This window comes from Lactonifactor sp. BIOML-A5, from assembly GCF_009677585.1.
Lineage (GTDB): Bacteria > Bacillota > Clostridia > Lachnospirales > Lachnospiraceae > Lactonifactor.
The window spans coordinates 57672-115342 of record NZ_WKYV01000002.1; the positions used below are offsets into that span (position 1 = coordinate 57672).

56 protein-coding genes and 1 tRNA gene (2 of these 57 cut by a window edge) are annotated in these 57671 nt (G+C 46.9%); 22 read left to right on the plus strand and 35 right to left on the minus strand.

Annotated elements, in window-relative coordinates; translation table 11 throughout:
- The 7 genes from GKG41_RS01745 to GKG41_RS01775 form a co-directional block, all read right to left on the minus strand.
- Nucleotides 1-266, minus strand: the 5' portion of a protein-coding gene (locus GKG41_RS01745; protein WP_154256651.1) for a sugar phosphate isomerase/epimerase family protein. Its footprint begins 544 nt before the window's first position; only the first 266 of its 810 coding nucleotides appear in the window; its start codon is at nt 264-266; its stop codon lies off the left edge, out of view.
- Nucleotides 267-277: 11 nt separating this feature from the next.
- Nucleotides 278-1330: a zinc-binding alcohol dehydrogenase gene (locus GKG41_RS01750; RefSeq protein WP_154256653.1), complete on the minus strand. Its 1053-nt coding sequence runs from the start codon at nt 1328-1330 to the stop codon at nt 278-280.
- Nucleotides 1331-1343: 13 nt separating this feature from the next.
- Nucleotides 1344-2726: an ADP-ribosylglycohydrolase family protein gene (locus GKG41_RS01755; RefSeq protein WP_154256655.1), complete on the minus strand. Its 1383-nt coding sequence runs from the start codon at nt 2724-2726 to the stop codon at nt 1344-1346.
- Nucleotides 2727-2729: 3 nt separating this feature from the next.
- The gene (locus tag GKG41_RS01760) at nt 2730-3569 is read right to left on the minus strand and encodes a carbohydrate ABC transporter permease (protein ID WP_072850671.1); all 840 of its coding nucleotides are present in this window, start codon (nt 3567-3569) and stop codon (nt 2730-2732) included.
- Nucleotides 3566-4465 carry a sugar ABC transporter permease gene (locus GKG41_RS01765; RefSeq protein ID WP_226903628.1) on the minus strand — a complete coding sequence of 300 codons (900 nt, stop codon included), beginning with the start codon at nt 4463-4465 and terminating at the stop codon, nt 3566-3568. Before GKG41_RS01765 ends, GKG41_RS01760 begins: the two co-directional genes overlap by 4 nt.
- 111 nt (nt 4466-4576) lie before the next feature.
- Nucleotides 4577-5911: a sugar ABC transporter substrate-binding protein gene (locus GKG41_RS01770; RefSeq protein WP_154256657.1), complete on the minus strand. Its 1335-nt coding sequence runs from the start codon at nt 5909-5911 to the stop codon at nt 4577-4579.
- Nucleotides 5912-6153: 242 nt separating this feature from the next.
- Entirely contained in the window at nt 6154-7146 is a 993-nt protein-coding gene (locus GKG41_RS01775) for a LacI family DNA-binding transcriptional regulator (RefSeq protein ID WP_154256659.1), read from the minus strand.
- 170 nt (nt 7147-7316) lie between these two features.
- On the opposite strand from GKG41_RS01775, the gene pgmB reads away from it, so the two are divergent.
- Entirely contained in the window at nt 7317-7991 is a 675-nt protein-coding gene (gene pgmB / locus GKG41_RS01780; RefSeq protein ID WP_154256661.1) for a beta-phosphoglucomutase, read from the plus strand.
- Between the two features lie 8 nt (nt 7992-7999).
- Here pgmB and GKG41_RS01785 read toward each other — a convergent pair whose 3' ends face one another.
- Nucleotides 8000-8614: a GntR family transcriptional regulator gene (locus GKG41_RS01785; protein WP_154256663.1), complete on the minus strand. Its 615-nt coding sequence runs from the start codon at nt 8612-8614 to the stop codon at nt 8000-8002.
- A 186-nt stretch (nt 8615-8800) separates the two neighbouring features.
- Between GKG41_RS01785 and GKG41_RS01790 the strand changes: the two genes are divergently transcribed.
- The 4 genes from GKG41_RS01790 to GKG41_RS01805 all read left to right on the plus strand — a co-directional run bounded on the left by GKG41_RS01790 (nt 8801) and on the right by GKG41_RS01805 (nt 12874).
- A complete protein-coding gene (locus GKG41_RS01790) occupies nt 8801-9163 on the plus strand; it encodes a DUF6483 family protein (protein ID WP_154256665.1) in 363 nt (120 codons plus the stop codon).
- An 81-nt stretch (nt 9164-9244) separates the two neighbouring features.
- Nucleotides 9245-10081: a MerR family DNA-binding transcriptional regulator gene (locus tag GKG41_RS01795; RefSeq protein ID WP_154256667.1), complete on the plus strand. Its 837-nt coding sequence runs from the start codon at nt 9245-9247 to the stop codon at nt 10079-10081.
- Between the two features lie 120 nt (nt 10082-10201).
- The gene (locus GKG41_RS01800; protein ID WP_154256669.1) at nt 10202-11665 is read left to right on the plus strand and encodes a trimethylamine methyltransferase family protein; all 1464 of its coding nucleotides are present in this window, start codon (nt 10202-10204) and stop codon (nt 11663-11665) included.
- Between the two features lie 30 nt (nt 11666-11695).
- Nucleotides 11696-12874: an MFS transporter gene (locus GKG41_RS01805; protein WP_154256671.1), complete on the plus strand. Its 1179-nt coding sequence runs from the start codon at nt 11696-11698 to the stop codon at nt 12872-12874.
- Nucleotides 12875-12933: 59 nt separating this feature from the next.
- Here the strand turns inward: GKG41_RS01805 and GKG41_RS01810 are convergent, their stop codons facing one another.
- The 13 genes from GKG41_RS01810 to GKG41_RS01870 all read right to left on the minus strand — a co-directional run bounded on the left by GKG41_RS01810 (nt 12934) and on the right by GKG41_RS01870 (nt 28535).
- Nucleotides 12934-14175, minus strand: a complete 1242-nt coding sequence (locus GKG41_RS01810) for a CapA family protein (RefSeq protein WP_173015502.1) — start codon at nt 14173-14175, stop codon at nt 12934-12936.
- A gap of 79 nt (nt 14176-14254) precedes the next feature.
- Entirely contained in the window at nt 14255-15007 is a 753-nt protein-coding gene (yaaA, locus tag GKG41_RS01815) for a peroxide stress protein YaaA (RefSeq protein ID WP_154256675.1), read from the minus strand.
- Nucleotides 15008-15211: 204 nt separating this feature from the next.
- A complete protein-coding gene (locus tag GKG41_RS01820; protein WP_154256677.1) occupies nt 15212-16405 on the minus strand; it encodes a transglutaminase domain-containing protein in 1194 nt (397 codons plus the stop codon).
- Nucleotides 16406-16526: 121 nt separating this feature from the next.
- Nucleotides 16527-19181 carry an ABC transporter permease gene (locus GKG41_RS01825; protein WP_154256679.1) on the minus strand — a complete coding sequence of 885 codons (2655 nt, stop codon included), beginning with the start codon at nt 19179-19181 and terminating at the stop codon, nt 16527-16529.
- Nucleotides 19171-19896 carry an ABC transporter ATP-binding protein gene (locus GKG41_RS01830; RefSeq protein WP_154256681.1) on the minus strand — a complete coding sequence of 242 codons (726 nt, stop codon included), beginning with the start codon at nt 19894-19896 and terminating at the stop codon, nt 19171-19173. Before GKG41_RS01830 ends, GKG41_RS01825 begins: the two co-directional genes overlap by 11 nt.
- 65 nt (nt 19897-19961) lie before the next feature.
- A complete protein-coding gene (locus tag GKG41_RS01835; protein ID WP_154256683.1) occupies nt 19962-20912 on the minus strand; it encodes a HAMP domain-containing sensor histidine kinase in 951 nt (316 codons plus the stop codon).
- A complete protein-coding gene (locus GKG41_RS01840) occupies nt 20909-21595 on the minus strand; it encodes a response regulator transcription factor (RefSeq protein WP_154256686.1) in 687 nt (228 codons plus the stop codon). The genes GKG41_RS01835 and GKG41_RS01840 overlap by 4 nt, the downstream gene beginning before the upstream one ends.
- A gap of 39 nt (nt 21596-21634) precedes the next feature.
- Complete coding sequence (locus GKG41_RS01845) at nt 21635-24103, minus strand: FtsX-like permease family protein (RefSeq protein ID WP_154256688.1); 2469 nt, start codon at nt 24101-24103, stop codon at nt 21635-21637.
- Complete coding sequence (locus GKG41_RS01850) at nt 24100-24774, minus strand: ABC transporter ATP-binding protein (protein WP_199884581.1); 675 nt, start codon at nt 24772-24774, stop codon at nt 24100-24102. The genes GKG41_RS01845 and GKG41_RS01850 overlap by 4 nt, the downstream gene beginning before the upstream one ends.
- A gap of 124 nt (nt 24775-24898) precedes the next feature.
- Nucleotides 24899-26056, minus strand: coding sequence for a HAMP domain-containing sensor histidine kinase (locus GKG41_RS01855; protein ID WP_154256690.1), 1158 nt, complete (start codon nt 26054-26056; stop codon nt 24899-24901).
- Nucleotides 26029-26706, minus strand: a complete 678-nt coding sequence (locus GKG41_RS01860; RefSeq protein ID WP_226903616.1) for a response regulator transcription factor — start codon at nt 26704-26706, stop codon at nt 26029-26031. Before GKG41_RS01860 ends, GKG41_RS01855 begins: the two co-directional genes overlap by 28 nt.
- Nucleotides 26707-26789: 83 nt before the next feature.
- A complete protein-coding gene (locus GKG41_RS01865; protein WP_154256692.1) occupies nt 26790-27959 on the minus strand; it encodes a cyclopropane-fatty-acyl-phospholipid synthase family protein in 1170 nt (389 codons plus the stop codon).
- 126 nt (nt 27960-28085) lie between these two features.
- Nucleotides 28086-28535 (minus strand): GatB/YqeY domain-containing protein, encoded by a 450-nt coding sequence (locus tag GKG41_RS01870; protein WP_154256694.1) that lies wholly within the window; start codon nt 28533-28535, stop codon nt 28086-28088.
- Between the two features lie 283 nt (nt 28536-28818).
- Between GKG41_RS01870 and GKG41_RS01875 the strand changes: the two genes are divergently transcribed.
- On the plus strand, nt 28819-29223 hold the full coding sequence (locus GKG41_RS01875) for a bacteriohemerythrin (protein ID WP_154256696.1): 405 nt from the start codon (nt 28819-28821) through the stop codon (nt 29221-29223).
- Nucleotides 29224-29297: 74 nt separating this feature from the next.
- Here the strand turns inward: GKG41_RS01875 and GKG41_RS01880 are convergent, their stop codons facing one another.
- Nucleotides 29298-30098 carry a sugar phosphate isomerase/epimerase family protein gene (locus GKG41_RS01880; protein WP_154256698.1) on the minus strand — a complete coding sequence of 267 codons (801 nt, stop codon included), beginning with the start codon at nt 30096-30098 and terminating at the stop codon, nt 29298-29300.
- Between the two features lie 163 nt (nt 30099-30261).
- Between GKG41_RS01880 and GKG41_RS01885 the strand changes: the two genes are divergently transcribed.
- Genes GKG41_RS01885 through GKG41_RS01895 form a run of 3 tightly spaced genes read left to right on the plus strand, consistent with a single transcriptional unit; the run spans nt 30262 to nt 31792 of the window.
- Nucleotides 30262-30798 (plus strand): RNA polymerase sigma factor, encoded by a 537-nt coding sequence (locus GKG41_RS01885; RefSeq protein WP_154256700.1) that lies wholly within the window; start codon nt 30262-30264, stop codon nt 30796-30798.
- Nucleotides 30799-31263, plus strand: a complete 465-nt coding sequence (locus tag GKG41_RS01890) for a zf-HC2 domain-containing protein (RefSeq protein ID WP_154256702.1) — start codon at nt 30799-30801, stop codon at nt 31261-31263. It abuts the gene before it with no gap.
- A complete protein-coding gene (locus GKG41_RS01895) occupies nt 31256-31792 on the plus strand; it encodes a hypothetical protein (RefSeq protein WP_154256704.1) in 537 nt (178 codons plus the stop codon). The genes GKG41_RS01890 and GKG41_RS01895 overlap by 8 nt, the downstream gene beginning before the upstream one ends.
- 188 nt (nt 31793-31980) lie before the next feature.
- Here the strand turns inward: GKG41_RS01895 and GKG41_RS01900 are convergent.
- The 4 genes from GKG41_RS01900 to trmB all read right to left on the minus strand — a co-directional run bounded on the left by GKG41_RS01900 (nt 31981) and on the right by trmB (nt 33453).
- Nucleotides 31981-32053: transfer RNA gene (locus GKG41_RS01900), tRNA-Lys, on the minus strand.
- A gap of 157 nt (nt 32054-32210) precedes the next feature.
- Nucleotides 32211-32528 (minus strand): thioredoxin, encoded by a 318-nt coding sequence (gene trxA / locus GKG41_RS01905; RefSeq protein ID WP_154256705.1) that lies wholly within the window; start codon nt 32526-32528, stop codon nt 32211-32213.
- A 42-nt stretch (nt 32529-32570) separates the two neighbouring features.
- Nucleotides 32571-32714, minus strand: coding sequence for a hypothetical protein (locus tag GKG41_RS01910; protein WP_154256706.1), 144 nt, complete (start codon nt 32712-32714; stop codon nt 32571-32573).
- Between the two features lie 85 nt (nt 32715-32799).
- Entirely contained in the window at nt 32800-33453 is a 654-nt protein-coding gene (gene trmB / locus GKG41_RS01915) for a tRNA (guanosine(46)-N7)-methyltransferase TrmB (protein ID WP_154256707.1), read from the minus strand.
- A 372-nt stretch (nt 33454-33825) separates the two neighbouring features.
- On the opposite strand from trmB, the gene GKG41_RS01920 reads away from it, so the two are divergent.
- From GKG41_RS01920 to GKG41_RS01965, 10 genes are all read left to right on the plus strand, one after another.
- On the plus strand, nt 33826-34137 hold the full coding sequence (locus GKG41_RS01920; RefSeq protein ID WP_154256708.1) for a hypothetical protein: 312 nt from the start codon (nt 33826-33828) through the stop codon (nt 34135-34137).
- 4 nt (nt 34138-34141) lie between these two features.
- Nucleotides 34142-35188, plus strand: coding sequence for a V-type ATPase subunit (locus GKG41_RS01925; protein WP_154256709.1), 1047 nt, complete (start codon nt 34142-34144; stop codon nt 35186-35188).
- A 21-nt stretch (nt 35189-35209) separates the two neighbouring features.
- Nucleotides 35210-37156 (plus strand): V-type ATPase 116kDa subunit family protein, encoded by a 1947-nt coding sequence (locus tag GKG41_RS01930; RefSeq protein ID WP_226903614.1) that lies wholly within the window; start codon nt 35210-35212, stop codon nt 37154-37156.
- A gap of 34 nt (nt 37157-37190) precedes the next feature.
- Nucleotides 37191-37625, plus strand: a complete 435-nt coding sequence (locus GKG41_RS01935; RefSeq protein ID WP_154256710.1) for an ATP synthase subunit C — start codon at nt 37191-37193, stop codon at nt 37623-37625.
- Nucleotides 37626-37632: 7 nt separating this feature from the next.
- Nucleotides 37633-37941 (plus strand): V-type ATP synthase subunit F, encoded by a 309-nt coding sequence (locus tag GKG41_RS01940; RefSeq protein WP_154256711.1) that lies wholly within the window; start codon nt 37633-37635, stop codon nt 37939-37941.
- A gap of 37 nt (nt 37942-37978) precedes the next feature.
- The gene (locus tag GKG41_RS01945) at nt 37979-38575 is read left to right on the plus strand and encodes a V-type ATP synthase subunit E (protein ID WP_256281143.1); all 597 of its coding nucleotides are present in this window, start codon (nt 37979-37981) and stop codon (nt 38573-38575) included.
- Complete coding sequence (locus tag GKG41_RS01950; protein ID WP_154256713.1) at nt 38568-40334, plus strand: V-type ATP synthase subunit A; 1767 nt, start codon at nt 38568-38570, stop codon at nt 40332-40334. Before GKG41_RS01945 ends, GKG41_RS01950 begins: the two co-directional genes overlap by 8 nt.
- A 15-nt stretch (nt 40335-40349) precedes the next feature.
- Nucleotides 40350-41744 carry a V-type ATP synthase subunit B gene (locus GKG41_RS01955; RefSeq protein WP_154256714.1) on the plus strand — a complete coding sequence of 465 codons (1395 nt, stop codon included), beginning with the start codon at nt 40350-40352 and terminating at the stop codon, nt 41742-41744.
- Nucleotides 41745-41760: 16 nt separating this feature from the next.
- Nucleotides 41761-42381, plus strand: coding sequence for a V-type ATP synthase subunit D (locus GKG41_RS01960; RefSeq protein ID WP_154256715.1), 621 nt, complete (start codon nt 41761-41763; stop codon nt 42379-42381).
- A 718-nt stretch (nt 42382-43099) separates the two neighbouring features.
- Nucleotides 43100-43711: a hypothetical protein gene (locus GKG41_RS01965; RefSeq protein ID WP_154256716.1), complete on the plus strand. Its 612-nt coding sequence runs from the start codon at nt 43100-43102 to the stop codon at nt 43709-43711.
- Nucleotides 43712-43864: 153 nt separating this feature from the next.
- On the opposite strand, the gene GKG41_RS01970 is transcribed toward GKG41_RS01965, so the two are convergent.
- The 3 genes from GKG41_RS01970 to GKG41_RS01980 form a co-directional block, all read right to left on the minus strand.
- Entirely contained in the window at nt 43865-44851 is a 987-nt protein-coding gene (locus GKG41_RS01970) for a C40 family peptidase (RefSeq protein WP_154256717.1), read from the minus strand.
- 268 nt (nt 44852-45119) lie between these two features.
- Nucleotides 45120-46085, minus strand: coding sequence for a thioredoxin-disulfide reductase (trxB, locus tag GKG41_RS01975; protein WP_154256719.1), 966 nt, complete (start codon nt 46083-46085; stop codon nt 45120-45122).
- A complete protein-coding gene (locus GKG41_RS01980; protein WP_154256721.1) occupies nt 46082-47422 on the minus strand; it encodes a hypothetical protein in 1341 nt (446 codons plus the stop codon). Before GKG41_RS01980 ends, trxB begins: the two co-directional genes overlap by 4 nt.
- 158 nt (nt 47423-47580) lie before the next feature.
- Here GKG41_RS01980 and GKG41_RS01985 point away from each other — a divergent pair, with 158 nt between their 5' ends.
- Entirely contained in the window at nt 47581-49392 is a 1812-nt protein-coding gene (locus GKG41_RS01985; RefSeq protein ID WP_154256723.1) for a DUF885 domain-containing protein, read from the plus strand.
- Between the two features lie 59 nt (nt 49393-49451).
- On the opposite strand, the gene GKG41_RS01990 is transcribed toward GKG41_RS01985, so the two are convergent.
- A complete protein-coding gene (locus tag GKG41_RS01990; RefSeq protein ID WP_154256725.1) occupies nt 49452-49913 on the minus strand; it encodes a MarR family transcriptional regulator in 462 nt (153 codons plus the stop codon).
- 108 nt (nt 49914-50021) lie between these two features.
- Nucleotides 50022-50663, minus strand: coding sequence for a TetR/AcrR family transcriptional regulator (locus GKG41_RS01995; protein WP_154256727.1), 642 nt, complete (start codon nt 50661-50663; stop codon nt 50022-50024).
- Nucleotides 50664-51048: 385 nt separating this feature from the next.
- Between GKG41_RS01995 and GKG41_RS02000 the strand changes: the two genes are divergently transcribed.
- Together GKG41_RS02000 and GKG41_RS02005 are read left to right on the plus strand one after the other, a co-directional pair.
- The gene (locus GKG41_RS02000; RefSeq protein WP_173015504.1) at nt 51049-52473 is read left to right on the plus strand and encodes a trimethylamine methyltransferase family protein; all 1425 of its coding nucleotides are present in this window, start codon (nt 51049-51051) and stop codon (nt 52471-52473) included.
- Between the two features lie 89 nt (nt 52474-52562).
- Nucleotides 52563-53873, plus strand: a complete 1311-nt coding sequence (locus tag GKG41_RS02005) for an MFS transporter (protein WP_154256731.1) — start codon at nt 52563-52565, stop codon at nt 53871-53873.
- Nucleotides 53874-54008: 135 nt separating this feature from the next.
- On the opposite strand, the gene GKG41_RS02010 is transcribed toward GKG41_RS02005, so the two are convergent.
- The 4 genes from GKG41_RS02010 to GKG41_RS02025 all read right to left on the minus strand — a co-directional run.
- The gene (locus GKG41_RS02010) at nt 54009-55292 is read right to left on the minus strand and encodes a TRAP transporter large permease (RefSeq protein ID WP_154256733.1); all 1284 of its coding nucleotides are present in this window, start codon (nt 55290-55292) and stop codon (nt 54009-54011) included.
- Nucleotides 55292-55798: a TRAP transporter small permease gene (locus tag GKG41_RS02015; protein ID WP_154256735.1), complete on the minus strand. Its 507-nt coding sequence runs from the start codon at nt 55796-55798 to the stop codon at nt 55292-55294. The genes GKG41_RS02010 and GKG41_RS02015 overlap by 1 nt, the downstream gene beginning before the upstream one ends.
- A 13-nt stretch (nt 55799-55811) precedes the next feature.
- Nucleotides 55812-56879 (minus strand): TRAP transporter substrate-binding protein, encoded by a 1068-nt coding sequence (locus GKG41_RS02020; RefSeq protein ID WP_154256737.1) that lies wholly within the window; start codon nt 56877-56879, stop codon nt 55812-55814.
- Between the two features lie 241 nt (nt 56880-57120).
- Nucleotides 57121-57671: the 3' portion of a DUF6198 family protein gene (locus GKG41_RS02025; RefSeq protein WP_154256738.1), read on the minus strand. The gene runs 136 nt beyond the window's last position; 551 of the gene's 687 nt are visible here — the last part of the coding sequence; its start codon lies beyond the right edge, outside the window; the stop codon is at nt 57121-57123.

Sequence of the window (57671 nt, forward strand, 5' to 3'; positions counted from 1 at the left end):
GCCCGCTCCAGAATAATTGTGATATCCTGGATTGCATGCTTTCTTTCTTCCTCCTGAAAATCCCCGATCCATCCCCGGTACCCTCCGCATACGGAGGTGACCGGAATGCCGGTATCCTTTACCGCAGTCTTCAGCTCGTCAAAACGCTCCAGCAGCAGGTCTCCGTCTGCCTCCAGGCCGTCAAATCCAAACTCTTTTATCTGAATCAGTTTTTCTTCCAGTACATCAGAAAAAAACGGTTTATTTTGTGTAGCAAGCTTTATCATCCTTTTTCCTCCTAAAACTTAACTCCCATCTTGATACTGGACTGGGGCTCCTGATCCACATACTTCTCATATGCTCTGTCCGCCTCAGCAAAATCTACCACAGGGAATATAATGTCTTCACAGTTCAGATATCCGTTCGTAAGCATCTCCCAGCAGGTATCCTCGATTCTGTGTCTGTCCCATCTGGGGTAATCCGGCAGAGGCTCGGAGCAGGCTCTGGAAAATACAATTTTTGCATTATTAAAATGAGCCTCCCTTCCCAGCTCCAGCATCGGGAACGGCTTGGCAAATGCCACAAAGGAAATGGTTCCCCCGTATGCCAGGCCCCTGAGCCCGCTCTGAAGCGCAGATACATGTCCGCTGGTCTCGATAATTACATCGACCCCTCTTTTATGTGTAAGCTCTTTTAATCTGAGTCCCACATCCTCCTGTCCGGGATCCAGCGCATAGTCAGCCCCGTTTTTCACTGCAATCTCCCGTCTGTGGGCAATGGGATCAATGACAATCACAGGGGAAGCCCCCAGTCTTTTGCAGATCTGGGCGGCAATCTGTCCGATGGCACCCAGGCCGTAGACAGCGACTGCGTCTCCCGGCCGCACGTGGCCGTCTCTCACTCCTCCCAGTGCGAACTGTGCGGGATCGTAGCATACTGCATTCTTCCACAGCTTCAGATCCGGAAGCCTGCGGCAGCGGTAATTGTCCACAGCCTTAATAATCTGGGTCTCCCTGATTCCTCCATAGGAGCAGATAAGATCTCCCAGCTCATATTCTGTCACCTGGCTGCCTTTTTCAATTATCTCTCCAACCCACTGGTTGCCCAGATTCCACTCTCCAAAGACAATATCCGGATCTTCGTTCTCATCCCTGGGGACAAATAACTGCCACTCGCTGTCATAGCGTTCCTTCACATGCACGCTGGATGCCCTGAACTCTGTCACCTCTGTTCCGTGCTTAGGCGCCGCGTACAGGACTTTACACTTAATTTCATCCTCCTGTATGGGACGGTCTGTATATTCCTTAAACCCTGCTACTCTTGGTTCAACTGCAACTAACATTTTGCTCATAGCATTCATCTCCTTATAAAGTCACATATCGTTCGTCTATCAGTTTTATACATCTGTCTGCCAGTTCCTGAAAACTCACCCTGCCCTGGCATCCGATTCTTGTCATCAGCTGCCCTCCCAGGGGTTCCTTCCATTTATCCGGTATAGCTTCAGCGCCGTACATCATACCAAATGCGGAGCCTGCAGTGGCGCCATTGCAATCCGTATCAAATCCCGCTTCCACCGCAAGCCCGATCACTCTGGTATAGTCACTTCCCCCATACAGCAGGGAGAGGCAGATGATCATATCATTGGGGATCACATGACACCAGTCATGGAGATCCTCTTCTTTGTAATTTTTATGAATCCAGGCAATCATCTCCTCCGGATCCTCCGTCTCCCTGCACAGCTTCAGAAATTCCGTCAAAGCGCTGTACAGTCTGGAAGCCTGGGGAATATAGTGCATCGCCCTTTCAATTGCCTCCCCGGGCGTTTCACAGACAGCACTCTCCGCGATAAGGGCCGCGCAGAAGGCGGAAGCATAGATCCCGTTTTTGGTATGCGTCACACTGGCATCCTTCACTGCCATCCGGGCAGCTTCCCGGGGATTTCCCGGGTTCACATAGGCATATGCATCCACCCGGATCTGCCCTCCCAGCCACTCCCGGTAGGGATTGCCGTAGGCCGCTGTCTCCGGAGGGAGGATTCCATTGATAATATTTTTATACGCCATGCGCTCTGCCGTACACGTCATGAATACTGGCACATTTGTTGTGAGAAATTCTGCCACATCCATAGGAACAAATTCCCTGCCGTAATTCTCCAGGATCTGCATCCCCATAACCGTGTAATTCATGTCATCATCCTCAGGTGCGCAGGCTATGTTGTTAATCCAGCTGATTTTAGGATTCCCGTAAGCCCCGGGTTCATCTGCTACCTGATACCGTTTGCGAATATCCCCGCTGACATCGGAAGACATATACCCATGGATAGGATAATTATCTGTCTCCTTCAGAAATCCCAGAATCCTGTCTCTTGTCCAGCATTCCACCGGCTGTCCCAGCAGGCACCCGGCGGCCCTGCCCAGCCAGGCACCCAGAATCTTATCCCTCAGCACGTCTTTTTTTATTGCCCGGGGACTGCACGTGGGAAGAAGCTCCAGAATCTCTTCCAGTGTCTCCGGCTCCCGGTAAGGGAAATCCGCTTTTACCGGCATCTGCCTTAGACGTTCATAAAGCCTTAAAGCCTTCTCCTCGCCACTGACCGTGCCTTTTTCTTTGAGGATATCCTCTGCTTCCTGCTCTATGGAAGCATCTACATCCTTTCCCTCCTGCGCGCTCTGCCTTAACTCTGTTTCTATATATTCCGCCCGGCTTACATACTGTAAGCGAATATGTTCTAATATATTTTCTCTCATACCTTAGCCCTTCTCTCCGCCGGCTGTAAGACCGCCTGAGATAAACTTTTCAACAGCGGAGAACGTGATGATTACAGGTATCGCAGTCAGCAGAGCCGCTGCCATCATACGTCCCCATACGTAATCCATGGAACCAAATAATTGTTTTAACCCTACCGCCAGCGTCAGTTTGCTCTGTGAGGACAGGAAGGTGAATGAAAACAGAAAGTCATTCCAGGCTATCATAAACACATAAATAAATGCAGAGGAGATGGCCGGAACAGACAGAGGCAGGATAATTTTATAAATGACCTGAAATCTGCTCAGCCCGTCTATCATGGCCGCCTCTTCCAGAGATGCCGGTATGGTTTCAAAGTACCCTGACAACATGTAAATAGCAGCAGGCAGGGTGGAAACCAGATTGGCAATTACAACCGCCCACATGCTGTCGTTCAGTCCTATGGAGGACATGATTTTAAACAGCGGCACTACCAGGAGGATTCCTGAAAACATGTAAACAATTAACGTTGATTCCTTAAAGACAATGCGTCCCGGAAATACCAGGCGGGCAAGGCTGTACGCTGCCATCCCTCCGATTACAATGGCTATGGCAGCCGTAGTAAAGGCAATCTTAAAACTGTTCAAAAAATACCTTCCGAAGGGGAATATCTCAGGATTCAGTACATCTTTAAAATGCTGAAGCGTGGTATCCTTGGGAATGATCTGAGGGGGAAAAGCAACCGCTGCCTCAGAGGTTTTAAAAGCGGTGGTGATCATAATGTAAAACGGAAAAAGAGTGACCACCAGCACTAAGATGACAAGCACATAATGTAATACGGACATTGCTTTTTTCTTCTGTTTCATTTTCTCACCGCCTTTCTTCCAAAGAGGATCACGAACGCAAATACAATCACAAAGAGTACAATCGTTATTGCAGCCGCCCCTCCGTTATTGTGTGTGGCAAATGCCGTCTGGTACAGGTAAACTCCCAGCACCGGAACTTGTTTAGTAAACAGGTAAATATCATCAAATTTATAGAAATTCCATATGGTTCTCAGAGATATGATGGCCGCGATGGATGGAAGAAGTTCCGGGAAGGTTATGGCCCAGAACCTGTGCCAGGCTGAGGCACCGTCCATCTGCGCCGCTTCATACAGACTTTCGTCCACCGACTGCAGAGCCGCCAGGATCATCAGGAACGCATAGGGAAATACTCTCCAAATGTCATAAAGGATAACCAGTAAAACAGAATATACCGGATGGTCCATCCACATAGGTGCTTCTTCAAATATGTGCAGGATATCTACGGTGAGGTAATTCATAACCCCGTACAAACCGTTAAACATATATTTCCATACATAGACTGTAGCTACCATAGGAGCTACGTAAGACATCAGCATTAAACTTCTGGCAACTCTTCTGCCTTTAAACTGCCGGTTCATTAACAGGGCCACCAGCAGGCCCACCAGGGTAGAGCCCAAAACAGTTACCACTACATAAGCAATGGTTACCCCCAGGGATTTATAAAACGTAGGATCCGCAAATAGCTTCGTGTAGTTCTCCAGCCCTATAAATTTGCTGGGGCGGTTAGGGTTTAACGCAACTTTTTGGAAGCTTAGTATAATGTTATAGATAATTGGGTAGATAATTACAGCTCCAATGAGGATTACCGTGGGCAGTATCAGAAGAATGCCCAATCTGCTTTCTCTCTTCTGCATCGTACCGCTGCTCTTTTTTATCTTTTTTACAGAATTCTGCATGATTTCTCCTTTCAGGTAATGAAAACGGCACGGCCAGTGTCTTTCTCTACCAGCCGCGCCGTTCGCAGTCACTACCAACTTACAAATTCAGCATATACTATCCGGCATCTTTTACTCAACAGCAGCAACCTCTGCCTCAAGATCCGCCTGGCACTTCTCCATAGCGGCGTCTATATCCTCACCCTGAACCAGGATAGAGTTGATGCAGTGCGGAATAATAAATTTGCTGGAGATATTGCCCATGGCCGGATTCACTTCTCCATCCTTCACGCCTAACATCTGCAGATTCTCAAAAGCATCGGGAATAGTGGCAGCTGTATCGCCGAATGCTTTTAATACATCATTTTCCAGATAGGCAGGATCATCGGCTACATCCTTCAATACTGGATTGGAACCGCCCGGTGACATATGGCACCACTTGATATTCGCTTCTTTATTTCCCATGTAGGAGACAAACTTAATGGCAGCTTCTCTCTCCTCCTCGGAAATCATATTGGAGATGGTCATGGTTGAAGTCATACCAAAGCTTCCCTGCTCTGTCTTTTCAGGTACCGCAAATCCCACATCATCAGCAAGCCCCTGATCTACCAGAGCGCCCATAATATAAGTAGAGTACAGAGCCATAGCGGAATGTCCGCCCACAAATGCGTCTTTTACTTCCTCTACGCCGTTGGAACCTGGCATGGTGTACTGATAAAGGGTCTTATAGTATTCCAGAATCTCTTTCATCTCCGGAGTGTTGAACTGAGGCTTTCCCTGCTCGTCGAAAAGCTCGAATCCGGCAGAACCTGTGAATGAGCTGAAACTCTGCTCTGTAAAGTCAGATTCCTCAGTAGCGATCATAATACCGTATTTTTTATTGGCAGGATCGCTGAATGCTTCTGCCGCTTTCTGAATATTCTCCCAGGTGGTGGGAGCTTCCAGTCCTTTTTCCTCAAACATAGACTTTCTGTACCAGATGCCTGACACCCAGCCTGCAACCGGCACTCCCAGGTACTGGTCCTGCCCCGGCGCTTTCGCCATCTTTAGAACACCATCGTAAAATCTGTCTTTGCCAATGGCTTCTATAGCTTCCGTGTTAGCTTCCAGATCCAGGGCCTCTTCCCCGTTCATAAGCCGAAGCTGATCCACACCGCCTTCTACCACTGCCGGAAGCTTTCCGGTACTCATTAAAGTAGATATCTTTGTCCAGAAGCCGTCCTCAGGAATGGGCATCTGTGTCACCTTGATGCCTTCGTTCTCAGCCTCGAAATCATCTATGATCTCCTGAATCGCCTGTACCCGCTCTTCCTCCGGCTGTCCATGAAGGAACTGAATCTCAACTACATCCCCATCTTTTTTAGAATCCTTGTCGCTTTTTGCAGAGTCGGAACCTCCGCCGCAGCCAGCTAAGCTGGTCACTGCCATAACCATCGTTAACATCATTACCACAAGTTTCTTCTTCACGTTGCTACCTCCTTAATATTGTATTCCTATCCATCTTTTTCCAAAACGTTTTCGTTAAAAGGGAAAAGAAAAAAGATTTATTACAATCTTTTTTTGTTTATCATTCCCAGTTTTTCACGTTTCATACCAAATACCGAAAGCGTTTTCATAACTGTATATTACAACACCCTATGAAATTTGTAAATATTTTTTTTGCAGCTTTCTGCGATTTGTGAATTTCTTCTAAATTCAGAGCGCTATTTTTAAACACTTTTCCGGATCAGGAGCCGGTGATCCACGTACTCTATGTAGGGAACCTCCTTCCCTGCATGCATATCTGCCACCATTGTAACAGCTTTATATCCCATGGCCTTAAAGTCCTGAAACACAGTGGTCAAGGGCGGTTCCATATATGCACCCACCTGTATGCCGTCCATACCGGCCACCGCAATCTCCCCCGGGATATCTCGTTTCATCTCCCTAAGAGCCCTCATTACACCGATTGCCATTAAGTCCGAAGCGGCAAATATAGCATCTATCTCCGGTCTCTCTTTTAAAAGCTCTTTTGTCTCCTGATACGCCTTTTCCTCAAAGAAATCCGCATAGCGGACACTTTTCTGCGGAAGATCCAATTTCATTTTCCGCATGGCACGTATAAAGGCCGTTTCCCTGATCCTGCTGATGTCCGCCTCAAAAGAACCGTTCACCATGGCAATTCTGCGCTTTCCTCTGCTGTATAAGAGCTCAATCAGCTCCTCCACCGCCTGGTCATTATTGGTCCCCACCATAACGGGGGCCTTGTCAACATCTATCCCCACACAGGGAATGCTTAATTCCGACAGCTGTCTGTAGTAAGGATCTGTGGACTTAAGGCCGTATACCACGGCGCTGCCCATATTCTTTTCCTTACACAGATCCCGGAAGCTCTTTTCCTCCTGCTTCTTCTTATTGATGAACAGGATAATCAGCTCATAGCCTCTCTCCTCACATCCGGCCTGGGCCCCCAGCAGCAGGCGGTAGATAATGTTACCATTCATATCTGTCTCTTTCACGTCTGAGAATATAAACCCAATTACACTGGAGCGCTTCAGGGCCAGATTCCGTGCCGAGGGGTTGGGGGAATAGTGGAGTTCTTCACAGATTTCCAGAATGCGTTTTTTTGTTCTGGGACTTACATCCGCGTAATTGTTCAGCGCCCTGGAGACCGTTGTAATACTAACCCCTGCGCGGTTCGCTACATCTTTTATTGAAGCCATAGTTCCTCCTCAAATTGTTCTCACAAATTTTCCAAAAGCTCTTGACGAAAACGTTTTTGTATCATATAACTACTATATACCAAATAGAAATCGTTTTCAATATCTTTTTCTTTTCACCTGTGATTACCAGTACATTATCTTAATGCTCAGAAAGGAATTATTTTGAAAACATGAAAAAAGAATACAGAAAGATTCAGGGCGCCATCTTTGATTTGGATGGGGTTCTGGTTGATACTGCCAAATACCACTATCTTGCCTGGAAACGCCTGGCTGCCGAGCTGGGTTTTGACTTTACAGAGAAAGACAATGAAGCACTTAAAGGTGTCAGCCGCATGGCCTCCCTCGAGCTTCTCCTAAAAGCAGGAGGCTTGACGTTCAGCAGTGCGCAAAAGGAAGAGCTGGCCGCCAAAAAGAATGCTTGGTATGTTGAATATCTCCAGCAGATTACCGAGGATGAAGTTCTTTATTATGTGACAGATACCCTAACCCGCCTGAGACAGCGGGGGATAGGACTTGCCATTGGATCCGCAAGTAAAAATACCCCTCTGATTTTGGAGAAGACAAAACTGGCCCCGTATTTTGATGTGATCATTGACGGTAACTGCACTTCAAAGGCAAAGCCGGATCCGGAGGTCTTTCTTCTTGGCGCCAAAGGGCTTGGGTATCCCGGAGAGGAATGTATGGTTTTTGAGGATTCCGAAGCAGGTATCCAGGCGGCCAATGCCGGAGGGATGTTAAGCATTTATCTTGGCACATCCTCCTGTGCGGATGCGGATCTTACCATTTCAGACCTCTCAGAATTCTGGGAGACAGATATTATGCAAACAATCCATACTGTCTCCTAAATCTCCTGCTATCCCAAAAATTTAGATTTGAAGGACATCACATGGCCCTGCAGGAGCCGTGTGGTCTCCTTCTCATCCCTTTTTTCTATACTGCGGATAATATCTCCGTATTCCCTTACAACGGTATCATCAATGCTTCCCATATATTCTCTGTTTACAAACAGCTGCCTTACGCATAAGTCCAGCGTTATATTCATCTGTGTCTCCAGGTATTCATTCCGGGTAATTTTGGATACTGCACGATGAAACTCCCGCCCCAGCAGAATCCGCTTTTCGGGTATGGTTTCAGCTCTGGTTTTATCAGCAATGCTGCGCAGTTCCCGAAGTTCATCCCCGGTTCTTCTGGCCGCGGCCAGACGGCCCACCAGCGCGGAAAGAGTATATCGCAGCTGACAGATGGATTCCAGATCCCGGACGGATAATTCGCTGACAATCATGCACTGCCTTGGAATAATACAGATTAGCTTTTCCCAGGATAGGCGCTTCAGCGCCTCCCTGACAGGTGTCCTTCCCACATTTATCTGCTCCGTCAGACGGGGTTCGATGATCACCTCCCCCGGCTTCAGTTCACAGGTAATCAGCATTTTCTTTATTTTTTCGTATGCAATGTCACTGTCTCTCATACACACCTATCCTTCTCTCTTTTTATGATAAAGGCAACGTACTTTAATTATAGTTGGTAAACTTTTCCAAGGCAAGAACATTCCCGGCTGCTGCTATCTCCCAAACCTTAACGGCCTGTTAAATTTACATTCCAGCGCTGGTATAGTATAATAACCCTTAGAACTTAGATTAAGGAGTGAATGCCTATGTTTGAAAACGATTATATTATGCGGATGATACATGATCTGGCCCGGGCTTTGGCCAAGGTTCTCTTTCATAAAGATTCTGTGATGTACGATCTGCCGGAAGAAGCAGAATTCACGGCTGCGGATGACCTGTACTGCAGAATCCAGGCGCTTCTCTCTCAGGGGAAGATTAACGAGGCGGAGAATATGCTCCTGGACGAGATGGATTCCTCCGACAAGCGGTACCAGGAGGTTGCCCTTGACTTTTATATGAAATTGAATCAGTTGAGTGACGACTATCTGGAAGCCCACAACTATACCAGGGAGGAGATCCGGCAGGGGCTGAAGGATTTAGCTGACACAGCTGGTGTTCCCATATTTTAATTCTGCATCATTCTGTGAAAATACTTCTTGACCTTGGAGCTGCTCCAAGGTTTATTCTTTATACAAGGAAGTGATAATCCTATGAAATACAACGAAAATCATTCATTGCTGAAAATCGGAGAGGTGGCAAAATTAAATCATATTTCTACAGACACCCTCCGCTATTATGATAAGATAGATCTGTTTAAGCCCGCGGTTACTGATGATAATGGGTACCGGTACTATGAGGTTAAGCAGCTGGTTGATCTGGATCTGATTCTGTGGCTCCGCATGAATGGAGCGTCGGTTCATGAAATCCGCCAGATCCTTGAAATCAAGTCACTGGATAAAGTCATTGATGTATTGTCCAGTGAGAATATAAAACTGAGAGATCAGATTCAAAAAATGCAGAATCAACTGTATGCCAACCGTTATTACATTTCACATATGAAAAAATGTATGGAGTGGGAGGTAAACGAATGCTACCTTCTGGAGTTTGAAAACCGCTACTGTGTATCCACTGATTACTCTGTCTCTCCCGGCAGCCGGAGTGAGTATGAGCTGGGATTAAAAAATATACTGCAGCGCATTAACGATAAGGACTCTTATTTTAATTCTTTCTTCGGAGGTATCTACCGCCGTAAAAAAGAAAGCCCAGACTATAAAAGTGAATTATATCCCGCTGTTGTAAACATCCGCAATCACAGGGCATCCGAAAGCCAGCTGATTCCAAAAGGGATCTATGGCGTAATGCCCTTGCGGGGATATTTTGACTATGCCTATGATATGATCCCAAAACTGCTGGCCTTCATTCATAAAGAAGGTTTTATCTCCAGCGGGGATTGTTATGTACTGAAAATATGGGAACAGGGCAGAACAGCTTCCCCATCTGGAGAGATGCTGGAACTGCAGATTCCCGTTCTGAAACGTTCTGTTTAATTATTTTCTGCAGTCCTGTACCGTCTGGATTCTGCTGTAAACCAAAGCTTCCGGTGATGTTTCCCACAGCCTTTGGGATGTGGATAAACATATAATTTATCCTACAAGGAGGTTTATCTTATGGCAAAATTCAGTTTTAAGCGTATGCCTGCATATCAGGTGCTTACGCAGCAGGAAATCTTACAAATCCACGAAAAAGCTTTAGAACTTCTGGAAACCACAGGTGTCAAATTTGAGCACCCTGCCGTTCTGGAGGAATTGGGCCGCAGAGGGTGTGAGGCGGACCTGAAAAATATGGTTCTGCGCATTCCCCGGAAGGTGGCAGAGGATGCCGTTTTGTCTGCACCGGAGCATTTTGTAATGTATAACAGAGACGGTGAAGCAACCCTCCGGCTTGGAGAGGGGCACTCCTATTACGCCCCCGGCCCGGGGGCACCCAATATTGCAGGCTCTGCCTTTCCGCGGCGCTTTGGGACCTCTGAGGACTTAAAAGAGGCTCTGAGAATCACAGAATCCTCCCCGGGCTATCAGATCTCTTCAGGCTCTGTGGTACCGGGAGATACCCCCAGTATTATTACTGATGTCTATATCCTGTATCAAATGATCCTGCATTCAAGAAAAACACTTTTAGCCGAGGCATGGGAAGAATCCTCTGTCAAACGCGTGGGAAAACTTTTGGAATCCGTCTGCGGAACCAAAGAGCTGGTCAGGGAAAAACCCTTTGTTCTTCTGGCCGCCTGCCCGTCACCTCCCATGCGCTGGGAAAAACGTGTCATTGATAACGCCCTTGACTCCATGGAGTACGGGATTCCCCTGTTTCTCTCCCCATCCCCCGTGATGGGTGTATCCTGTCCCGTTACCATCGCCGGCTCTGTGTTAACACATACAGTAGAATCTCTGTCTTTTCTCACCTTTATTCAGCTGATGCACCCCGGACATAAAGTATTATACGGAGGCATTCCCGGGGTTATGGATATGAGAAGCACGTACTGCTCTTCCTCCTCCATAGAACCCTGTCTGTCTACTGCGGCATACGCCTGCATGGGCCGTTATTACGGACTTCCCACTCTGGCCTTCCTTGCCCAGACCGATGCAAAGGAAAGTGATTATCAGGCTGGATTTGAGACTGCCATGGATCTTATGACCGGCACCCTGGCAGGCATTGATGTGGTCTTCGGGGGAGGCACCCTGGACAGCTATCTCTGTACCAGCAATGAAAAACTTGCCATGGACGGACAATTTTTCCGGTACTGCCGCCGCCTGCAGGAGGGAATTCTGGTAAATGAGGAAACCCTTGCCCAGGACGAGATCCGGGAAATCAACTGGGGGGAAGACGGTGTGTTTCTGGAACTGGAGCACACGGCAGACTGGTACCAAAAGGAGCAGTGTATGCTGGACAGTATTGCAGATAAAGTGAATTACGAGCAGTCCCATTCCGAATGTGCGTCCATCACACAGCGCGCCTGCACTTCAATGCAGTCAGCCCTCTCCCATCCCCTGGAAGCAGAACGGGCCAAATGCGTCCAAAAGGCGTTCTGTGAAATTGCAGAGTCACTGGAGGTAGACCCATCGGGACTCCTCTGAACTGACTAACCCCTAGAAAGGAGCTTTGTTATGAATAAAGAAAAACGGCGATCTCTCTATCTAAAACTTACAATTCTGTTGTCCGGCGGTGTCATGATGGCAGATCTGGCAGTATATCCTGCAGCGGAAAAAATATTTGAAGCTTTTCCCAAAACCAATACAGGATTGCTGAATTTTATTCTCACCGGACCGTCCCTGATTCTTATCTTCTCCTCTGTCCTGTGCGGTGTCATGGCTCAGTATATAGGCAAAAAAGCTCTGATATCCGGTGCCTACGTCCTTTTTACACTCAGCTCTCTGGCCTGTGTCTTTGCTGACGTCCCTGTTCTGCTGGCGGTAATGCGGGCTCTGATGGGGGTTGCCATGGGCTTTATCGGGACAGCTATGGTAGGTCTTATCGCAGAGCTTTACATGGATGAAAACGCAAGAAGCTCTGTCCTGGGATACTATAACGGCATTATGGCGGGGATGGGGGCACTTTTTTCCCTGGGTGCAGGATATCTGGCACTTAAAAACTGGCATTTTGTGTTTCTTGTATTTCTGGTTATGATCCCTGTCACCCTTGCTGTCATTGCCTTCATCCCTCAGACAGAGCCCGAAGGAAAGAAGGACTCCCGGGGCGCCTCCCGGGAGACCGTCCCCTATAAAAATGTCCTGGCACTGGCCGGAGCTGCCTTTGTAGTGAATGCCATGTATGCAGTCATTCTCACCCAGGTAGCTGTTATAGTCACAGAACTGGGGATCGGCAACGCATCTACTGCGGGGGTGATGGGATCTCTCGGCACCATAGGAAGTCTGTGTGCCTGTCTGGCCTTTGGGCGTATCTACGATAAGTGCAAGAACTTTATTCCGGTTATTTTTACCATTGTTATGGCCCTTGGGTATACAGGACTATTCTTCTCCCGAAATATCCTGTTGGTAGGTCTGATGTGTGGCATTCTTGGAGCAATGTACGGACTCAGCTTCTCTTATTACCTCATGTATGCCTCTGTCATTGTTCCTCCCTCCAAAGCGTCCCTCTCCATCTCTATTGCCAATGCAGCTGTTTATCTGGGCATCTTTGCAGGACCCTATGTCCCTCTTGTCTATCAGCGGGTGTTTTCCAGATCCACTATTGTTGATGTCCTGCCATATATGATTGGGACACTGGCCGTCTGCGGCACCATTTCCGCAGTCCTGTCTGTAAGACGGAAGCATACTCTTACATGAGAGAGAGCCTGTGGGGGACAGGTGTAAGTGCTGTCCCCCACAGGCTCCTACTTATCTCTTTACTGCACGCCCGCCATCTTTTTCAGACTTTTGACCGTAAATTCATCATCTGTCTCCCCATGAATTCCATGTTCTTTGGCCAGCTCCTCTGTATAGTCCTCAAGCTTATATACTCCCATTGCCTTTCTGGGTTCATCGTAGTGCATGACCAGAGGCGTAAGTCCGTAATCCTCAATCCATACTTTGCCGCTCGGGGGATCCTTCTTCACAGTAATACGGGCCATTCCTCCCAGAAGTCCTTTTATGTCCTTCTGCAGCGACGCAAAATTTCCCAGAGAATAATAGACAAGCATCTCATGCCCGTCTCCTTCTTTTCTCATCTCATACCCCTGAAGTACATGGGGATGTGTTCCAATAATTATGTCAACCCCCTGCTCCCCCAGAAATTTTACCCACTCCTGTACCGATTCATCCGGTTCGTCAGAATATTCTGTTCCCGCATGGAGGAAAAACACTACCAAATCTCCCATTTCCCCGGCCTCTTTAACCTTTGCCGCCACCTTCTCCCTCTCCAGAATATCCAGAAGGCAGGTATCTTTGGACAGAGTGTCCCCATTTACTCCATAGGTATAGTTCAGCATGGCTACTTTAAAGTTTTTTACCTCCGCCACCCGTATAGAGGAATCCCCCTCCTCATCGTGGATCCCCAAGACTGACACCTGGGGATAATTCTTTTTCCAGAATCCTGCGGTGTCCAGTATTCCCTGCTTTCCCCTGTCATAGGCGTGGTTAGACGCGTGCTCCACGACCCGGAACCCTGTGGAAACCAGGGCATCTCCCACAGCAAACGGGCTTCCGAAATCGGGATATCCTCCAACCTCATCCTCATCCCCGATAAAGATAGTCTCCTGATTCACTGCCGCGAGATCCGCCTTCTGAATCTCGTCTTTCATGTGGGTATACAGAAAGTTAAAGTCCCAGGAATTGTCACCTTGTCTGGCCTCCTCCAGGATCTGGTCATGCATGATATTATCTCCCACAGCAACTATCCTGAGTGTATTTTCTTCTTCCAGAGCCAGCTGCTCCTCCCGTTCCTTCTCCATCTGCTCTTCTTTTGCTTTTGCGGCAGCCTCCTCTGCTTTCACCCTTTTTCTATGTATGGAGAGAGACAGGATAGCTGCGATAACGGCCAGCAGCAGTATTCCCATGCCAGCCAGCCGCAGCCGCATTCTCTTTACCTGTCTCTCTCTTATTTTTTGACGTCTGAGGCGTTCCTGCCTTCTTTTGACCTCCTCGTCCATTCTCCCTCCCCCTCCTGCTTTTTCTTTCATTATAACAAAAGCAGGCAGAATGAGACAATAGAATCGTCATTTTATGCTATTATTTTAGAAAAACATACTCATAGCCTGTGGAATAATCCGGGCAATACTCATATCCCAGCCCTGTAAACTCCTTTACATCCTCCAGATCCTCCACATAGGTCTCTGCCATCCAGCGCACCATCTCCCCCCTTGCCATCTTAGCCTGGGTTGCCTTTACCTTTACAATACTCTGGGACAGTTCCCCGAAGATACAGGAAATATACCGGATGCTTTTCCCGGGATATCTGCCCAGATACCGCTCCACAGTCTTGCTGTATTCTTTGGAGGCCAGATTCAAAATCTCATCCTCGCCACTGGTCAGTTCCCTAAAGATCTTGTCCCCCCAGAACTCATACAGATTGTGTTTCCCATCTGCATGCAGTCTGGCCTGCATCTCCAGGCGGTAAGGCGCCACCCCATCCATAGGCCTGAGCACCCCGTACAGTCCGGAAATAATCCGGAGATAGTGATTTGCATAATCCCACTGCTTGTTTGTAAACACCTGAGGCGCCATATATTGATATTGAATTCCCTCGTATGCCAGCAGTGCAGGGGTATTCCGTCTGACTGACTCCCAGTTTTTCAGTCTCTCATAGTTCAGCTGTGCAATCTTATCATTGCAGCACCACAGTGTCTTCAGTTCTTCATAGCTCATCTGCATCAGACAATGATAAAGCACCTCCATCTCTTCCTGAAACACAGGCCGCTGGTCTGTATTCATCACATCATCACACAGGTTCATCTTCTTTGCCGGAGAAATAATAATTTTCATACCTATCCCACTCCTCATGTAAATCCGACTGCCGGGTTGCTATTTTCTCTTGTAACTCCATTTTAAAGTTATAGTACCATATTTCATCCCAGAGTTACAACTGCCGTTCAGGGTAACCTTTTTGACGTTTATGACAAAAAAAGGGGAAAAATATACCCCCGGGGAGGAAGCATCTTCTTCCTCCCCGGGGGTATTTCTATGGTTTCATGATTCAACAAAGATAAACCTGATAAGGTGTAGACCGTCAACATTTCCATACCGGAATTCTACATGCTCAATTCCCCTGGCCTTCATGTAGTACTGACTCAGTTTGTCCAGGCTCTCCTCTGTGAACAGATCCGCGGCAGCAGCCTCATAGCTTCCCTGGTCGGCAAACTTCATCATCATATCAGATGCGCCCTCATCGATTTTGCCCGCACAGTACTCGTATATCTGACCGGAATCGTAGGAGGTGAAATAATCACCCGTCAGCTCATAGTAATTGTAGGCTCCTGACTGGCAGACCGGAAGCTGAAAATCCCCGTCCGGACTGCAGATGCTCTCATATTCCTGGGGAACAGGGCAGAGATAATCATATAAAATGATGCCGTTCAGGATTCCCTGGGTGTCCCCCTCTGTCTGGGAGGATGCGCTGTCCGGATCCCCGTAGGTGGCATCCACATAGTAATACTCACCCTCTATCTCTACAATATTCCACGCATGTCCGATATTCGTCTCCAGAGAAGTTCCCTGTACATAAATACATGGAATTCCGATTTTGTCCAGAAGGTATTTGACAGAGGCCGCATAACCAGCGCACACGGACTGGTTATTCTGAAATACACTTACAATATTCTGATCATCCTGTGAGTCCAGATACTGTGTTGTATTTATAATATATTCGTAAACGGCCTTTACCATATCATAGGAAGATCCGCCTCCGGCAGCAATCTCCTCAGCCACGGCATCTGCCTTCCCCTCTATCTGCGTCTGTATCTCCCCGGCCTCTTCCCGGGTTCTCTCATAATTAGGCTCAAAGACAGCATAGTCATCGTAGAGGGTCGTGTAATAGGTAGAGGCATTCTTCACCCAGAAAAGCTCCATCCGGTCACACAGCAGTGCGCTGTACGCTCTGTCTATGATATCCTTGTCACCGCTGGCGACCTCCACTTCTCCCTGAAACTCCTGAATGCCTTTTAAAAGCTGCCTGTAGATTCCCTTTTCCTCTTCTGCAAGCTGATTATAGTAGTAACCGGAATGGATCTCCTCCGTCTCTTCCGGGATCTCACCGCCATGCTGTGGTTCCCCGGAGATAAGATCCCCAATGACAGATTTTCCTTCTTCTTTAGAATGACATCCGGCGGCGGCCAGGACAACTGTCATACATACTACTGCGGCCCATTTTCCATATTTTTTCATTTATCTGCTCTCTTTTCTTCATATTCTAAAAAAGTACTCCCGGGAGCAGCCGGACAGGCTTGCTCCTCTGCCTATTTTATCATATGGGAGCAGGTTTGCAAATTTTAATTTCTGATCCTTATCACTCTCTCAGTCTTTCTACAATGCTTATCCTGTTCACCCTCCGGTACATAAGTACAGGAATGGCCACAGCCAGAATTGCCATGAAGGGCAGCACCAGCGCCACCGGCAGCAGGGTAAAGTCATATACAAACCAGCGCAGGGTTCTGCTAAGGGGTCTGAGAATAAGAAGACTTACCAGGCTTCCCACCGCCGAGCTGATAAGACCGATAAAGATGACGTAATACAACCCTTCGAAAATGAGCATCTTCTGCTGCTGCCGGTCTGTCATACCGATACTTTTCATCATAGCCAGTTCTTTCCTCCTGGTAATAATCCCTGTCAGTGTTGAGTTTACATAATTCAGTATGCCTACTGCACCCACTACAACGCACAGGGCGCCGCCGATGAGCTTCAGCACCTCCATCATCTGCATAAACTCTTTCCTGAGCTCTTTTCGGGATCTGTAGTCTGTCTGAGGATTTATCTGAGTAGTATATTTCTCAACGGCAGCTTCCGCTGTGTCCAGGTGTTCTTCCCCTATTCGGAAGCATGCCAGATATCTCTGGAACCCATTGACGGCAGCAGTCCGTTCCAACTCTTCTTTAGGTACGATCATAGAGATTTCAGGGGATCCCGCGGCCAGACCTGCGACACCCTCCCCCAGCTCTACAACAGCCATGACTTCATATTCATCCCACGGAAGTTCTCTGACCCCCCTGGCAGATACGATTCCGGAAGTGTCCACCGGATTTCCATAGGCATCATAGATTTCTTCCTGTCTCTTGTCATACTGTTCCCGGGTGTCATACCTGCAAAGCTTTACCTTATCCCCGGGATGATACCAGCTCTCGTTCTTATTATTAATATCCATCTGGGCAACTGCGAGAACATATCCCCCCTCATTGAATTTCTCAATATCCAGTTCTCCCTCTGTCACATGAAGCTGCTTCAGAATATACGGGTCAAAGGCAAACCGCCGTTCCGTCATAATCCTGTCCTGAGTCAGCACATCTTCATAGGTTTTCCTGAAATCAGCAATGGAGTCCTTTAAAAACCCCCTTTCCATCCCCTGGCGGAGACGTTCTTTACCTGTCTCGTCCATGGGAAACGGAAAAAATGATACATATGCGCTTCCGCTCTCCTCAACCCCGTCCATATCATTTACAGTGTCAAAAAATTCCTCCGGCAGCTCAATATCTCCTGTCCCATAGTTATGGAAATAGTCTGTGGTTCCTATATTGAGATCCCCGTATATCATTTCATCCATATATTTGTCTATGCTGAAGCCTCTGACTGCGGAATATATTGTCAGGAGCAGGATAATTCCAAGGGACAGTGATGTGATAACTACAACCGCTTTTTTCTTATACCGGAACACATTGGCCAGGGCCATCCGGCTGATTTTTCCCCTGTGAGAGGCTGCTTTTTGTTTTTTCTTTTTTCCCTTGTCACATTCTACATATTTAACAGCCTCCACAGGCGATACACAGGCTGCCGCTTTTCCCGGTCTGCGGCAGCTGATCAGCACGGTAATCAATGAGAATATGGCTGCTCCCATAAATATTACAGGGTTTGCTGTAAAACCATCTCCATAGACTCCGGAAACCATACCAAGCATCACAGGAGTAAGCTTAATCCCCAGCAGCCACCCCAGAATCAGGCCTGCCGGGATCCCTGCGGCAGAGAGTATAAGGGCTTGCCTGCGCACCAGGAAACGAATCTGCTTTCTGGTAGCCCCCAGAGTCTTTAACAGCCCGTAAAATCGGATATCCATAACAATGGATATCTGAAAAATATTATAGATTACCAGATATCCGGTAATTCCAATCAATACCAGTATAAAAACTACACCCAGCACGGTCTGTACGTCCATGCTCTCTGCCTTGGCAGACAGATAAGCCCAGTTTACCCCAATGTCAATTTCATTGTCTGCAAACCCGCATTCCATGAGTACCTTACGGGCATTTTCTTCTATATTTCTGCTGCTTTTAAAAAAAACCTCTGCCTGGATCAGCCCTTCTCCCAGACTTTTCCCGGACCGCAGCATTTCTTTTCTCTCAGATTCGTCAACGGAGGCTATCACTTCCTCCACATATTCCTTTGACAGATATAGCTGACTTGCTCCCAGCATGGGATCTCCCTGGTAGATTCCCGACACCGTAAAGGTGTCTCTGTGCTTATGCCCCAGATAATCAAATTCCAGGGTAATCTTTTGCCCCAGTTCTCTGGGTACGCCCATTAAATCCAGCACAATGGTATCTGCCAGAATCTCCTTTTTATTCCTGGGATACGTCCCCTTCTCCGGCTTGCGGAATCCCCACTCCAGATCTTCCGGCTCCCCATAACGAATCTCTGTCTGGCGTTTAGCCAGCGTCTCATTAGACGCCATCCCCACCAGGATATTATAGCTTATCTCCTTTATTCTGGAATTTGTCCGGATTTTGTCATATTCTGCCCGGGTAAGGTCTTTATAACCCGCATGGGCGCTGGTTCCTACCTGACGCATGATCTCCTTTTCCATGGAAGATATCAGACCCATGGCCAAGGTAAATACAGTGGTAAAGAGAACGGTTGTCAGTACAATGGCTGTCACGGCGAACAGGTTTCTCATCCTGCTGTTTCTGAGGCTTGCCATGGAGAGCTTTTTTACCGCCTTCTGGTTATTATTCTTCACCTTCTCCGCCACCTTCCTCTCTTCTGCGGACAGGCCCTCTGTTTCTGGTATCCCCCGCCAGCTTTCCGTCTTCTATATGGAGTACCCGTCCGCATAGCTGTGCAATCGCCTCGTTGTGGGTAATCATAATAATGGTCTGGCGGTATCGCTCCCCACTCAGTTTCAGAAGTCCCATCACTTCAGTGGTCGTCCTGGAATCCAGATTCCCCGTGGGTTCATCGGCTAAAAGAATCGCCGGTTTTGACGCCAGAGCTCTCGCTATGGCGACTCTCTGCTGCTGCCCTCCGGACAGCTGCCCCGGCAGTGCATACATTTTATCTGTCAGCCCAAGACTCTCGATAATATCCTCAATAAATGCCCTGTCTGCCTCCCCTCCATCCAGCTCTACAGGCAGAGTTATGTTATCATAAACGTTTAAGATAGGAACCAGGTTATAATCCTGAAATACAAATCCGATATTACGCCGCCTGAAAATTGTGAGCTGATTATCATTCAGGCGGGAGAATTCCACCCCGCGGATACTCACCCCTCCGCTGGTAGGGTAGTCCAGTCCCCCCAGCATATTTAGCAGTGTAGACTTACCGCTCCCGGAGGTCCCTACAACGGCCACAAATTCTCCTTCCTCCACCGTAAGATCCACCCCGTCCAGAGCTTTTACCGTATTATTTCCCTGTTGATAGTATTTTTTCAGCTGTCTGGCTGTTAAAATTGGCATAAAAAAGTCCTCCTCTTATTCTATCTGCCTTTAGTATAAGAGAAGGACCTTACATCCTTATGACATTAAAAAGTAATTTTATGACGATCCTGTAAGAAATCCACGGGAAGCATCACGTGAAAGCAGCTTCCTGTGCCTGGCTGGGACTGTACGGCTGCATACCCTTTTTCTTTGGAGAGAATCAGCTGGGTCAGATACAGGCCCAGGCCAGAGCCAGGGACTTTCTCTCCATTTTTACCTCTGTAAAATCTCTGAAAAATAAGATTATATTCATCCTGGGAGATTCCCGGGCCTTCATCCTGAATCTCTATATCCACATAGAGCTCCAGTACATTTACCCTTATCACAATGGCCGAACCTCTGGGAGAATACTTTACAGCATTCTCCAGTATATTTCCCAGGGCTTCCACCGTCCATTTCCGGTTATGCCAGACCTGTATCTCTGGAAATTCCTGAACCTGAATTTCAATCTGTTTTTCTCCTGCCGCCGCAAATACAGAGGCAACGCTGTCTGCAACCGTCTGTTTCAGCCCTTCCCAGGCGGGAGTGAAGGAGACCGCCCCAGTCTCAAGACGGGAAATCTTCACCAGCTGGGCCAAAAGCCACTGTATCTTTTCCGTCTGCTCCCGGATACGGTGGAGAAACTCCAGGCGTTCCCCCTCCGTTAAGGAGGGATCCTCCAGCAGCTCTGTGCACATTTTAATATTGGAAAGAGGTGTCTTCAGCTGGTGGGAGATATCTCCGATCATACCTTTTACTGCCTCTTTTTCCTCCTCTGCCTCCCGGCTGGCATGCAGAAGCTGCCCGGACAGTTTCACGCTGAGGGACACCAGCTTATCCTCTCTGGTGTCCCCCAATGTCTCACTGTAATCTACGTTTTTCCGGTTCAGGATGTCCTGCAGAACTTTTTCTGTTTTTGTATAGGACCTCTCCAGTTTTCTTCTGTACCCTGCCAGGAGAATACCCCCTGCCAGAAGAAGGAGTAGTGAGATCCCGATCCATACACCCCCGTTCATTCTTTTTCACCGTGGAACAGGTACCCCATTCCATGAACCGTTTTAATATAGAAGGGATTTACCGGATCATCCTCGATTTTTTTTCTGAGCCGCGAGATAGTTACCGGCAGGGTATTCTCTTCCACAAAGTTTCCTTTCTGATCCCATAGGATATCCATGATTTGTTCTTTTAAAAGCACTCGTTCTCTGTTTTCCATAAAATATTTCAGCAGGCGGAATTCCTGTGTAGTCAGACCGATCTCTCCTGTCCCCTTAAACACCTTCACTCTCTGCGGGTCCAGCGTAAGATCCCCGCAGTACAGCGTCTTCTCCCTCTCCCCGCCCTGATGCTTTCTGAGGGCGGTCTGTATCCGGACCTTCAATACCGCAAGGGAAAACGGCTTCTTAATGTAATCATCTGCCCCGGACTCCAGACCGATAATCTCATCGGTTTCCATATCCCGGGCTGTGAGCATAATAATGGGAATCTGCGACTCTTTTCTGATGCGGCAGCACAGCTTGAGGCCGTCTCCGTCCGGAAGGTTCAGATCCAGTACTATGAGATCCGGCTGCTTTTCCCGGTACAGCTCACAGGCCTGTTTCACAGTATCTGCCCCCCAGACCTGATAACCCTCCCTTTCCAGGGTAAAACATATCCCCCGGTTCAGCCCTGCGTCGTCCTCAATCACCAGAATCCCATACATATCATGTACCTCCTAACGTTAGCTACTTCTACCTGTATTTTATTCCGAAAAACGGATTCTTTCAATCATACTTTGTCTCCTGAAGTTTTTCATGATAAGATAAGTAAGCAACAGCTGTATCACAAGTACCACAGCAATAAGCACTATGGTCTGAACTGCCGGATAATGGTAACTGATAATTCCCAGCAGTCCGTCTTTCTTCGCATAGAGGAAGGTCAGATATCCCAGCAGATTTCCCAGACCCAGAGAGAGGATAAGCGTACCTGCGGTGTAAAAAGCCCCTTCCATCTGGAGCATCCGTACCAGCTGACGTTCCGAGAGGCCTATGGCCTGCATAATCCCAAGTTCTCTTCTTCTCACATAAATGCTGTTGATCATGGTGTTGATGAGATTCATAATCCCAACTCCCCCCAGAACTGCCATAAAGACATAGCAGAGCTGTGATGTAAAGCCGGCATTTTTTGTTCTCTCCGCCAGCTCCTCCTCAAAGGTTCTCATCTTTAGGTTTTGATCCTCCTCGGTGACAGCACGGAGCTGCTCTTCCACCGCTTTAACTTCCTTATCCCCGGCAGCAATAGACCAGTAATAATCCATAGAAAGTCCGCAGATATCGTCTAACACGGCTTTGGGCAGCACAAAGGAGTTGTAATGATTGAGCCCGTTGGGCATATCCGCTACCGCCGCGATGGTAAATTCCTTTTCAACCGTCTTGTCTCCCGCCTCCAGGATCATGTGAACCGTATCCCCTGTTCTGAATTCCGGCGCCCAGTGCCACATGCTCTGATCCATCACGATTTTATCGCCCTGCAGCAAATCCTCATAGGTGCAGGAGCCTTCTATAATACTTTTTTCCATCTCCCGGGCGTATGTCTCCGGGATACCCACGATTCCGGTTTGCCAGTACTCTTCACCATCCATGAGATCTTTCAGCTCTGCGTCGGTGGAGCTGGACCTTGTTATCTGCTCTACCCCCGGAATGCTCATAATATGATTCTCTAATTCTTCGTTGAGAGGATTGTTCTGGCTGATCACCGACCACTCCTTCTCCGGATGCATTTTATCTCCGCTGCTGCTGTCCACGGACAGCACAAACTCATCGAACATGCTGGCCTGGGCTATCTCCTTTGGATCCGCACAGGACAGGACAGTGGCTATGACCATAAACAGGATTCCTGTCAGACTTAAGGTGATGATCGTAATAGCAGACCGCTTCTTATTACGGGAAAGATTGGCCCCTGTGAGATGAATCAGATTCATCTCTTCATGTCCTTTTCTCTTCTTCTTCCTGGTTTTGATGCTCCCGTCATAGCGCATAGCCTCTACGGGGGAGATTTTGGCAGCAATATGCATAGGGCGTATGAGGGAAAGGGCTACAGTGGCAAGGGCGATCCCTGCCGCAGCCAGATAAATCCAGGGCTTTAGTATGGCAACCTCGTTGCTCTCTATCAGCTGTCTTGTAATGTTCCCCAGAGCATCTCCCTCCCCGAACGCATTCAGAAGATACTTAAATCCCAGTTTAGACGCGATGCTTCCCGCCAAAAGTCCCACCGGGACAGCAATACAGGCTACCAGCATTCCTTCCCGGAACACAATCTGGCGTATCTGTCTCTTTGTGGCCCCCAGAGCCTTTATCTTGCCGTATTCCTGTACTTTATAAATCATAGAAATATAGTAAATACTGTATATGGTCATGATTCCGGCCAGAACCACTACAAGAAGGATGCCCACGATTCCTGAGTAAAATGCCGGATCCACATAATTAGCCATCAGGTAGCTGCTGTTGTCCGCTATGTCCCCCTCCGGAATCCCCAGCTCTGCCGCGACTTTCCCGTATGCGTTTTCAATCTGATCCCTGGTCATAGAATCTGCTCCCTGGATCCGGAACATTACTCTGTATTTCCTGGAGTCCCCGGGCTGCTCCTGTTCCATAAACTCTTTGGAAACCAGAGTGGAATACATCTTTGCCTCTTTTTGTTCCTCTGAGGTGGGAAGCAGTCCGGTAATCTGGAATTCCCCCTTTTCCTCATAGCCAAGTCCGCCCTGCTCGATAGGCTGATAGGGCAGTGTAATCGTATCTCCAATACCCGCAGTAATGCCTAAAGCCTCCAGAAGTCCCTGTGACACAGCAATCTCATTTCCTCTTTTCGGAAACTCCCCCGCCTCCAGTTCCATCTTGCCCAGCTTCAGGGCCGTATCATCCATATATACCATCATACCTGTTCCGTCCGGAACCGGAATCTGGGCCGGATCCTGCCGGAGTCCCATGGTCTCTATCTCTCCCCGGTAGGACAATTCCTCTATGGTCTTAAGATCCACATCCCGGAACATAGCGTGAAACGTAGGATAATATTTATTGATGGCAGCCATCTGGGTATCTACTGTTCCAAGTCCAACCGTGGGAATTACAAAGATTAAAATGGTCGTCAGGAAAATTGCGATCCCTGTCAGCATATTTTTACCCTTGTTCTGCTTCAGGTTGGACAGTGCGGTTCTGTTTACTGTACTCATTGGCTCACCACCTTACCGTCCTCAATTACAAGAATCCTGTCTGCCATCTGGGCTATGGTCTCGTCATGGGTAATCATAACCAATGTCTGACCATATTCATTTACACAGGCCTTTAAAAGGGAAATCACTTCCATCTCTGTCTTAGAATCCAGATTCCCGGTAGGTTCATCCGCCAGTATAATGGCAGGCTTGGCTGCCAGCGCCCGGGCGATGGCGACTCTCTGCTGCTGGCCGCCGGACAGTGTGTTGGGAAGGGATTTGAGCTTATCCGCGATCCCGATGCGCTCTGCCAGATCCAGGACAAAGCTTTTGTCTGCCTTTTTCTTGTCCAGCCCCATGGGCAGTACAATGTTCTCCCACACGTTCAGTGAGGGGATCAGGTTATAGTTCTGAAATATAAACCCGATCTTCCTCCTACGGAAGACTGCCAGCTGCTCATCTTTCAGATGAAATACATTCTTCCCCTCAATGAGTACCTTCCCGCTGTCCGGACGGTCCAGAGCGCCCAGCATATGCAGAAGCGTACTTTTGCCGGATCCGGAGCGTCCTACTATGGCTGTGAATTCCCCTCTCTGTATATCCATACTAGTATGGTCAATGGCCTTCACCAGGTTATCCCCGCTGCCGTAATATTTACACAAATCAACTGTTTCCAATAACATAGCACTCATAAACAATTCTCCTTTTCTGTTATTCTCTCTTCATATTACTCTGTGATTCTTACAACAGCATATCGGGAAAAATAACAGAATTGTAAGATAAGAGTCCGCCAAGCCGGACCCGCGCGCCGGAAAGTTACTTCTGTGCTCTGTACGGGGTTTTGGAAAGAGAAATCTGGAAGATGCTTCCCCTTTTTCCTTTCCTGATGCGGATGCTTCCCCCCTGTTCCTCCAGGATCTTTCTTGTCAGGTACAGGCCCACCCCGGACCCCTCTGTGTCCTGCACCTCTGCATTGTCACCCCGGTAAAACCGCTGAAACACCTGATGCATCTCTTCTTTTGGAATCCCTATGCCCTGATCTTCTATTTCAATCAGACTGCAGCTGATCATAGAGGACACACGAAGCTCCACTTCTGTTCCCGGCCGGGAGTACTTTACCGCATTGTCCAGTACATTTACCAGTGCTTCCTGGGTCCATTTGGGGTCCTGAAAGATCTTCTCGTCTTCAAATTCGTTCACAGAGATTGTGATATTCTTTTCAAACGCCTTCATATAGACACTGTTCACCGCACCCCGGATGGTTTTTTTCAGGCTCTCCATTTTCCCCTCCACCCGGATCATGTTAGTCTCCAGACGGGAAATCTGGAGAAGGGCTTTGGTCAGATTCTCCAGCTTGTTCACCTCATGAATTCCCTGCCTTAAAAACGTCTGCTGCTCTTCTTCTGTAAAGCTTCCGCTGTCTGCGATTTCATAGCACATCTTCAGGGATGCCAGCGGGGTTTTCAGCTGATGGGAAATATCAGTTACCAGTGTCTTAGTTTTTGCCTCTTCCTTTGCCATTCTCTCCCGCAGTATCTGATTTTCTTCCCCAATTTCAGCCAGCTTATCCTCCAGATCAAAGATTCTTATATCAGCCAGATGCCTTCTCTTTTGCTGGTAAAAGATAAGAAACCCCGTCAAAAGGGTAAAAAACAGCATAATACAGATCAGCACCGGCAAAAAGGCGGCAAGAGACGGGGACAGCGTACGGAACCTTTCTGTATATCCATATTTGTCCCGTGCCTCACGGCCCGCACGTAAAGCACGCTCCCGATCCACACTATTTTTCCCCAGAAAAGCGGCAGTATATTCTCCTTCTGTGTCTGGTTTCAGCAGAATACACTGTCCCAGCTTCTCCAGTTCCTCTGTATGTACCGTATCCATCCATCCAACGGCAGCCAGTGCCCCTCCCAGCAGTATAAGAAAGAGCAGCCCTATAAACAGAACTACTCTTTTATGACTTCTTTTGTCCATATATATCCCATTCCCCTTACATTCTGTATGCCATCGTCTTCTAATTTTCCCTTGAGGCGGCTGATATTAACCGGCACTGTGTTGTCATCCACAAACTGCCCGTCAACATCCCACACAGCCTCCGCGATCTGTTCTCTGGACAGAATCTGTTTGGGATTCTCCAGGAAGAAAATCAGAAGCTGCATTTCCTTTTTGCTTAGGGGAATCTGCTTCTGTCCCCTCCACGCCTTCATTTTCTGAAGAGATACGCGGATATCCCCGCTGTTCAGGTAAGCTGTCTCCGTCACCTCCACCCGCTTCATGAGCGCATGCACCTTGGAGACAAGCACCATAAGGCTGAAGGGCTTGGTCATATAATCGTCCGCCCCCGCATCATAGCCGTTCACAATATCCATCTCCTGGTCCAGAGCGGTCAGAAAGATAAGGTGCACACCGCTGGTTTTTCTGAGCCTGCAGCAAAAATCAATGCCATTCCCGTCTTCCAGTGTAATGTCGCTGATAATCAGCTGGACCATGTTCTGTTCCATCAGCTCTTCCGCCTGGGATACGCCGAACGCGGAAAGAACGTGATACCCTTCCTTTTCCAGCCGCATAGTAATCCCACGGTTCAGATTCTTATCGTCCTCCAGAAGCAGTATTGTTTTCTTCACCTGAACTCTCCCTTCCTATTGATAGTCTGATTATAGAATACCGGAAGCGGAATTGTCAACGATCCCTTCCGGGCATAGTTTTCCTATACTACCCGGCGCATAGGGAGATCGTTATTCACCCCTTTTGAGACAAGGATCTGATGGAGGTCTATGATTCCATTGTGGAAGGTTGCTGCGCAGGAATCCAGATAAAGTTCCCACATTCTGGTGAACTCCTCCCCCATCATATCCATAATCTCATCTCTGCGGGCTGTAAAATTATCTCTCCAGCAGAGAAGGGTCCTGTTATAATGGCGTCTCAGACTCTCGATATCCAGGGTATAAAAATTATAGTCCGGAAGGAGGTTTACAAGCTCGCGAAGGCTGGGCACCGTTCCGCCCGGGAAGATATATTTGCGGATCCAGGGGTCTCCGGGGTGCTCTTTCTGTGCAGTAATGCAGTGCAGAAGAAAGAGTCCCTGGGGTTTCAGGACTGCGTCCACATTCTTCATAAAGGTCTGGTAATTGTCTCTGCCCACATGCTCTATCATTCCCACGCTTACTGCCCGGTCAAAGGCCATGCCGCTTTTCTCCAGTTCCCTGTAGTCCATAACCTTCACTTCCAGGGAATCTTCCATTCCCGCCTGCTTTGCACGAGCCTCAAACTCCTTCGCCTGTTCTGTACTCAGGGTGATGCCCACCCCCTTTACCTTATACTTTTTCACTGCCTCCATTAAAAGAAATCCCCAGCCGCAGCCGATATCCAGCAGCGTCTGTCCTTCCTGCAGCTGCAGCTTATCCAGAATATGGTGTACCTTATTCACTTGCGCCTCATACAGAGTATTCGATGCCTCCTTAAAATACCCGCAGGAATAGCTCATCGTTTCGTCCAGCCACAGCTTATAAAAATCATTGCCTATGTCATAATGGCTGGTAACTTCCTTTGCCTGGTTTTTCTTACTGCTGGAGGTAAAGAGTAGCTTGTGCAGTACGGACTTATTAGTTGTGAATTTACCCATCTGTCCCATAAACTTATCCAGGACCTCATAAAGATCGCCCTCCACTTCCAGATCCTTATGCATGTAAGCCTCTCCCAACGCCAGAGACGTGCTGGTTAATAACTCCTTCTTACTGAGAGGTTTATTCAAAGTTACTGTGAATTCCGGTGTACCTTTGCCGACAGTAGTCGTCTCTTCATCTGTCTTCAGCACAAATGTGCAGGGAATAATATTTCCCAGGTATTCAGTTAAAAAGCTGTCTGTCTTCATCGTCATACTTCCTTTCCATCAGAACAAATATAGCTATAGTTTTCCCCAATAAATTATTTTCAGACCCCCTTTTCAACAGATCAAAGCAGGCGAGTCCGATCCCCCTGGAATCAGACCCGCCATTTGTATCTCCTAATTCTTCATCATCCCTGCCAATACCTGATTGACAGCCTTACCGTCAGCTTTTCCCTTCACCTTCGGCATCAGCTCCTTCATAATCCTGCCTTTATCCTTTGCTGTAGGAGCCTCAATCCCAAGACCGGACAGAACTTCCCCAATCACAGCCTTAATCTCCTCTTCCCCCATCATCTTAGGCGCAAACTCCTCATAGACAGCGATCCTCAGCCTGCATTCCTCAATAATATCCCCCCTGTCTTCCGGGGTCATCTCCAGAGTCTCCTTTGTCTGCTTAATTTCCTTTAAGACAACTTCATTCTCCTCCGCTTCCGTCAGATCCTCCCTTTTATCAATGGCTTTATTCTTCAGCGCAGACAGCAGCATAGACAGCGCATCCTTCCTGCCCTTGTCTCCCGACTTCATAGCCGTAACCATTTCTTTTCTTACCTCATCAATTTTACTCATATGGTACCTCCTTTTTAAAAGGGGGACGTGTTCTTTCTAGAAAGAACACGTCCCAAAATCAGGGCGGCCTGTCCCAAATTCAACTTGCCCTGTCCCTTATTCTATATGGTAGCAATCTGTTTAAATTTTGTCAAACATAAATTTTCACAAACTTTCCCCCTGCCCACCATTATTTCTGATAAAATTTTTCAACTTCCTGTGGAAAACAGGACTAAAACAGTATATAATAAGGACATCAGTGATGAAAAATAATTTAGCATCCAAATTTAAAGGAGGAATTGAAATGAGCATTATATTCGACGAGAGTCTGGTAACTGGAAACAATATGATAGATACGCAGCATAAAGAGCTGATTGACCGTGTGAATAAGCTGGTTGCCAGCTGTGAGACAAATAAAGAGAAAAATGTTGCCATCCAGACACTTGATTTCCTGATGGACTATACGGTATTCCATTTTGATGCAGAGGAAAAGCTTCAGAAGGAGACTAACTATCCGGATTATGACTCTCATAAAAAGCAGCATGAGGAGTTCGCCAAGGCTGTGGAAGATCTGAAGGATATGCTTCAGGAGGAAGAAGGACCTACAGATGCGTTTGTAGCCGCTGTAAAAAGGAATGTTTCAGACTGGCTGGTGAATCATATCCAGGGATATGATAAAAAAGTAGCTGACTATGTGAAAAGTTTATAAAATGGAAAGGGACCTGTATCCGGATGATTTTCTCCGGATACAGGTCCCTTTCTGTCTCCCAGATAGCTTCTGTCTCAACCCACACTCGCCTTGATTAAACCGAGCGCCTCCTCTGCGTCCCTGCTAAAATTATTGGCATATGCCTCAAAGCTTATTCTGCTGTCATATCCGATGGACTTCAGTGCATGAAAGAATTCTTCATAACTGCAGTGTGCCTCCCCTGTGGGATAATATCTGTTATCCGGCCGGGCAAAATGTACATGGCGGAGCATATCTGTGCTTTGCGCGGTAATATGAGCTGCGGATTCTTTCTCCGCGCAAAAATGATAATAGTCCACCAGAATCTTTACATTCCCGCTGCCTGTGTCCTCTGCCAGCTGCCTTGCTTCCGTAAGGGTATGAATTAGGTTACTCTCCTCTCTTCTCAGAGGCTCAATTAGAATGGTAATCCCTTTTCTCTTTGCAATCCTGCCCAACTGTCTCAGCAGCCCTGTCAGCTGCCGGTACCCCTCATCCAACGCTACGCCTTCTGGAACGTTCCTGGACACGCCGCTCCCTAACCCCACATACTCTGCACCTAATCTCTCAGCCCTTCCCAGAACAAGTTCCGTATACTCCAGGATCTCCTCTTCTCTCCTGCGGGGGCCCACGAGAGACATGCCGGCAGGAAAAAAGTTATTACAGGCTTCACATGTGATTCCTGCGTCTTTCATCTGTTTCCTTACTTCATAAAATTCATCCTCCGACAAACTGCCCAGACCTGAAAGCGGCAGTTCTATATAGTCGTAACCGATTCTGGCGGCCTCATGGATAAACTCCCTGCCCGTTTTATCGGGACCCTCTGCCACCATGCTAAGACAACATCCGTATCTCATACCCTAATCCTCCATCGTCCGTTCCTTTACTTTCTGACTGATCTATTGTATCATAGATTTTCTCCCTGCAATCATAGAGAGAAAGAAAAATTAAATAAAATATTTAAAAACTGAAGACTTTTTCACCATTAACTCGTTATAGTATATAGGTGAGTTAAAACACATGCTTACAATACCTGCAGAGGAGGCGGATCACATCAACCGGGAAGAATATTTCGAACATCTGATAGACAATTACCAGAATCTCATTTACTCCATATGTCTTCAATCCGCAGGAAATCCATTTGATGCCGAAGATTTGACTCAGGATGTGTTTCTAGCCGCCTACAAAAGCCTTTCATCCTTTGACGGTACTCATGAAAGGGCCTGGCTCAGTAAAATAGCGGTGCACAAATGTCTGGATTACCGGAAACAGGCTGCCAGACGCATGATTCCGGCTGAAGACTCTTATTTCACCGGTATAGCAGACCCGGAGGGTTCTCCGGAAGCACAGTATCTTCTTGCAGAATCCAGCCATAAGGTACAGAAGCTGTGCGGTCAGCTGAAAAGTCCGTATCGGGAAATTGCCACAGAGCATTTCTGCCACGAGCTTTCACCTAAGGAAATTGCTGACAAAACCGGAAAGAACCTCAAGACTATTCAAACTCAGCTCTACCGTGCCAAAGGGATGCTGAAAAAACTCGTGGAAAGGAGCGGTTAGATGCATATCAAGGAAAAGACCCTGCAGAATTTTCTAAACGGTACACTGAACGCCGATGAACTGATGCAGGTATTGGAACATCTGGATACCTGTGAATATTGCCGGGAAACTCTGGCCGCACTGGAGAAAAGTACCCCGATGGTTCAGGCTCCCGCCTATCTGAAAGAACAGATCAAGGACCGGGCACACCGCCCGGATATACAAGCTGCCGTCCAGATGAAAGAAACTACGAAGCAGCTTCAGCTGTTATACTACAGTCTGAAAACAGCCGCCGGCGTCATAGGTGCACTGCTGATTCTCCTGGCAGTGAGCCGATTCGATCTGATTCCTTCCGTTTCCCGGGAAGAGTCCCCAGGCATCACCTCACAGATGCCCGGACGAATTCAGGAAAAAGGCAGTCAGATGACCGACTGGCTGCAGGATATTACAAATAAGATTATGAATGGAGGTAACTACAATGACTAAACAAAAACGTGGCTTTTGGCTCTTTATCTTCTCTCTTATCCCCGGAGCAGGGGAATTATATATGGGCTTCCGCAGGCAGGGGATCAGTATTATGGGTGTCTTCTGGGGGATTATTGCACTGTCCTCAACACTGAATATAGGCATATTAATGCTTGCCATCCCCGTGCTGTGGTTTTACAGCTTCTTCAATGTCCATAACCTGGCATCCCTCTCCGAAGAAGAATTTTACTCCCTGGAGGATACTTATCTGTTCCATCTGGATGAGATTCTGAGAGATAAGGAAGGCTTCCTCAGAAAATATCAGGGATTTGTCTCCCTTGTACTTATACTTATGGGGGCTTCCATGCTGTGGAACATTATGCGCTCCATCTTCTACAGCTTTATGCCTGCTTTCATCATCGATATCCTCAACGGCATCAGCAACTATCTGCCCAAGACAATTATTGCTGTCGGCCTGGTAGCCCTTGGGGTTTACCTGGTTATGGGTAAGAAAAAAGAGCTGGATATGGAGGATGATGATATCTTTTAGAGGGATTCATCATAAAAAAGAAATAGCATTCCAATCTGAGGTCAGATCAATCCCAGATTGGAATGCTATTTCTTTTTTCCCCATCCGCTGAGGTACAGAAGCTGATACCCTATCCCGCCGATATCATATCAGCAAACATAAAAAACACCGTCCCCGCAGCTCTACGTCTGCAAAAACAGTGCCTTAAGTGCGCGATCAGGGGTTCGAACCCTGGACACCCTGATTAAGAGTCAGGTGCTCTGCCAGCTGAGCTAATCGCGCTTATTTGATTTATTTCTTTTACGCTGCTTCACCAGCGCAAAATTTATTATAATAGAAACTCCCGAAAAATGCAAGCATATTTTTTACTTTTTTCATATTTTTTTTACAAACATGAAATTTAAACGAAATTCCCCCCGAAAAAGAGAGACGCAATGCTTTACAGCACTGCGTCAAGTTTTTCTTCCAATTCCTTTTTGTCAATAGCGCCCATAGCCTTTCCGGCCACCTGGCCGTCCTTGAGAACCACAAAAGTAGGAATGGACATTACACCGTACTTCTGGGCCAGTGAGGGATTCTCATCCACATTCACCTTTCCGAATACAGCCTTTTCTTTGTATTCCTCAGAAAGCTCTTCTACTACGGGAGCCATCATCTTGCAGGGTCCGCACCAGTCTGCATAGAAATCAACCAGCGCAGCCTTGCCTTCTCCCATCACCTCTGCCTCAAAGTTCTCTTCATTTAACACTTTAACCATAGCTGCTCTCCTTTCTTTGTCTGGGATGTATATTCATCCAATTTACTTTTCTTTTTTCTTTTCACCCAGCAGTTTCTGGACCTCTTCCAGAGATTTCATAATGTCCGTCATCTTACTTCCAGCCTTCTTATTCTGATAGGCCCACTGGGTCAGTGAATTTTCTAAGCCTTTCTTTCTTTTTGCCATAGAGCTTTCCTTCTCCTGCTCCTGCCTTCTTACACTATAATATGAAAGCATTCCCTTAAATGTAAATTTTATTCTAAAATCACATTCAGGGTCTGGCGATCAGCTTGTGAATAGGATTTCCCATTCCCGAAAACTTTTCTTCATACTCCGTCATAATATTGCCCTCAGCCAGTTTCACGTCATGATGAAGATCATACGTACATGTCATCAGTTTCCATCCCGCCGCCTGAATCTCTTCCAAAGAAAATTCAAACAGAGGTCCGTTATCTGTCTTGAATTCTACAAGCCCATCGGGGCATAATATCTTAACATACCGGTCCAGAAACTGGCGGGATGTCAGTCTTCGTTTGGAGTGGCGTTCTTTCGGCCAGGGATCGGAAAAATTAAGGTAAATTTTAGCAACCTCATCCTTTGCAAATACCTCCGGAAGTTCCCTTGCGTCCATGCGCAGGAACCTGAGGTTTCCCGGAACACAGCCCTTTGCGGTCTTATCATCCATTTTCTGAATGGCCCGAAGCAGTACGCTGTCATACATCTCTATCCCCACAAAGTTCCAGTCGGGATAAAGCTCTGCCATATCCATGATAAAACGGCCTTTCCCCATTCCTACCTCAAGGGCGATAGGATTGCTGTTGCCGAACACTTTCATCCATCGGCCTTTGTACTCCTTTTCACCATGTACCACATACGGGCTGTTGGATATCTCATCTTTTGCAGCTGGAATATTTCTTAATCTCATAGCTTCCTAAAAATATTTACGAAATCTTAACGCTCCCTGAGAGAGAATTAAAATATATCGTTTTGCCCTTTCTATGTTTTTTGCACAACCTTATAGTACAATATATCCTCTGTTTAGGGAAGCTGAAATGTATATTTTAGGCCAAATTTAAGCATTTTCCGCAATAAAACTGCTAAATTGCAGGGATTGTCCTACAGGCCCCTCATAATTTATGTCTTACGTTAATACTTATGATAATTATAACCAAAATACATTAATTTTATATAAAGACTCTTCCCTTTTTTAAAAAAAGGTGTATGATATAGAAAAGAAGAAAACTGGCAGCCAATTGTAACTATATTGTCTAGCAGAAATGTAAGCAGGAGGAGAAAGATGGAAAACGTGATTAACAAATTATCCGAGATAGAATCTACTGCATCGAAGATCATGGAAGACGTTAACATCCAGAAGAAGGCCCTTGCGGCGGAGATGGAAGAAAAGCAAAAGGCCTATGATGCACAGATCGATTCCCAGACACAGAAAGAATTAGAAAACATCAGAAAGAAGCTGGAAGAGAAAAAGGAATCCGAACTTGCAGGGTTAAAGATGCGTACAGACAACCTGGTAAAAAAGCTGGATGAATTTTTCGAGGAAAACCATGAGGATATCTCCAAAGAATTATTCAATAAACTATTAAGGATGTGATATTATGGGAAGCTTATTATCCTACAGTGGATTATCCACTAAGATTCGGGCTATGCAGCACCGTCTGATAGACATCCCCCAGTTCCAGGAGATCTCACAGATGACCAGCGTTCCCCAGGTAGTAGCCTACCTTAAGAAGCAGCCGGGATTTGAAAAACTGTGGGCTGATCTTGACGAGAACACCCTTCACCGGGGAGAAATTGAACACCTGCTGACCCATACCATCTACCAGAACTTTACGAGGATTTATCATTTTTCTAATCCAAAGCAGAGAACCTTTCTGGCGCTTTACTTTAAACGCTATGAGATCTCCATTATGAAAGATTGTCTTCGTAAAATTTTTGATCACAGGGAGGCAACGTTAGACCTGTCAATCTTTAAAGAATTCTTTGACCGCCATTCACAGCTGAACATTTCCAAGCTCACTGCTTCCGGCACCATCGAAGAATTCATTAATAACTTAAAGGAAACGGAGTATTACGCCCCCTTAAGCCGTATACTCAACTCCCCAAAAGAACAGCCGCTGCTGTTCGACTACGGAATGGCGCTGGATCAGTACTATTTTGCACAGATCTGGAAGGTGAAGGATAAGCTGTTCAAGAACGTGGATTTAAAGGAAATGACACAGGCGTACGGCCGCAAATTCGACATGCTGAATCTCTCGTGGATCTACAGGTCCAAAAAATATTATCAAATGTCACATGCGGAAATCTATGCGCTGCTGATCCCGGTGCGGTTCAAACTTCATAAGGAAGAGATTACAGCCCTGGTAGAGGCAAATGATATGGACGAATTCGGCAAGCTGCTGGCGCACACATACTACGGAAGGACCTTAGATGGTATGACACCTGAGAATCTGGAAAATGAGTACAATTATGTGCTCCGCTCCATTTTGGAAGTGGAAGCCCGCAGGAATCCCCATTCTGTGGCTATCATCTATTCATACCTGTATCACAAAGAACATGAGGTAGACCGGCTAACTACTGCTGTGGAATGTGTGAGGTATGGTGTTCCCCCTCAGGAAACCATGGAACACATAATGAAAAACTAAAAAACCCTGGAGGTAATGCACGTGATTGTAAAAATGAAGTTTTTAAGTATTACCGGCCCTAAGGAAGACATTGACCGGGTGGTAAATAAATACCTGGCCAAATATGAAATCCATCTTGAGAATGCCCTGGCTCAGCTAACCCAGGTACAGCATCTCACTCCTTATATACAGATAAATCCCTACAGGGAAGTGCTGAATAAGGCGACTGGATTCACAGAGCTTTTAGGTAATACAGACGATATTCCAATTGAAGACATCAGCGTTGAAGATGCCATTAAGCTGGTACAGGATATGGAAGAAAAACTAACCGGCCTGAACAGCAAAAGAGCTGGACTGGAAGAAAAACGGAGTGCTCTGGAGGCCTCTATGGAGAGAATTGAACCCTTCCAGGAACTGCCCTATGATATCTCTTCGGTGATTCATTTTAACTTTGTACAGTCCCGGTTTGGAAAAATCGGAAAAGAGTTCTATTCAAATTTTGAAAATTATGTATATGAAAACCTGGATGCAGTATTTTATCCCTGTCATTCAGATGATGAGTACGTATGGGGCGTGTACTTTGCTCCCCGGACCACCATTGCCAAAGTAGATGCGGTATTCTCTTCCATGCACTTTGAAAAGGTATTTATCCCTGATCAATATCAGGGTACTCCCTCTCAGGCTTACAATGCACTGGATGAGAAATATCAGGAGATAAAAAAAGAGATCCAGTCCTGCAAGATGGAAATTACCCAGGTTCTTCAAAAAGAAGCAATCCGCCTGATTTCCGCACAGGATCGCCTGGCTGCTCTCTCTACTAACTTTGACGTCCGCAAGGTAGCCGCCTGCACTGCCGCGGATCTGGATACCTTTTATATCCTGTGCGGGTGGATGGCTGAAAATGATGCGGAGGCGTTCCAGAAGGAAATTGAGAATGATATGAATCTCTTCTGTATTATTGAAGACGATCAGAACAATATCCACTGCCAGCCCCCTACAAAGCTTAAGAATCCAAAGCCGTTCCGTCCTTTCGAGATGTTTGTAAGGATGTACGGACTGCCGGCATACAATGAAATTGATCCGACTATATTTGTAGCTGTTACCTATGCCTTTATCTTCGGCGCCATGTTCGGGGATGCCGGCCAGGGCCTCTGCCTTGTAGCCGGAGGCTTTCTGCTTTACAAATTCAAAAAATTGAACCTGGCTGCCATTATAGGCACTGCCGGAATCTTCTCAACCTTTTTCGGATTTATGTTCGGAAGCGTCTTTGGTTTTGAAGATCTAATCCCTGCAGTCTGGCTACGCCCGGTGAAAAGCATGACCCAGCTTCCTCTTATCGGGAATCTGAATACCGTTTTCGTGGTAGCTATAGCCTTTGGTATGTTTCTGGTAGTGGTGACCATGATCTTCCATATTATAAACGGTATTAAGGCCAAAGATACAGAGAACATCTGGTTTGACACCAACGCGGTGGCAGGTCTTGTGTTTTACGCCGCCATTATACTTACCATAGGGTTATTCCTGACAGGGAATAAGCTGCCGGGGGCCATTGTCCTGGTAATAATGTTTGTTGTCCCTTTGTTGGTCATTGCAATGAAAGAGCCTTTAACCAAGCTGGTAGAAAAGAAAAGTAAGATTTTTCCGGAGGAAAAGGGTATGTTTATCGCTCAGTCCTTCTTCGAGCTTTTTGAGGTTCTTCTCAGCTACTTCTCCAATACCCTTTCCTTTGTGCGTATCGGAGCATTTGCAGTAAGCCACGCCGCTATGATGGAAGTTGTCCTCATGCTGGCAGGTGCCGAAGCCGGCAGTCCTAACTGGATTGTTGTAGTAATAGGCAATATCATTGTCTGCGGTATGGAAGGTCTGATTGTTGGTATTCAGGTACTTCGTCTTGAATATTATGAATTATTCAGCCGTTTCTATAAGGGCACAGGCAAGGAATTCATCCCGTTTTTATATCGCAGCAAAAAAACAAAAGCTGCGAAATAAATAAATATTAACTTTAAAAATAGGAGGTCACATTATGACAACAGTAATTCAAATCTTATTAGTAACAGCATTAGTACTCAGCATCATCGTTCCATTCGGAGCATACCTGATCGGTGAAAAGAACAGAGGGCGTTATAAAACCTCTCTCGGCATCAATGTATTTTTCTTCTTCGGAACCCTGCTAATTGCCGTAGTGACCATGTTCACAGGAACCAGCCCGGCACTTGCTGCTGCCGGTGACTCCGGTGCAGGCCTCTCCACAGGTCTTGGTTATATGGCTGCTGCTTTAGTTACCGGATTATCCTGTATCGGCGGCGGTATTGCAGTTGCTAGTGCTGCAAGTGCTGCTCTCGGTGCAATCAGCGAAGATCAGAGTGTACTTGGTAAATCACTTATCTTCGTAGGACTGGCAGAAGGTGTCTGCCTCTACGGTCTGATTATATCTTTCATGATCTTAGGAAGGCTGTAATTCAATTATGAAGATGTATCTTATCAGTGATAATGTAGATACTTACACCGGTATGCGACTAGCTGGAGTGGAAGGCACCGTAGTTCACGAAAAAGAAGAACTGCGGAAGGCTCTGGAGACGACCCTCGCCGATAAAGAAATCGGGATCATTCTTCTGACAGAAAGATTCGGAAGGGAATTTCCTGAAATTATCGATGATGTAAAGCTCAATCACAAGCTTCCACTTATCATTGAAATACCGGACCGTCACGGTACAGGCCGTGCTCCGGACTTTATCACATCATATGTCAATGAGGCAATAGGCCTGAAGTTATAAGTAAATCTATGAACGCTGTGCGTTCTCAGAAAAGAAGGTGAAAGAATTGACAACGGACGAAAAATTACAACATTTCTATGATGTTTCCGTAGAAAGTGCCAAGGCCGAAGCCGCACAGGAAATTGAAAATTATAAAAAAGCTTTAATGAAGCTGTTAGAGGAACATAAACAGGACAAAATCCGCCAGTCCCAGATGGAGCTAAAGGCTGAAACAGATAATGCAAAACGGCAGATTAACAAAGCTCTCTCCGTAGAGCAGCTGAATATCAAACGCCGTCTGGCTAAAAAACAGCTGGAACTGAGAGACTCCATAATCTCTGAGGTTAAAAACCGACTGGAAGAATTTATGAGTACTCCTGATTACCCCAGATACTTATGCAAGAAAATCAACGAGGCCCTGGAGTTTGCAGACGGGGATGAGATGACAATCTATATCTCCTCCAATGATGCTTCTCTGATGCCTACTCTGGTTGCCCAGACGAACCAGCAGGTTGAGATCTCCTCCGAGACTTTTTTCGGAGGTCTCAAGGCTGTGATCCCATCCAAAAATATCATCATTGACAATACCTTCTCTGCCCTGGTAGAGGCGGAAAAGGCGGAATTTACATTTGACGGAGGGCTTTCTTATGAATAAAACAGGAATTATCTACGGCATCAACGGCCCTGTCATTTACCTGAAAGGCAACACCGGTTTTAAAATGTCAGAGATGGTTTATGTCGGAGAAGAGCATCTGGTAGGCGAGGTTATCGGCCTGACCAAAGACACAACAACCGTACAGGTCTATGAGGAAACCTCCGGTCTGCGGCCCGGAGAAACGGTAACCGCAACCGGGGACGCAGTGTCCGTCCTTCTGGGACCTGGCATCTTAAATAATATTTTTGACGGTATCCAGAGACCTTTAAGTGAAATTGCAAAAGAATCGGGCAAATATATTTCCCGGGGAATGCAGGTAGACTCTCTGGATCCCCATAAAAAATGGGATGTGCACATTACAGTCTCCGTGGGAGACGAGGTAAGCGGAGGCACCATAATTGCCGAGGTACCGGAAACTAAATCCATTGTACACAAATCTATGATTCCTCCCTATCTGAGAGGAAGAATTATAAAGACAGCAGAAGACGGACAGTATACCATTAATGATCCTATTGTAACCGTACAGAGGCATGACGGATCCGAGGTGGAGGTCAGACTGGCACAAAAGTGGCCCATCCGAATTGCCAGACCCACAGATAAGCGTTACCCGGCCAGCAAGCCACTGATCACCGGCCAGCGTATCCTGGATACTTTATTTCCCATTGCCAAAGGGGGAACCGCAGCCGTGCCGGGTGGTTTCGGAACCGGAAAAACCATGACCCAGCATCAGATCGCCAAATGGTCAGATGCAGATATTATCGTATACATCGGATGCGGAGAGCGCGGAAATGAGATGACCCAGGTGCTCGAAGAATTCGGTGAACTTCAGGATCCCAAAACAGGCAATCTTCTGATGGATCGAACCACACTTATCGCCAATACCTCCAATATGCCGGTAGCCGCCCGTGAGGCATCCATTTACACAGGGCTTACCCTGGCTGAGTATTACCGGGATATGGGATATGATGTGGCCATCATGGCTGACTCCACTTCCCGCTGGGCAGAGGCGCTCCGTGAATTATCCGGGCGTCTTGAGGAGATGCCCGCAGAGGAAGGGTTCCCTGCCTATCTGGCATCACGCCTCTCCGCCTTCTACGAAAGAGCAGGTATGATGCAGAACCTGAACGGCACCGAGGGTTCAGTGTCTATCATCGGTGCGGTATCTCCCCAGGGAGGCGACTTTTCAGAGCCTGTCACCCAAAATACCAAACGGTTTGTCCGCTGCTTCTGGGGCCTGGATAAGTCCCTGGCTTATGCAAGACATTTCCCGGCCATTCATTGGTTAACCAGCTACAGCGAATATCTCAATGATCTGGCACCCTGGTACAAGGATGAGGTCTCACCCAGGTTTGTAGACTACAGAAACCAGTTACTGGCTATCCTGAATCAGGAGAGCAGTCTTATGGAGATCGTAAAGTTAATCGGAAGCGACGTACTGCCGGATGATCAGAAGCTGACGCTGGAGATTGCAAGGGTGGTACGCCTGGGATTCCTGCAGCAGAATGCTTTTCACCCGGAAGATACCTGTGTTCCAATGAGCAAGCAGTTTCTTATGATGGAAGTTATTTTATATCTCTATAAGAAATCAAAAGTACTCATTGCTATGGGAATGCCTATGTCCATCCTGAAAGAGGATAATATCTTTGAAAGAATAATCGCAATCAAATATGATGTTCCCAATGATAAGCCTGAAATGTTTGAGGACTATAAAAAGGCTATCGACGAGTTCTACGATAAAGTTTTGCAAAAGAATGCGTAAAGGAGGGTAATGAATATGGCAATTGAATATTTAGGACTAAGCGAAGTAAACGGCCCCCTTGTTGTTCTGGAAGATGTAAAAGGCGCATTCTTTGATGAAATGGTAGAGTTTCGCATGGATGACGGCACCAGAAAGCTGGGGCGTATTGTTGAAATATACGAAGATAAAGCAGTAATTCAGGTGTTTGAGGGAACGGAGAGTATGTCCCTCATCAATACCCATACAAAATTGACCGGCCACCCTATGGAAATCAATCTTTCTTCTGATATCCTGGGGCGTACCTTTAACGGGATCGGCCAGCCCATCGACGGGCTGGGACCTATCATCTCTGATACTAAGGTTAATGTAAACGGGCTTCCGTTAAACCCGGTGACCAGAGAGTATCCCAGAAACTATATCCGCACAGGTATCTCGGCCATAGACGGACTCACTACTTTAATCCGCGGGCAGAAGCTCCCCATATTTTCAGGAAACGGACTTCCCCACGATCAGCTGGCGGCTCAGATCGTGCAGCAGGCCTCCCTGGGGGATGACACTGACGAACAGTTCGCTATTGTATTTGCCGCTATGGGGGTTAAGTACGATGTGGCAGAATTTTTCCGCCGGACCTTTGAGGAAAGCGGTGTATCTGATCACGTTGTTATGTATCTGAATCTGGCCAATGATCCTGTAGTGGAGCGGTTAATTACACCTAAGGTTGCTTTGACAGCTGCCGAGTATTTGGCCTTTGAGAGAGGAATGCATATCCTGGTTATTCTCACTGATATTACATCCTTTGCAGAGGCTATGCGTGAGGTTTCCTCCTCGAAGGGCGAGATCCCTTCCAGAAAGGGCTACCCCGGCTATTTGTACAGTGAGCTGGCAACCTTATATGAAAGGGCAGGCATTGTGAAGGGAGGGAAAGGGTCTGTTACGCAGATCCCTATTCTGACCATGCCTAACGATGACATTACCCACCCCATCCCTGACCTTACAGGTTATATTACGGAAGGTCAGATTGTACTTGACCGGCAGCTGCACGGCCAGGCCATCTATCCCCCCATCAATGTACTTCCCTCCCTGTCCCGTCTGATGAAGGATGGGATCGGTGAAGGATACACCCGGGCGGATCACCAGGATGTTGCCAACCAGCTGTTTTCCTGTTATGCAAAGGTGGGAGACGCAAGAGCCCTTGCATCGGTTATCGGTGAAGACGAATTGTCTCCGCTGGATAAAAAATACCTTCTGTTCGGCAATGCTTTTGAGCATGAGTTTGTAGGGCAGGGACCTCTGGAAAACCGCACAATTATTGATACTCTGGAAAAAGGGTGGGAGCTTCTTGGCATGCTGCCAAAAGAAGAGCTGGACCGTATTGATACTAAGATTCTTGATAAGTACTATAAACCCACGGAAGTTAAGGCGGAAGTATAATTAAGGGAGGGATTTTATGGATCCGAATACATTTCCTACCAAAGGAAACCTTATATTGGCAAAAAACTCCCTTGCTCTCTCCAGACAGGGCTTTGAACTCATGGATAAAAAACGGAACATTCTCATCCGTGAACTGATGGGCCTGATTGACCAGGCAAAAGATATTCAGTCGCAGATTGATGTGACGTTCCGTACCGCCTATGCTGCCCTTCAGAGCGCCAATATGGTGCTGGGCATTAATATGGTGGCGCAGATATCCTTCTCCGTCCCGGTGGAGACCTCCATCCGGATTAAAACCAGAAGTGTTATGGGTACGGAGATACCTCTTGTAGAGTACGATAAAGGCTCTTCCGTTCCCACCTATGCCTACTATGGCACAAAGTCTGTGCTGGACGAGGCCAAGGCTGCCTTTGAGAGGGTGAAGGAGCTGACCATCCGGCTCTCTATGGTCGAGAACGCCGCTTACCGGCTGGCTGTCAATATCAAAAAAACACAGAAGCGCGCTAACGCGTTGAAAAATATTACGATTCCTAAATTTGAAGCACTGAGCAAGGATATTCAGAATGCTTTGGAGGAAAAGGAACGTGAGGAATTTACCCGGCTGAAGGTGATAAAGAGGATGCAGGGGAAAGGATGAGTCAGGGGACCTGGTCTTTGAGATCAGGTCTCTTTTGTTTTGTTCAAGAAAAAATGGGGGCAGGGGGGGCAGCAGCGGGCGTCCCTGCCCCCATTTTTTCTTGGGATAAACTTTGTTGGCTGGAACTGATCGACTGAAAGACTTTCCTAACCTTAGTGTTTAGTTGTTTAGTAGGGAGGAGACCGATGGTTTTTTATTAGGTTTACCATAATGTTTAGGTTATGGTAAACCTAAATTTTTACACAATTTGTTAAGTTGTTTGGTTGTGTCGCTCAGTTTCGACGGCCTTTGACTGATATTTGACATTGGAAAAGTCAAGGGATTTGGGTGGTTTTTTTTCGAATTAATGCGATTTATAAGAACTTCACAAAACCTTTGTTCTTTATTTTTTTATGTAAAACACTCTACTTTAACCTCATTTTTGTGGACGATGTGGATAACTTTGTGTACAACTCCATTTTATAGCCATTACCAACTTTTTACCATGTGGATAACTTTATGGATAAAATGTTGATGAAAAGGTGGGGTTTTTACATAGTTCGACAAACTTTGTGCATTTTTTACAAACGTGAATTTTCTGAAAATTATGCGTCGGATTTTCAGGTATTCACTTGTGGATCTTCTGATCTTTTTCAGAGTAATTTAAGGAACAGCACTTATGATAACCATGTTAGCCGGACTGACAAAGAAGCTCCGGCGGAAAGGGATGATATGATTTATGAAGAAGCGTATACTTACCGGAATCTTATGTCTTACTGCAGCAGCTTTTCTTGTTGTGGGCTGTCAGTCGGATAGTTCCGGTGATTCAGCCAAAGATACATCTCAGGAGAGTGAAAGTATCCTGGGACAGGTAACGGCAATTGAAGATGGCACCATCACGCTGGCCCTCGGAGAGCGTTCGGAGAATGAAAAGATGCAGCCTCCTGCCAACAAGGAAGATGACGGCGGAACCTGGGAAGCTCCTCCGGATGGTGAAGACGGCGGCACTCCCCCGGATACAGAGAATGGCGGTACCCCTCCGGGCGGTGAAGACGGCGGCACTCCCCCGGATGCGGGGAATGGCGGTACCCCTCCGGGCGGTGAGGACGGCGGCACTCCCCCGGACAGCGGGAACAGTCTGCCGGGCGGGCTGGAACTTACGGGTGAGGAAACCACCATTGCAGCAGATGATTCCGTGTCTATTGTTCTGGACAACAGAGGAGAAACCTCTGAGGGTTCCCTGGATGACATCTCTGTAGGTTCCATTCTTACCGTGGAAATGAATGGCGGCAAGGCAGTATCTATAACTGTGACCGTCCTGGACGGCGGCTCTTTCACGCCGCCTGTTTAAGCCCTTAATACGCACTGCGTATTTATCTAATATTTGTCTTCAATGTAAAAGCAGCCATCTGCACTCCCTCGCAGATGGCTGCCTCCTTTTATATCATATACTCCGCCTTATTCCTTTTTTGCTGCCCGCCGTACCGTAATGTTGTTCGGCTTCTCAGATGTAACTCACTACTTTTACAGGCTGCCTGTAATCATAGGGAGAAATCTTAATCCCTGTTTTGGGATTGCTTGCATGGATGATCTGTCCGTCCCCAATATACATAGCTACATGGTTAATAGAACCTCCCCTGCTGTAAAACAGCAAATCCCCTGGCTGCATTTCCTCCTGGGTAATCCCTGCGGCGCCTGCGGCCTGCGACCTGGAGTCCCGAGGAATGGCATATCCGAAATGTGCATACAGGGACTGCACAAATCCTGAACAGTCCGTGCCGTTGGTAAGGCTTGTCCCGCCCCAGACATACGGATTGCCCAAAAACTGTTTAGAGTACGTTACCATCTCCTGGCGGATCTTGGCCTCCTGCCTGGCTGCCTCTTCTGCCAGCCGGGCCTGCTCCTCTTCTATGGACTCCGCCGTCTCATAGCCGCTTTCCAGGCTTACATATTCCTGTGAAATATATCCCTCCTGCTCCCCATAGGAAATCTTTTCCCATCCCTGCAAGGATTCTATTACCGGAATCTGCTCCCCTTCCTGCAAAGCACCGAGAATTTCCGCATCCATAGTATTGTCCGCCCGGACATGGAGAACCTCAGTATTCACTGTAGCTGTGCTTGTCCAGGCTTCCCGGATGGCAGGCTCTGCCTCTTCTCCATATATCAAATACTCCCGCTTTATGTATCCCTCTACAGAACCGGATGATACCTGATACCACTCCCCTTCCAGTCCTGTAATCGCTGCCACTGCCCCGCGGTAGAGTTTCCCCACCACTTCGCTCTCCTCAGATGCCCCGCTTCTGATGTTAACATAATCCTCCACATTGGCAGCTGCCATACTCCCTACTGCTTCATAGGTTTTCTCTAAAGGTAGACTGATTCCCGCAAGTGCAGACTCCGTAGGCAGTGCATATGCATTCACCTGAGAACCTGCGAGTACTGTCAGTCCAGTGAGCGCACACACTGTTACTTTTGCAATTTTGTTCCTCATATTACCCTCCAAATATAACCTTCTAAATTTTTATGTATAAGTCTTTCCCTGGTGTCTCTTTAATATGTTACAAACTTATTACGACTTATTACATTTTTATTCTATCATGCGGAGGTTTTTATGTCAAATATTTAATATCTGTTTATTTTTACTTAATATTTGCTTATCAGACAAATTCCTGCTCTGTGCCGGCAGAAAAAAACGCGGGGGTATACGGTATCCATTGCAGGATACCGTATACCCCCGCGGTCACTGCCGCCTATCAGTATTACATTCCCAAAAGGTAGTTCTGAGAAGCTGTCACGGAATTCGCCCCGTCAGCAGCCGCCGTAATAATCTGCCGCAGCATCTTCGTTCGGATATCCCCTGCCGCGAAGATACCGTCCACACTAGTTTTGCAGTCTTCGCCCGCAATGATATATCCCTTTTCATCTGTATCCACTATCCCCTGGAACAGTTCTGAATTTGGTTTTATACCCACAGCAATAAACACGCCGTCCACAGCCAGATCCGTTCTGGAATTGTCCTTCACATTTTCCACCGCCAGCGTATTTACCTGGCCTTCCCCTTTGATTTCCTTAGCCACATGATCCCACACAATCTCCACGTTATCCAAAGAAAAGAGTCTCTCCTGAAGGATCTTTGCAGCTCTCAGCTCATGTCTGCGGTGTATAAGATAAACCTTTTTGCAGATCCTGGCCAAAAATATTGCATCTTCCACAGCCACATCCCCGCCGCCTATTACCGCGGTTGTTTTGTCCTTGAAAAAGGCTCCGTCGCAGGTAGCGCAGTAGGATACTCCCATACCGGAAAATTCTTCTTCCCCGGGGATTCCCAGCTTACTGTGACGGGCGCCTGTGGCAATCACAATGGTTCTTGTCTTATATTCATTTTTGTCTGTGATAACCTTTTTAAGCTCAACTGCAGGGCCGTCCTCTGCAACATGCATCTCCGACTCATCCTCCGTCTCCGGCACTACCTCCTGAACCTTCTCCGTAATAAACTGCGCGCCCAGCTTTTCGGCGTGTTCCCGGAAGCTGGCCCCCATATCAAAGCCGTTCATCCCAGGAAGTCCGGGATAGTTATCTACCTCATACGTGTTCACAACCTGGCCTCCGCTCACAAAGTTCTGTTCCAGTATAATCGCATTCAGCTTGGCCCTTGCAGCGTAGATCGCCGCACTCAGTCCGGCCGGGCCGGAACCGATAATTACCATATCATAGATTTTACTCATTCTGATTCTCCTTTCTCATCACTGTCATCGGGCAGGGTACTGGCAGGCACATTATCTTCCAGGGGCGGCTCCTCGGGTGTATACATTGCCGTGGCATCCACCGAATCCTCCCCTTCATCCTGCTCCCCTTCATTCTGAGGCAGCACATCGGGATTGTTGTTAACCTCTATCTCCCGCACAAGCCCCAGGCTTTGGTCTATGCTGATCTTCAGATAATCCAGCTGCTCCTCATCCGCATAGTAATAATAATTCAGGACTCCGTCCTCTTCTTTTGTTACATATTCCACGCCGTCCAGCAAAGCTTTGACATTCTCCTCATCCATTCCCAGGGTGATACCCTTATAAACCTTAATAGGCACCTTGGTCACTTCAAAGTCTCCATGGACAGACGTAACAAAACTATTCTCTATAATAACAGGAACATCACTGTAATTAGTTACTACTCCGTAAAGTCTCTGCCCGTCTTTTTCCAGGGCCACGTACCCGTGCTTTCCTGCCTCCACACTTTTATCAGATCCCTCCTCCAGAAGACTCCAGCCGTTTTTCAGAAACTCAGCCACAGGGGCAGGAATTCTGTAGTAAAATCCCCCGTATTCCAGCGCAAATGCAGAGATATCCTCCTGAAGCCCTTCCGGCCTTGTATAACCTAAAACCTCTTTTGGGGGTTCCCGGCTCACCTGCCCGGATCCCTTTTCACTGGAGGGATTTCGGAAATTCTTCATTTCTATCTTATACAGAATCTCTTCCTGCGCATCAAACAGCAAATCTGCTTTCTTATAAATACCATATTCATAGGTTAAAAAAATGGTATCCTTTTCTTCGTACTGATCCGCAGCCTCCCCGTAAGCTTCCAGAACATCATCCAGAGAAGATTTCCCCATAACAATCTCTCCGGGAAGGGTTACCTGCATGTCCTTATTCTCCCTGAGATCAAGGGTAATTCCTCCCATTTGACAGCTGGCTATGGGAAGGGCTTCCCCCTCCAGATTCACAATATCTGCCGTCAGGGTTACTTTTCCCCTCTTAATGGTGCTTCCCTCCAAAAAGGATTCTGAATCCATGCTCTTGGTATCATCCCCGTCGTAAATCCATCCCATGGAATTCAAAGCCTCTACAGACATAGGGAGAGAATACGCCTCTCCGTCTATGGCAAACGCAAAATCCGACAGCTTCCCGGGCAATTCTATCTCCCCGTTAGGGTCTTTCTCCTCCAGGGGTTCTTCCTCTATCTGACTCGAAGATGTGCTTTCCTCCTCAGTTTTATCCTTTGCTTTGTCGTTACAGCCTGCCAGCAACACTGTAACCGCCAGCAGACAGAGCCATGCCCGTTTTTTCATAGGCAACCTCCTTTAGCAGTCTCATCCTATGGAGATTGTAACACACTCCCTCATCTTTTCCAAATAATTCTTTCCACCAGATCTGGAAAATATTCATACCTTGACTATCCGCTCATAAAATGATAAAGAATCCTTTTCCTCTTTTAAGGAGCCTTTCTATGGACAAATCCTTACTTCGCAAACGTCTTCTTCCTATCCTTACTGTCCTGCTGCTGTCTGCCGGGTGTCTGACTGCCGCCGGAATCAAAAAAGACGTGTTTCCTACAGAAAATAAAAAGTTTCAAAAATTCACCGATCAGCTTTTCCAGGAAGAGGTCAGCTCTAATACTCTGAACCTCCACTATACCCTGGCAAACCCTTCTTCCTACGGCATCACTGACTATCCAATTTCACTGGGGAGCCTGCGTTCAGAGGCCATACCCGCCAGCTATACGGCGATTGAAAACTATCAGACAAAACTGCATTCCTATGACTATGAAAAACTCTCAGAAGAGAATCAGATGACCTACGATATTCTGGAGCAGGATTTTTCTACTCAGCTGTCCCTGGGGGATAATTATATGCTCACAGAAGTCTTAAGTCCCAGCCTGGGTATTCAGGCACAGCTCCCCGTACTTCTGGCGGAATATACCTTCCGCACCGAACAGGATATTGCGGATTATCTGAACCTCCTGACATCCATTCCCAAATACTTCGAAGAAATCGTGGTATTTGAGCAGGAAAAATCTGAACAAGGCCTTTTTATGAGTGATACCACGGTGGACCGGATTGCGGAACAATGCAATGCCTTTGTGGAATCTGCCTCCTCCAATTATCTCACAGCCATGTTCCGGGAAAAGTTGGAGAATATGGCCTCAGGTGCTTCTGCGGAAGCGTCATACCAACCCTCCCCGCAGGACATTGACCGGTACATAGAAGCCCATCAAAAGGTGATGGATACTCAGGTATTCCCTGCCTACCAAAATCTGGTGAAGGGACTGACCGCCCTGAAGGGTACGGGAAAGAACCCCAATGGGCTGGCAGGTTATCCCAATGGTGTGGAGTATTATACCTATCTCATCCGGAAGGATGTAGGGGATTTCTCCTCCCTGGAAGAGATAGAACAGCGCCTTTACAAACAGCTTCTCGCAGACTACCAGGAGATGCAGCAGCTTATCACAGCCCACCCGGATCTCATTACCCAGGCCACTGAGCTGGAGGCATCTTCCTCTAACGTTGCCGCAGATGTCCCCACAACGGATGTCCCCAAAGAAATGCTGGAGTCCCTGGAAAAGAAGATCCAGACAGACTTCCCCAAGGCCGCCGATACTTCCTATGAGATTAAATACGTCCATCCTTCTCTGGAGGAATTTCTGAGTCCAGCCTTCTACCTTACACCACCGGTGGATACGCAGTCCCCCAATGTTATCTATATTAATAACGGTACGCCATCCTCATCCCTGGAGCTCTTCACCACGCTGGCTCACGAGGGGTTCCCCGGCCATCTGTATCAGACCCTCTACTTCGTCCAGCAGGATCCCTCCAATATCCGTTACCTGCTGAGTAACTCCGGTTATGTGGAAGGATGGGCCACTTACGTAGAGTCCTACGCCTACGGCTATGCAGACGCAGATCCGGCTGTTACCCGTCTCCTATGGCTGAACCGTTCCGTCAACCTGTGTCTGTATTCTATTATGGATATGGGGATTCACTATCGGGGATGGACCGTTGACACGGTAAAAGAGTACCTTCAGGAGTTCGGCATAGCCAGCGAAGAGATAGCCTCTGAGATCTTCCAGTATATCGTAGAAAACCCGGCAAACTATCTGAAATACTACGTAGGGTACCTGAACTTTTTGGATCTGAAAACTGAGATGCAGACTTCTCTGGGGGACAGTTTTAACCTGAAAGAATTCCATGAGGAAATTCTGAAGCTTGGACCTTCACAATTTCCGGTTCTTAAAAAGTATCTGAAGGCTGAAATGTTATAAAAAAATCAGCGCTGCTTCGCCGGCCAATGGCCCGCATCGCAGCGCTGTCTTTTCCTTCTCTATTGATATCTCTGAAAAAACTTCATCAAATTCTTCAGCGCACCTGTCAGAATCTTTGCTTCCTCTTCTGAGAGTCCTTCCAGGGTTGCACGGATCATATCCTCATGAAATCTCCTGTGATGTTCATACGCCTTCCTCCCAATGTCTGACAGGGAAATCAGAACCACCCTGCGGTCTTCCTCGCTGCGCACTCTGTTTACATATCCCTTTTTCACCAGGCTGTTTATGGCAATAGTCAGTGTCCCCACAGTAACAGACAGCGTCTTGGCCACTGACGACATATTTCTTGGTTCCCCGACGCCGATTGCTTCTATAATATGCATATCATTATTGGAAATATTACCGAACTCAGAAGTAATAAGTGCTTTTTCTTCAATATCCATAATCTCATGGAACATATTCACGAAAAGTTCATTTAGTGTGCTGTAACTCTCCACATTATCACTCCTTTTTTCTTTCATTATACACGAAGGATGTATATTACTCAAGAAAAAAGGGGAAGGAATGCGAAATTTTTGATAATCAAATCTTTTTAACGTTCCCAATCCTCCGGCAGAGGCCCCCAAGGATTACTTCAGCAAAAATTTATTAACAATCGTAGTCAGATTGGATATAAACTCAGAGGCTTTGCAGTCCAGCTCCTCCATAGAGTAATCGTTCTTTCTGCACTCAATCAGCAGCCCGTGAAACATATAGACACCGGTCTGCGCAAGCAGACGGGAAGCGTCCGGGGACAAGTACCCCATATTTGCAGCACGGCGGTAGAACATATAGTCTCTCTCAAAGATATCACTGTTAAAGATAAAACTAACCGCAAAACCGTCTAATCCGGAAAAGTTAGATGCGTATATTTCATAATATTCATACATGAGTTCCATAAGGTTTGTACTGTATGAACCGAAAAATATTGTCTCAAAAATGTCTGCATTATGAAATGCATAGAAGGAAAAACGCTCCCACAATTTCAGATTCAGTTCCACCGGATTGATAATAGTGCTGGAATAATTTTTGATATCCTCTATATACGGCTCCAGGTATTTCACGGACGCAATACAAATCAGGTGTTCCAAATCATTAAAGTACCGATACAGCGTTGCGCTGTTGCAGCCAACTTCATTTGCCACTCTGCGTATGCTCACCCCGGACACTCCTTCGGTCTGCAGAAGTTTATATACACACTCAATATATTGTTTCTTTACATCTTGCTTCATTTCTCATTCATGCATTCATGATTCTAATGAAACCAATAAGCTTTAAAATCATAGAATCCCTTTCTATTTTGTGGTAAGACGTATTTTATAAACCATTTCTTTATTATATGATCCAGGAAATTAATAGTCAAGACATCTTGAGTTCCCTAAACCTGCAGGCAAAATAAATCATGATTATTCTATTGTATGCGTTTCCACAGTAAATTTGAATAATTATTTATAGTTTACACCAATATTTTCAATTAATATTCATTTTTTCAATTTCAATATTGACATCTTCTAAGCCATATGATATGTTCTAAATAACAATTAATAATCGCGATTACACATAAATTTGAATCGCGATTTCCGTATCGGTCAAATAGGAATGATAGGAGGATCTGCTATGACAAAAGAAAGAATTAACATTCAAAGAATTCATGAGGCAACTATGGAACTGGTAGAAAAAGCGGGCATGAAATTTCATCATCCTGAAGCTGTAGAAATTTTGAAAGCACACGGTATTCGTATGGAGGGGAATGTAGCTCATTTTACCGAAGAGCAGCTGATGTACTGGGTGAGGAAAGCTCCTGCCACCTTTAAGATTTATGCCCGTAACCCCAAGTACGATATGGTAATCGGAGGTGATCGCGTGAACTGTGCTCCTGCATATGGCTCACCTTTTATCTCTGATCAGGACGGAAAAACCCGCGACGCTACCATTGAAGATTACGTCAAGTTTACAAAACTGTTTCATATGAATCAGAACTTTGATATGAATGGGGGCATTATCTGTATGCCGGACGATGTCCCTGTTGACAATGCTACCTTGCTGATGTTCTATGCCGCCTTCACCCATTCCGATAAGTGTATGTTTGCCGGTTCCGGCAAGCGGGAGCAGCTGGAGGCAATGTTTGAGATGGCGAAGGCAGCATATGGTTCTGAGGAAGACCTGATTGCCTACCCAAGGTTTACTACCATAGTAAATGTCAACACCCCTCTGCAGTTTGCAGAAGGTATGACAGAAACCTTGATGACGTTTGTAAAATACGGGCAGCCCATTATTGTCGCTGCCTGTGATATGGCCGGAACAACGGCACCGATTACTCTGGCGGGTATGATGACGCTGACAAACGCAGAAGTTTTATGTACCATTGCCCTGGCTGAAATGATTCGTCCGGGCACTCCGGTTATCTACGGTTCCCAGTCAACAGGCTCCAACCTCAGAAACGGCGCGATTACAAGCGGCTCCCCCGAAGGCGCCATTGCCTATAAATATGCCGCCAAGCTGGCCAAATACTACGGTCTGCCCTGCAGAGGCGGCGGCAGTGTCAGCGATGCAAAGGTTGTGGACGCCCAGGCCGGTTACGAATCCATGCTGACCTTTATGGTGTGCAGCCAGAGCGAGATGAATCTTATCGTACACGCGGCAGGTATTCTGGACGGATACAACTGCATCTCCTTTGAGAAACTGATGCTTGATTTCCAGGTTATTGACTATGTCAAAAGGTATTTGAAAGACATTGAATCCGACGGAGACAGAATCCCTCTTGAACTTATGATCTCTCAGGGGCAGAGCGGGCAGTATCTGACCGAAGAGCACACTCTGGATTACTGCAGGGAAGAACCCCTGGATCCATTCCTCAGCGTCAGCGGTCCCTGTTCGGATCCCAAGAATCAGTTTGGTATAAACATTGATAAAGCAATTGCCGCATCTCTTGAAAAATATAAAATGCCGGATAACGATCCTGCAGTACTGGAAAAAATGAGAGCAGTCCTCCTTGCAAGAGGCGTGGACCCTGCGCTGCTGGATAAAATCGAAGCATTATAAGCAGTCAGATGAGTCTGCCTCCTCTCACCGGGGCAGACTCATCCGGAGTCATATGCAAGGGATGAATAAAGAAAAGGAGGCGGTAGGATATGGTGTTAACAGGAAAAAAACGGTGGCTGACGCTGGTAATTGTCTCTTTATTATCCGGTATCATGGTATATGTACCTTATCTCCGTTTTAATTATTATGACCAGATGGTCCTGCTTTTTTCAGAATATAAACAAATTGCAAAGCCATCCAATGTCAATGAGTTTATTGGAGACTGTACTCTTGTCCTGGGAGTTGTCTGTACCGTGGGATATCCCATCGGCGGTTATCTTGCGGATAAGTTCAGCGAAAAATGGCTGATGATTCTCGGCGCAGTTCTTATGGGCGTATGCTCCTTCTGGTATGGTCTTGTACCGGGCGGCTACTCCCTTCAATTTATCCACTTCTTTTATGGAATTGGTACCAGCATCCTCATCTGGAGCGCATATTTGAAAACAGTGCGCAAACTCGGAAACGCGAAAGAACAGGGAAGGATGTTCTCCATGTCGGAATTTGTCCGCGCCATCTGGGGAACGATTCTGGGGTTCCTGGCTGTAGGACTCCTGAACAGGGCCATTATGCCGGGCGGGGAAACCGACCTGAATGTACTCGCCGCCCAGTGGAAAAATGCTATGTTCTTTTGCGGAATAGCCTTTTTTGTTCTTGGGGCGCTGGTATTTTTCCTTCTTCCCAATAATCTCATAGGGGCGGAGGTGGAAGGGGAAACTGCCCAGGAAAAACTCACGTTCAAAAATGCAGTAATCATATTGAAAATGCCCGGCACATGGCTGGTTTCTCTTCTCATCTTTTTCTGCTATTCATTTACAGCCGCCGGTTCCGGATATTTAGGCGCGTTTACTGTAAATGTTTTGGGCGTCTCCCAGACCACGGCAAGCTCCTTTGCCATCGTCAGAAATTATATTATAGCCGGCCTTTCCACTCTGGCCATTGGCTTTATTGCAGATAAAATTGGATTTAAGGTAAAAACCCTGGGATACTATCTGGCAATAGCAAGTATTTTTGTAGCTGCCATGCTTTTGACAAAGAATTCTTTAACCTTAGGAATTGTAATATCCTTTGGTTTTGCAATTATATACACAGGCATGCGGGGCGTTTATTTTGCCACTTTAAGTGAAGTGGGCATCCCCCTGGCACTGAACGGCGTTGCCACAGGGGTAGTCTCCCTCATCTGCTATCTCCCTGATGTATACTTCGCAAAGGTTGCGGGAATCTGGCTGGATACTTATGGAAACCACGGTTATGATCTTATTTGGTACTGGACCATAGGATGCGGCGTACTGGGTGTGATAACTGCCATCATTACCACACGTTATGCAAATAGTCTGAAAAAGAAGTCTGGCCGCAGGTCATAGCACTGTCCGTACAGTACAATAACGGGGGAAATACTTCCCCCGTTATTGCTTCAGATGTCTATAAAAAGGATTATGTCCCGGCCATACTCCTGTGAAGTGTACACCGGAACTGGATAGCACAAACATGCTTATATTTTATACCCCAAATACCCCGGGCAGCCAGGTAATAATCCCCGGAATAAAGGTCATGACCAGTAAGGCAGCTACTTCAGCACAGAGATACGGAACAATCCGTTTGCTGATCTTGCCAATACTGGTGTCAGCAATCCCGGAAGCAACAAACAGATTGACTGCCATAGGCGGGGTTATCATACCGATAGATGTATTAATAATAATGATGATACCCAGCGCAATTGGTGATAATCCCAGAGATGCTGCAATCGGCAGAAGAATGGGCGTTACCAGCAGGATAATGGCCTGGGTTTCCAGGAAGCATCCCAAAAACAGAAGAATCACGTTAATCATCAGCAGCAGAGCCACTTTATTGGTGAACAGGCCCAGTACACTGGACGCAATAAACGTAGGGATATTCTGGTTTGTCATAAACCACCCGAAAGGCGCAGACATACTGACCACAAACAGTACCACTGCGGAGCTTACTGTTGATTTTTTAAAGATTGCATAGATATCTTTTATATTTAATTCCTTATATACAAATACACTGATAAGAAATGCGTACACACAGGCAACTGCGGCAGCCTCTGTCGGGGTAAATAATCCCCCGTAGATTCCTCCCAGGATGATTACAGGCATAAAAATCGCCAGTAATGCTTCTTTAAAAGAGTAGAGGAATACTTTCAGTGTAACCTTTCCCGTCTCTGCAGCATCATACCTGCGGCAAAGAAAAATATTAGTGGCAATCAGTACCACTGCCAGCAGCAGTCCCGGAATAATACCTGCGATAAACATAGTACCGACAGATACCGAAGCAGTTACTGCATAGGTTACCATAGGGATACTGGGAGGAATGACTACACCAAGTGTACCGGCCGAAGCAGCTACACCTGCCGCCACATCATCCGGATATCCTTTTTCCTTCATACGGGGAATCGTAATCCCCCCGATGGCAGCAACCGTTGCCGGGTTGGAGCCTGAGATAGCCCCGAAAAACGCAGAGGCAGCAACCGTAATGCAGGACAGGCGCCCCGGCACCCTTCTCATTAAAATTTCAATAAAGTCAATGAGCCTTTTAGAGATTCCGCCCTTTTCCATGATATTGCCGGCCAGGATAAAGAAAGGAACCGCCATGAGGGTAAAGTTATCAGCCTGTGTAAACATTCTCTGGGGAACTGCCGGCAGAAGATTCATATTCCCGCTGGCTACGATTGCCACGCACACTGAGATTCCAAGGCAGACAGCAATGGGAACTCCCAGAAACAGCACAACAAATAAAATTCCGAACAACATTCCTATAATCATTATTCCGTCTCCTTCTTTTCTTCTTCTTTAAGTTCTAATTTACCGGTTACTCTTTCATACGTGTGGTATCCATAGCATACTGCCATAAGGAGCAGTCCCAGGGGAATTGCCAGATACATCATCCACATGGGCCATCTGAGACTGGGGGTGATCTGCCCGCTTGCCATCTGTGACTCCAGTATCCGGAACCCATAGCAGGAGGCGAACACGCAGAATCCCAGAACCAGGACAGAATTCACCACATAAATAATATTCAGTATCCTTTTGCTGCAAAACAGTTCCAAAGCTTCCACGCAGAAGTGTTCCCCATTGCACGCAGCCACACCGATCCCTAAAAAGATAACCCATATCATACAGTACCTGGCAAGCTCTTCTGCCCAGGGTATAATAAATAATCCGCTGAAACGGGCTACGGTTGCCACAAAAATAACCACACACATAATTACCATTAAGATAACCAGCAATACTTCTTCCGCCCTCTTCAGGCCATCAAAAAATTTTTTCATAACGCTCACCTCATTATTTGCATGCTTGAATTTTCTCTACCAGTTCCTTATTCAGCCCTAAGCTGTCAAGCTCATCGTAGACACCGGCTGCCGCTTCCTTCCATTGGGCTTTATCTACATCTGTCACTGTAACGCCGGCATCCTTCATCTTCTGGACAGCCTCGTCTGTATAGCCTGCACTGTATTCCCTCTGATACGTTTTGGCCTCCTCGGCTGCCTTATCAAATGCCTCCTTCTGTGCATCGGTAAAGCTGTCATAGGTGCTTTGAGCAATCATCAGTACACATGGAGAATAGAATAGGTCAATCATAGAGACGTATTTCTGGACCTCATACACTTTTGCAGACTCAATAATGGCAATGGGGTTCTCCTGTCCGTCCACCGTCCCCTGCTGAAGAGCGGTGAAGATTTCACTCCACGCCATAGGAGTTGCCGTAGCCCCAAGCTCCTTATAGGTGGCCATATGTACGTTGTTCTCCATGGTCCGGATTTTCATACCCTTCAAGTCTTCCGGTGCAACAATTTCTTTTTTGTCGTTTGTTACTTCACGGAACCCGTTTTCCCAAAAGCCCACTCCCTTGATTCCCTGACCCTCCAGTTCTTCCAAAAGGGAGGCGCCCACTTCACCGTCCAGTACTTTATATGCCTGCCGGGCATCCTCAAACAGATACGGCAGGTCCAGTACAGCAAAATCAGGGACAAAGTTCGGAATGGGGCCTGTAGATATCAGACACATCTCCTGTACTCCCATGCCTACATTTTCCATCATGTCACGTTCATTTCCCAGCTGAGAGTTGGGATAAATATCAATAGTCATCTCCCCGTGGCTGTACTCCTCCAGTAATTTCTGCATCTCCTGCAGGCCCTTTACGTAGTGTCCCTCAGGGGCTGTGGTCGTACCTGCCTTCAGGTGCACTGCTGCACTCTCAGATCCCAGCATGGTATCCTCTGACCCGCTGCCGGCTGCCGTAGTCTTTGCAGTTCCTGTTTCATTGGAGGCACCTGCGCCTCCCCCGCCGCAGGCCGTCAATGTGCCTGCCAATGTTACTGCTACTAATGCTGCAATCACTCGTTTTTTCATGCGCTCTCTCCTTCTCTTTTTTTGGATTTTAATTGGTGCCTATGTTTTTATGGTTAATCATAGGCAAATACATCCAACGTTTAACGTCTTTGGTTTTACTATTATAAATGATATTTTTGCTGTTGTGTTGGGATTTACTGGATCCTCACAGAATCTTAACACCTGGAGTCTAACGATGCAAAAATAAAAAGCGCAAAAAAGCAGCGGCACAGTTTCATATCAAACTGTACCGCTGCTGCAGCTATCCTACTGTAATTTTCTCTTTCTTATCCGCCTCTTTCTTCACCGTCCTCAGCATATTTTCCATGAAGCCAAGCTTTCTAAGAAAAAATCTGGCGATCATCCCCACGACTACCGCCGCCGCTATGGTGCCCTCTCTGACCCCTTGAATACCATGAAACATCACAGCCGAGATCCCTCCGGCGATGACAGTCATGGAGGCGTCAAAGGCCACCTTTGTACTGCCGAATTCTCTGTGATACACTGTGGAGACCGCATTTACAAAAGCTTCCCCCGGCAGCATTACCACATCTGCCAGCACCTCCATAAATACGCCGAACCCCAGTATCACGCAGCCGCACAGAAGAAACAGCAGCTTCATGTAATACACCTCAGGGTGGACCCATCTCAGAAAGATCATAGTTATATCAATGAAATACCCGAATAAAACAGAAACCGGTATCTGCAGAAGCTGATATTTTTTAAAATCCCTCTTAAGAATCAGCATTTGTCCCAATATGAGCAGGATACTCAGGACAATGGTAAACTGACCTATGGTAGGGGTAAACCCCA

What these genes read in the sequence shown, in the direction of transcription:
- GKG41_RS01750 (WP_154256653.1), bottom strand. Translation starts at nt 1,330, where the DNA reads ATGAGCAAAATGTTAGTTGCAGTTGAACCAAGAGTAGCAGGGTTTAAG.
- GKG41_RS01755 (WP_154256655.1), bottom strand. Translation starts at nt 2,726, where the DNA reads ATGAGAGAAAATATATTAGAACATATTCGCTTACAGTATGTAAGCCGG.
- GKG41_RS01760 (WP_072850671.1), bottom strand. Translation starts at nt 3,569, where the DNA reads ATGAAACAGAAGAAAAAAGCAATGTCCGTATTACATTATGTGCTTGTC.
- GKG41_RS01765 (WP_226903628.1), bottom strand. Translation starts at nt 4,465, where the DNA reads ATGCAGAATTCTGTAAAAAAGATAAAAAAGAGCAGCGGTACGATGCAG.
- GKG41_RS01775 (WP_154256659.1), bottom strand. Translation starts at nt 7,146, where the DNA reads ATGGCTTCAATAAAAGATGTAGCGAACCGCGCAGGGGTTAGTATTACA.
- pgmB (WP_154256661.1), top strand. Translation starts at nt 7,317, where the DNA reads ATGAAAAAAGAATACAGAAAGATTCAGGGCGCCATCTTTGATTTGGAT.
- GKG41_RS01785 (WP_154256663.1), bottom strand. Translation starts at nt 8,614, where the DNA reads ATGAGAGACAGTGACATTGCATACGAAAAAATAAAGAAAATGCTGATT.
- GKG41_RS01790 (WP_154256665.1), top strand. Translation starts at nt 8,801, where the DNA reads ATGTTTGAAAACGATTATATTATGCGGATGATACATGATCTGGCCCGG.
- GKG41_RS01795 (WP_154256667.1), top strand. Translation starts at nt 9,245, where the DNA reads ATGAAATACAACGAAAATCATTCATTGCTGAAAATCGGAGAGGTGGCA.
- GKG41_RS01800 (WP_154256669.1), top strand. Translation starts at nt 10,202, where the DNA reads ATGGCAAAATTCAGTTTTAAGCGTATGCCTGCATATCAGGTGCTTACG.
- GKG41_RS01805 (WP_154256671.1), top strand. Translation starts at nt 11,696, where the DNA reads ATGAATAAAGAAAAACGGCGATCTCTCTATCTAAAACTTACAATTCTG.
- GKG41_RS01810 (WP_173015502.1), bottom strand. Translation starts at nt 14,175, where the DNA reads ATGGACGAGGAGGTCAAAAGAAGGCAGGAACGCCTCAGACGTCAAAAA.
- yaaA (WP_154256675.1), bottom strand. Translation starts at nt 15,007, where the DNA reads ATGAAAATTATTATTTCTCCGGCAAAGAAGATGAACCTGTGTGATGAT.
- GKG41_RS01820 (WP_154256677.1), bottom strand. Translation starts at nt 16,405, where the DNA reads ATGAAAAAATATGGAAAATGGGCCGCAGTAGTATGTATGACAGTTGTC.
- GKG41_RS01830 (WP_154256681.1), bottom strand. Translation starts at nt 19,896, where the DNA reads ATGCCAATTTTAACAGCCAGACAGCTGAAAAAATACTATCAACAGGGA.
- GKG41_RS01835 (WP_154256683.1), bottom strand. Translation starts at nt 20,912, where the DNA reads ATGAACGGGGGTGTATGGATCGGGATCTCACTACTCCTTCTTCTGGCA.
- GKG41_RS01840 (WP_154256686.1), bottom strand. Translation starts at nt 21,595, where the DNA reads ATGTATGGGATTCTGGTGATTGAGGACGACGCAGGGCTGAACCGGGGG.
- GKG41_RS01845 (WP_154256688.1), bottom strand. Translation starts at nt 24,103, where the DNA reads ATGAGTACAGTAAACAGAACCGCACTGTCCAACCTGAAGCAGAACAAG.
- GKG41_RS01850 (WP_199884581.1), bottom strand. Translation starts at nt 24,774, where the DNA reads ATGAGTGCTATGTTATTGGAAACAGTTGATTTGTGTAAATATTACGGC.
- GKG41_RS01855 (WP_154256690.1), bottom strand. Translation starts at nt 26,056, where the DNA reads ATGGACAAAAGAAGTCATAAAAGAGTAGTTCTGTTTATAGGGCTGCTC.
- GKG41_RS01865 (WP_154256692.1), bottom strand. Translation starts at nt 27,959, where the DNA reads ATGACGATGAAGACAGACAGCTTTTTAACTGAATACCTGGGAAATATT.
- GKG41_RS01870 (WP_154256694.1), bottom strand. Translation starts at nt 28,535, where the DNA reads ATGAGTAAAATTGATGAGGTAAGAAAAGAAATGGTTACGGCTATGAAG.
- GKG41_RS01875 (WP_154256696.1), top strand. Translation starts at nt 28,819, where the DNA reads ATGAGCATTATATTCGACGAGAGTCTGGTAACTGGAAACAATATGATA.
- GKG41_RS01880 (WP_154256698.1), bottom strand. Translation starts at nt 30,098, where the DNA reads ATGAGATACGGATGTTGTCTTAGCATGGTGGCAGAGGGTCCCGATAAA.
- GKG41_RS01885 (WP_154256700.1), top strand. Translation starts at nt 30,262, where the DNA reads ATGCTTACAATACCTGCAGAGGAGGCGGATCACATCAACCGGGAAGAA.
- GKG41_RS01890 (WP_154256702.1), top strand. Translation starts at nt 30,799, where the DNA reads ATGCATATCAAGGAAAAGACCCTGCAGAATTTTCTAAACGGTACACTG.
- GKG41_RS01895 (WP_154256704.1), top strand. Translation starts at nt 31,256, where the DNA reads ATGACTAAACAAAAACGTGGCTTTTGGCTCTTTATCTTCTCTCTTATC.
- trxA (WP_154256705.1), bottom strand. Translation starts at nt 32,528, where the DNA reads ATGGTTAAAGTGTTAAATGAAGAGAACTTTGAGGCAGAGGTGATGGGA.
- GKG41_RS01910 (WP_154256706.1), bottom strand. Translation starts at nt 32,714, where the DNA reads ATGGCAAAAAGAAAGAAAGGCTTAGAAAATTCACTGACCCAGTGGGCC.
- trmB (WP_154256707.1), bottom strand. Translation starts at nt 33,453, where the DNA reads ATGAGATTAAGAAATATTCCAGCTGCAAAAGATGAGATATCCAACAGC.
- GKG41_RS01920 (WP_154256708.1), top strand. Translation starts at nt 33,826, where the DNA reads ATGGAAAACGTGATTAACAAATTATCCGAGATAGAATCTACTGCATCG.
- GKG41_RS01925 (WP_154256709.1), top strand. Translation starts at nt 34,142, where the DNA reads ATGGGAAGCTTATTATCCTACAGTGGATTATCCACTAAGATTCGGGCT.
- GKG41_RS01935 (WP_154256710.1), top strand. Translation starts at nt 37,191, where the DNA reads ATGACAACAGTAATTCAAATCTTATTAGTAACAGCATTAGTACTCAGC.
- GKG41_RS01940 (WP_154256711.1), top strand. Translation starts at nt 37,633, where the DNA reads ATGAAGATGTATCTTATCAGTGATAATGTAGATACTTACACCGGTATG.
- GKG41_RS01950 (WP_154256713.1), top strand. Translation starts at nt 38,568, where the DNA reads ATGAATAAAACAGGAATTATCTACGGCATCAACGGCCCTGTCATTTAC.
- GKG41_RS01955 (WP_154256714.1), top strand. Translation starts at nt 40,350, where the DNA reads ATGGCAATTGAATATTTAGGACTAAGCGAAGTAAACGGCCCCCTTGTT.
- GKG41_RS01960 (WP_154256715.1), top strand. Translation starts at nt 41,761, where the DNA reads ATGGATCCGAATACATTTCCTACCAAAGGAAACCTTATATTGGCAAAA.
- GKG41_RS01965 (WP_154256716.1), top strand. Translation starts at nt 43,100, where the DNA reads ATGAAGAAGCGTATACTTACCGGAATCTTATGTCTTACTGCAGCAGCT.
- GKG41_RS01970 (WP_154256717.1), bottom strand. Translation starts at nt 44,851, where the DNA reads ATGAGGAACAAAATTGCAAAAGTAACAGTGTGTGCGCTCACTGGACTG.
- trxB (WP_154256719.1), bottom strand. Translation starts at nt 46,085, where the DNA reads ATGAGTAAAATCTATGATATGGTAATTATCGGTTCCGGCCCGGCCGGA.
- GKG41_RS01980 (WP_154256721.1), bottom strand. Translation starts at nt 47,422, where the DNA reads ATGAAAAAACGGGCATGGCTCTGTCTGCTGGCGGTTACAGTGTTGCTG.
- GKG41_RS01985 (WP_154256723.1), top strand. Translation starts at nt 47,581, where the DNA reads ATGGACAAATCCTTACTTCGCAAACGTCTTCTTCCTATCCTTACTGTC.
- GKG41_RS01990 (WP_154256725.1), bottom strand. Translation starts at nt 49,913, where the DNA reads ATGAAAGAAAAAAGGAGTGATAATGTGGAGAGTTACAGCACACTAAAT.
- GKG41_RS01995 (WP_154256727.1), bottom strand. Translation starts at nt 50,663, where the DNA reads ATGAAGCAAGATGTAAAGAAACAATATATTGAGTGTGTATATAAACTT.
- GKG41_RS02000 (WP_173015504.1), top strand. Translation starts at nt 51,049, where the DNA reads ATGACAAAAGAAAGAATTAACATTCAAAGAATTCATGAGGCAACTATG.
- GKG41_RS02005 (WP_154256731.1), top strand. Translation starts at nt 52,563, where the DNA reads ATGGTGTTAACAGGAAAAAAACGGTGGCTGACGCTGGTAATTGTCTCT.
- GKG41_RS02010 (WP_154256733.1), bottom strand. Translation starts at nt 55,292, where the DNA reads ATGATTATAGGAATGTTGTTCGGAATTTTATTTGTTGTGCTGTTTCTG.
- GKG41_RS02015 (WP_154256735.1), bottom strand. Translation starts at nt 55,798, where the DNA reads ATGAAAAAATTTTTTGATGGCCTGAAGAGGGCGGAAGAAGTATTGCTG.
- GKG41_RS02020 (WP_154256737.1), bottom strand. Translation starts at nt 56,879, where the DNA reads ATGAAAAAACGAGTGATTGCAGCATTAGTAGCAGTAACATTGGCAGGC.